Source organism: Pseudomonas sp. HD6515, from assembly GCF_024971855.1.
Lineage (GTDB): Bacteria > Pseudomonadota > Gammaproteobacteria > Pseudomonadales > Pseudomonadaceae > Aquipseudomonas > Aquipseudomonas alloputida.
In genome coordinates, this window is the sequence record NZ_CP079827.1 from 1,851,567 (window position 1) to 1,909,237 (window position 57,671).

The 57,671-nt window shown below is 63.1% G+C and carries 43 protein-coding genes and 2 pseudogenes (1 of these 45 only partly in view); 22 read left to right on the plus strand and 23 right to left on the minus strand.

The features are described 5' to 3' along the window. The 9 genes from ccoG to ccoN (KW568_RS08720) all read right to left on the minus strand — a co-directional run. A protein-coding gene (gene ccoG, locus KW568_RS08680; RefSeq protein ID WP_004577070.1) for a cytochrome c oxidase accessory protein CcoG crosses the window boundary here: on the minus strand, positions 1-303 show its 5' end (the start). It extends 1,113 nt beyond the left edge of the window; 303 of the gene's 1,416 nt are visible here — the first part of the coding sequence; its start codon is at positions 301-303; its stop codon lies beyond the left edge, outside the window. Positions 304-599: 296 nt separating this feature from the next. Next, positions 600-1,577, minus strand: a complete 978-nt coding sequence (ccoP, locus tag KW568_RS08685) for a cytochrome-c oxidase, cbb3-type subunit III (protein WP_003254289.1) — start codon at positions 1,575-1,577, stop codon at positions 600-602. After that, a complete protein-coding gene (locus tag KW568_RS08690) occupies positions 1,574-1,765 on the minus strand; it encodes a CcoQ/FixQ family Cbb3-type cytochrome c oxidase assembly chaperone (RefSeq protein ID WP_003254287.1) in 192 nt (63 codons plus the stop codon). The genes ccoP (KW568_RS08685) and KW568_RS08690 overlap by 4 nt, the downstream gene beginning before the upstream one ends. Before the next feature lie 5 nt (positions 1,766-1,770). Next, positions 1,771-2,379, minus strand: coding sequence for a cytochrome-c oxidase, cbb3-type subunit II (gene ccoO / locus KW568_RS08695; protein ID WP_003254286.1), 609 nt, complete (start codon positions 2,377-2,379; stop codon positions 1,771-1,773). Next, positions 2,379-3,821 (minus strand): cytochrome-c oxidase, cbb3-type subunit I, encoded by a 1,443-nt coding sequence (gene ccoN, locus KW568_RS08700; RefSeq protein ID WP_003254284.1) that lies wholly within the window; start codon positions 3,819-3,821, stop codon positions 2,379-2,381. Before ccoN (KW568_RS08700) ends, ccoO (KW568_RS08695) begins: the two co-directional genes overlap by 1 nt. A gap of 751 nt (positions 3,822-4,572) precedes the next feature. Then, positions 4,573-5,514, minus strand: a complete 942-nt coding sequence (gene ccoP, locus KW568_RS08705; RefSeq protein ID WP_003254283.1) for a cytochrome-c oxidase, cbb3-type subunit III — start codon at positions 5,512-5,514, stop codon at positions 4,573-4,575. Further along, a complete protein-coding gene (locus KW568_RS08710) occupies positions 5,511-5,705 on the minus strand; it encodes a cbb3-type cytochrome c oxidase subunit 3 (protein ID WP_003254282.1) in 195 nt (64 codons plus the stop codon). Before KW568_RS08710 ends, ccoP (KW568_RS08705) begins: the two co-directional genes overlap by 4 nt. A gap of 5 nt (positions 5,706-5,710) precedes the next feature. Then, entirely contained in the window at positions 5,711-6,319 is a 609-nt protein-coding gene (gene ccoO, locus KW568_RS08715; protein WP_003254281.1) for a cytochrome-c oxidase, cbb3-type subunit II, read from the minus strand. A gap of 13 nt (positions 6,320-6,332) precedes the next feature. Further along, entirely contained in the window at positions 6,333-7,757 is a 1,425-nt protein-coding gene (ccoN, locus tag KW568_RS08720; protein ID WP_003254280.1) for a cytochrome-c oxidase, cbb3-type subunit I, read from the minus strand. 50 nt (positions 7,758-7,807) lie between these two features. Between ccoN (KW568_RS08720) and KW568_RS08725 the strand changes: the two genes are divergently transcribed. Further along, a complete protein-coding gene (locus KW568_RS08725; RefSeq protein ID WP_003254279.1) occupies positions 7,808-8,500 on the plus strand; it encodes an alpha/beta family hydrolase in 693 nt (230 codons plus the stop codon). A gap of 114 nt (positions 8,501-8,614) precedes the next feature. Here the strand turns inward: KW568_RS08725 and KW568_RS08730 are convergent, their stop codons facing one another. Together KW568_RS08730 and KW568_RS08735 are read right to left on the minus strand one after the other, a co-directional pair. Then, the gene (locus KW568_RS08730) at positions 8,615-8,899 is read right to left on the minus strand and encodes a pyrimidine/purine nucleoside phosphorylase (RefSeq protein ID WP_003254278.1); all 285 of its coding nucleotides are present in this window, start codon (positions 8,897-8,899) and stop codon (positions 8,615-8,617) included. A gap of 74 nt (positions 8,900-8,973) precedes the next feature. After that, entirely contained in the window at positions 8,974-9,525 is a 552-nt protein-coding gene (locus tag KW568_RS08735; RefSeq protein ID WP_103517989.1) for an exonuclease domain-containing protein, read from the minus strand. Between the two features lie 171 nt (positions 9,526-9,696). Between KW568_RS08735 and KW568_RS08740 the strand changes: the two genes are divergently transcribed. Then, entirely contained in the window at positions 9,697-10,497 is an 801-nt protein-coding gene (locus tag KW568_RS08740; RefSeq protein ID WP_004576412.1) for an ABC transporter substrate-binding protein, read from the plus strand. A 40-nt stretch (positions 10,498-10,537) separates the two neighbouring features. Here KW568_RS08740 and KW568_RS08745 read toward each other — a convergent pair whose 3' ends face one another. After that, positions 10,538-11,068, minus strand: coding sequence for an RNA polymerase factor sigma-70 (locus tag KW568_RS08745; protein WP_003254275.1), 531 nt, complete (start codon positions 11,066-11,068; stop codon positions 10,538-10,540). Positions 11,069-11,377: 309 nt separating this feature from the next. Between KW568_RS08745 and KW568_RS08750 the strand changes: the two are divergent. Beyond that, a pseudogene (locus KW568_RS08750) lies at positions 11,378-24,287 on the plus strand (non-ribosomal peptide synthetase). Between the two features lie 182 nt (positions 24,288-24,469). Here KW568_RS08750 and KW568_RS31085 read toward each other — a convergent pair. The 4 genes from KW568_RS31085 to dsbD all read right to left on the minus strand — a co-directional run bounded on the left by KW568_RS31085 (position 24,470) and on the right by dsbD (position 29,130). Next, entirely contained in the window at positions 24,470-25,291 is an 822-nt protein-coding gene (locus KW568_RS31085; RefSeq protein WP_004576410.1) for an RHS repeat-associated core domain-containing protein, read from the minus strand. A gap of 527 nt (positions 25,292-25,818) precedes the next feature. Beyond that, positions 25,819-26,577 (minus strand): thiol:disulfide interchange protein DsbG, encoded by a 759-nt coding sequence (gene dsbG, locus KW568_RS08760; RefSeq protein ID WP_003254270.1) that lies wholly within the window; start codon positions 26,575-26,577, stop codon positions 25,819-25,821. 1 nt (position 26,578) lies between these two features. After that, positions 26,579-27,415, minus strand: coding sequence for a TlpA disulfide reductase family protein (locus KW568_RS08765; protein ID WP_004576409.1), 837 nt, complete (start codon positions 27,413-27,415; stop codon positions 26,579-26,581). Then, the gene (gene dsbD, locus KW568_RS08770; RefSeq protein ID WP_004576408.1) at positions 27,415-29,130 is read right to left on the minus strand and encodes a protein-disulfide reductase DsbD; all 1,716 of its coding nucleotides are present in this window, start codon (positions 29,128-29,130) and stop codon (positions 27,415-27,417) included. The genes KW568_RS08765 and dsbD overlap by 1 nt, the downstream gene beginning before the upstream one ends. A 531-nt stretch (positions 29,131-29,661) precedes the next feature. On the opposite strand from dsbD, the gene KW568_RS08775 reads away from it, so the two are divergent. Genes KW568_RS08775 through KW568_RS08795 form a run of 5 tightly spaced genes read left to right on the plus strand, consistent with a single transcriptional unit; the run spans position 29,662 to position 35,774 of the window. Next, the gene (locus KW568_RS08775) at positions 29,662-32,493 is read left to right on the plus strand and encodes a xanthine dehydrogenase family protein molybdopterin-binding subunit (protein WP_004576179.1); all 2,832 of its coding nucleotides are present in this window, start codon (positions 29,662-29,664) and stop codon (positions 32,491-32,493) included. After that, positions 32,486-33,022, plus strand: a complete 537-nt coding sequence (locus KW568_RS08780) for a (2Fe-2S)-binding protein (protein ID WP_004576178.1) — start codon at positions 32,486-32,488, stop codon at positions 33,020-33,022. The genes KW568_RS08775 and KW568_RS08780 overlap by 8 nt, the downstream gene beginning before the upstream one ends. Before the next feature lie 2 nt (positions 33,023-33,024). Then, positions 33,025-34,236, plus strand: a complete 1,212-nt coding sequence (locus tag KW568_RS08785; protein ID WP_003254263.1) for a cytochrome c — start codon at positions 33,025-33,027, stop codon at positions 34,234-34,236. Positions 34,237-34,239: 3 nt separating this feature from the next. Then, positions 34,240-35,211 (plus strand): XdhC family protein, encoded by a 972-nt coding sequence (locus tag KW568_RS08790; RefSeq protein ID WP_003254261.1) that lies wholly within the window; start codon positions 34,240-34,242, stop codon positions 35,209-35,211. After that, positions 35,208-35,774 (plus strand): nucleotidyltransferase family protein, encoded by a 567-nt coding sequence (locus KW568_RS08795; protein WP_004576177.1) that lies wholly within the window; start codon positions 35,208-35,210, stop codon positions 35,772-35,774. Before KW568_RS08790 ends, KW568_RS08795 begins: the two co-directional genes overlap by 4 nt. A gap of 16 nt (positions 35,775-35,790) precedes the next feature. Here the strand turns inward: KW568_RS08795 and KW568_RS08800 are convergent, their stop codons facing one another. The 3 genes and pseudogenes from KW568_RS08800 to KW568_RS08810 all read right to left on the minus strand — a co-directional run bounded on the left by KW568_RS08800 (position 35,791) and on the right by KW568_RS08810 (position 38,423). Beyond that, positions 35,791-36,417 (minus strand): GAD-like domain-containing protein, encoded by a 627-nt coding sequence (locus KW568_RS08800; RefSeq protein WP_003254259.1) that lies wholly within the window; start codon positions 36,415-36,417, stop codon positions 35,791-35,793. Between the two features lie 22 nt (positions 36,418-36,439). Then, positions 36,440-37,057 (minus strand): GAD-like domain-containing protein, encoded by a 618-nt coding sequence (locus KW568_RS08805; RefSeq protein WP_003254258.1) that lies wholly within the window; start codon positions 37,055-37,057, stop codon positions 36,440-36,442. Positions 37,058-37,075: 18 nt separating this feature from the next. Next, positions 37,076-38,423 (minus strand): annotated as a pseudogene (locus tag KW568_RS08810) (DUF6861 domain-containing protein). Between the two features lie 258 nt (positions 38,424-38,681). Here KW568_RS08810 and KW568_RS08815 point away from each other — a divergent pair. The 3 genes from KW568_RS08815 (at position 38,682) to KW568_RS08825 (ending at position 42,402) form a co-directional block, all read left to right on the plus strand. Then, the gene (locus KW568_RS08815) at positions 38,682-39,365 is read left to right on the plus strand and encodes a response regulator transcription factor (RefSeq protein WP_004576176.1); all 684 of its coding nucleotides are present in this window, start codon (positions 38,682-38,684) and stop codon (positions 39,363-39,365) included. Further along, positions 39,362-40,684 (plus strand): ATP-binding protein, encoded by a 1,323-nt coding sequence (locus tag KW568_RS08820; protein ID WP_003254253.1) that lies wholly within the window; start codon positions 39,362-39,364, stop codon positions 40,682-40,684. The genes KW568_RS08815 and KW568_RS08820 overlap by 4 nt, the downstream gene beginning before the upstream one ends. 326 nt (positions 40,685-41,010) lie before the next feature. Then, positions 41,011-42,402: an aspartate aminotransferase family protein gene (locus KW568_RS08825; protein WP_004573663.1), complete on the plus strand. Its 1,392-nt coding sequence runs from the start codon at positions 41,011-41,013 to the stop codon at positions 42,400-42,402. Positions 42,403-42,476: 74 nt separating this feature from the next. On the opposite strand, the gene KW568_RS08830 is transcribed toward KW568_RS08825, so the two are convergent. From KW568_RS08830 to KW568_RS08840, 3 genes are all read right to left on the minus strand, one after another. Then, entirely contained in the window at positions 42,477-43,598 is a 1,122-nt protein-coding gene (locus KW568_RS08830; RefSeq protein WP_003254249.1) for a cupin-like domain-containing protein, read from the minus strand. Positions 43,599-43,662: 64 nt separating this feature from the next. Beyond that, a complete protein-coding gene (locus KW568_RS08835) occupies positions 43,663-44,952 on the minus strand; it encodes an aminotransferase class V-fold PLP-dependent enzyme (RefSeq protein WP_259538085.1) in 1,290 nt (429 codons plus the stop codon). Between the two features lie 16 nt (positions 44,953-44,968). After that, positions 44,969-46,315, minus strand: coding sequence for a dipeptidase (locus tag KW568_RS08840; protein WP_004573661.1), 1,347 nt, complete (start codon positions 46,313-46,315; stop codon positions 44,969-44,971). Between the two features lie 182 nt (positions 46,316-46,497). Between KW568_RS08840 and KW568_RS08845 the strand changes: the two genes are divergently transcribed. The 6 genes from KW568_RS08845 (at position 46,498) to KW568_RS08870 (ending at position 51,562) form a co-directional block, all read left to right on the plus strand. After that, on the plus strand, positions 46,498-48,123 hold the full coding sequence (locus KW568_RS08845; RefSeq protein ID WP_259538087.1) for a twin-arginine translocation signal domain-containing protein: 1,626 nt from the start codon (positions 46,498-46,500) through the stop codon (positions 48,121-48,123). A gap of 121 nt (positions 48,124-48,244) precedes the next feature. After that, positions 48,245-48,721 (plus strand): sigma-70 family RNA polymerase sigma factor, encoded by a 477-nt coding sequence (locus KW568_RS08850; protein ID WP_003254241.1) that lies wholly within the window; start codon positions 48,245-48,247, stop codon positions 48,719-48,721. 168 nt (positions 48,722-48,889) lie between these two features. Further along, positions 48,890-49,369, plus strand: a complete 480-nt coding sequence (locus KW568_RS08855) for a hypothetical protein (protein WP_003254240.1) — start codon at positions 48,890-48,892, stop codon at positions 49,367-49,369. Positions 49,370-49,441: 72 nt separating this feature from the next. Beyond that, complete coding sequence (locus tag KW568_RS08860) at positions 49,442-50,767, plus strand: MFS transporter (RefSeq protein ID WP_004573659.1); 1,326 nt, start codon at positions 49,442-49,444, stop codon at positions 50,765-50,767. A 94-nt stretch (positions 50,768-50,861) separates the two neighbouring features. Next, the gene (locus KW568_RS08865) at positions 50,862-51,158 is read left to right on the plus strand and encodes a type II toxin-antitoxin system MqsR family toxin (RefSeq protein WP_003254238.1); all 297 of its coding nucleotides are present in this window, start codon (positions 50,862-50,864) and stop codon (positions 51,156-51,158) included. A 2-nt stretch (positions 51,159-51,160) separates the two neighbouring features. Next, positions 51,161-51,562: a type II TA system antitoxin MqsA family protein gene (locus KW568_RS08870; protein ID WP_003254235.1), complete on the plus strand. Its 402-nt coding sequence runs from the start codon at positions 51,161-51,163 to the stop codon at positions 51,560-51,562. A 71-nt stretch (positions 51,563-51,633) separates the two neighbouring features. Here KW568_RS08870 and KW568_RS08875 read toward each other — a convergent pair whose 3' ends face one another. Next, the gene (locus tag KW568_RS08875) at positions 51,634-53,316 is read right to left on the minus strand and encodes an electron transfer flavoprotein-ubiquinone oxidoreductase (RefSeq protein WP_010954959.1); all 1,683 of its coding nucleotides are present in this window, start codon (positions 53,314-53,316) and stop codon (positions 51,634-51,636) included. Between the two features lie 535 nt (positions 53,317-53,851). Here KW568_RS08875 and KW568_RS08880 point away from each other — a divergent pair. The 5 genes from KW568_RS08880 (at position 53,852) to KW568_RS08900 (ending at position 57,613) form a co-directional block, all read left to right on the plus strand. Beyond that, on the plus strand, positions 53,852-54,601 hold the full coding sequence (locus KW568_RS08880) for an electron transfer flavoprotein subunit beta/FixA family protein (protein WP_003254232.1): 750 nt from the start codon (positions 53,852-53,854) through the stop codon (positions 54,599-54,601). Between the two features lies 1 nt (position 54,602). After that, positions 54,603-55,544, plus strand: a complete 942-nt coding sequence (locus KW568_RS08885; protein ID WP_004573654.1) for an electron transfer flavoprotein subunit alpha/FixB family protein — start codon at positions 54,603-54,605, stop codon at positions 55,542-55,544. Positions 55,545-55,619: 75 nt separating this feature from the next. Further along, positions 55,620-56,441 carry an ABC transporter substrate-binding protein gene (locus KW568_RS08890; RefSeq protein WP_004573652.1) on the plus strand — a complete coding sequence of 274 codons (822 nt, stop codon included), beginning with the start codon at positions 55,620-55,622 and terminating at the stop codon, positions 56,439-56,441. Positions 56,442-56,450: 9 nt separating this feature from the next. Then, positions 56,451-56,804 carry a DUF4398 domain-containing protein gene (locus tag KW568_RS08895; protein ID WP_003254227.1) on the plus strand — a complete coding sequence of 118 codons (354 nt, stop codon included), beginning with the start codon at positions 56,451-56,453 and terminating at the stop codon, positions 56,802-56,804. Then, positions 56,801-57,613, plus strand: coding sequence for an OmpA family protein (locus tag KW568_RS08900; protein WP_003254225.1), 813 nt, complete (start codon positions 56,801-56,803; stop codon positions 57,611-57,613). Before KW568_RS08895 ends, KW568_RS08900 begins: the two co-directional genes overlap by 4 nt. Positions 57,614-57,671: the final 58 nt, after the last annotated feature.

Here is a 57,671-nt window from a genome sequence, read left to right on the forward strand (position 1 = left end):
GAAGGCGGCGACGATGAGAATGCCCGAGAGCAGGATGAAGTCTTGCGGCCAGATGGTGGCGCCGAAGATGTAGAACTTGCGTTCGGGCAGGTTCCACCACACGGCCTGGTGCCCTCCCCAGTTCAGCCACACGGTGCCGAAGTACAGCAGGAACAGTGCGGCACCCCCGACCATGCGCAGACGACGGAACAGGCCGGTGAAGGCGCGGGTGTAGATCTTTTCCCGGGAAGCGTAGAGGTCGACGGAATCCTTCCCTTTGCTGGCAGGCGGGGTGACATCATGTACCGGAATTTGCTTGCTCATCATCAAGTCCCACGGCAGTGGAGAAACGCCGCGGCCTGTGCGTGCGGGCCGCAGTCTCGCGCAATCTGCTAGCGCTCTGCGGTCCATGATACGCCGCTGAGGGCGGTATGGGATCGCACTGCGACCTTTAGTCGCGTTGGGTTCGTGGTATGAAACGTGTTATGGCGGGTGTCAATTGATCCAGGTCATCAGCCTGCGAGAAATGCTGTGCCAGTACCGGCCTGTTCGCGGGTAAACCCGCTCCTACAAGGATCCTGTGTAGGAGCGGGTTTACCCGCGAACAGGCCAGGCCTGCCTTACTCAGCCTTGGCCGGCTCAGCCTGGTGCGACAGGCTGTACACATAAGCTGCCAGCAAGTGCACCTTGTCGTTGCCCTGCAGCTGTTCCTGGGCCGGCATCTGCCCCTGGCGGCCATAACGGATAGTCTGCTGCAACTGGGCAAAGCTCGAGCCGTAGATGAACGCCTGCGGGTGGGTCAGGTTCGGTGCGCCCATGGCGGGCGTGCCTTTGCCTTCCGGCCCGTGGCAGGCCACGCAGTTGGCTGCGAAGATCTTCTGCCCGTTCTCCACATCGGCCTTCGCACCCTCAGGCAGTGTGCGGCCATCGAGTTTGCTGACCACGAATGCAGCCACGTCGGCCACGCCCTGGTCACCGATCACTTCGGCCCAGGCCGGCATCACGCCATGGCGACCGCCCATGATGGTGGTCTTGATGGTGTCCGGTTCGCCGCCCCAGCGCCAGTCGTTGTCGGTCAGGTTGGGGAAGCCGAAGGCGCCCTTGGCGTCGGAGCCGTGGCACACCGAACAGTTGGAGGCGAACAGCCGCGCACCCATTTTCAATGCCTGTGGGTCCTTGGCTACGTCTTCGATCGGCATCGCCGCGAACTTGGCGAAGATCGGCCCGAAGCGGGCGTCGGCCTTGGCCATTTCCTTTTCCCATTCGTGCACGCCGGTCCAGCCCGGCTGGCCGTTGGAAAACTCGGTCTGCTTGTCGTTATCCAGGTACGAATAGCCCGGCAGGACGCCTTTCCAGTTGCCCAGGCCCGGGTACAGCACCAGGTAGCCGAGGGCAAAGATGATGGTGCCGACGAACAGCCAGAACCACCATTTCGGCAGCGGGTTGTCGTATTCCTCGATGCCATCGAAGGCATGCCCGACGGTTTCGTCGGTAACCTCTTCGCGCTGGCCCTTGCGGGTCGACAGCAGCAGCCAGGTCAACGAGAAGATGGTGCCCAGGGTCAGGACGGTAACGTACAGACTCCAGAAGGTTGTCATTGTTGTTTGCTCCCAGAAGCTTTTGCTTGCTCGACGTGCCGAGTGGCCTCGGGGTCATCCGCGAAGGGCAGTTGGGTCGCTTCGTCGAAGTCCTTTTTACGCCGTGGGTTGAACACCCACAGCGCCAGGCCCACGAAGGCCACCATCACCACGACGGTGCCCAGGCCGCGAATCATCCCGATATCCATCAGCGTCACCGTTTGCTCTTGATGATGGTGCCAAGACCCTGCAGGTACGCGACGATGGCGTCCATTTCGGTCTTGCCCTTGACCGCGTCACGTGCGCCAGCAATGTCGGCGTCGGTGTACGGGGTGCCGAGTGTGCGCAGCACTTCCATCTTCTTCGCGGTGTCTTTGCCGTCGAGCTTGTTCTCGACCAGCCACGGGTAGGACGGCATCTTCGATTCCGGTACCACGTTGCGCGGGTTGTACAGGTGCGCACGGTGCCAGTCATCGGAGTAGCGGCCGCCGACGCGGGCCAAGTCCGGCCCGGTACGCTTGGAGCCCCACAGGAACGGGTGATCCCACACGCTTTCACCGGCTACCGAGTAATGGCCGTACCGCTCGGTTTCGGCACGGAACGGGCGGATCATCTGCGAGTGACAGCCTACGCAGCCTTCGCGGATGTAGATATCGCGGCCTTCCAGCTCCAGCGCGGTGCGCGGCTTCATGCCCTCGACCGGCTTGTTGGTGACGTCCTGGAAAAACAGCGGGACGATCTGGGTCAGGCCACCGACGCTCACGGCGATGACCATGAAGAAGGCCAGCAGGCCTATGTTCTTCTCGACGGCTTCATGCTTCATCAGTGCGCTCCCACAACGACGATCTTGGCGGCCTCTTCAGCCTGTGCCGGGTTGGCGGCACGTACGGTACGGAACACGTTGTAGGCCATCAGCAGCATGCCGCTGGCGAAGAACGCACCGCCCAGGGCGCGGACGATGTAGCCGGGGTGGCTGGCCTGCAGGGCTTCGACGAAGGAGTAGGTGAGGGTGCCGTCATCGTTGATGGCGCGCCACATCAGGCCCTGGGTGATGCCGTTGACCCACATCGAGGCGATGTACAGTACGGTGCCGATGGTGGCCAGCCAGAAGTGCGCGTTGATCAGGCCGATGCTGTGCATCTGCTCGCGGCCGTAGAGTTTCGGGATCATGTGGTACACGGCGCCGATCGAAATCATTGCCACCCAGCCGAGGGCGCCGGCGTGGACGTGGCCGATGGTCCAGTCGGTGTAGTGCGACAGTGAGTTCACGGTCTTGATGGCCATCATCGGGCCTTCGAAGGTGGACATGCCGTAGAACGCCAGCGACACCACCAGGAAGCGCAGGATCGGGTCGGTGCGCAGTTTGTGCCAGGCGCCCGACAGGGTCATCATGCCGTTGATCATGCCGCCCCAGCTTGGCGCCAGCAGGATGATCGACATCACCATGCCCAACGACTGCGCCCAGTCAGGCAGGGCGGTGTAGTGCAGGTGGTGCGGGCCAGCCCAGATGTACAGGGTGATCAGCGCCCAGAAATGCACGATCGACAAGCGATACGAGTAGATCGGCCGCTCGGCCTGCTTGGGCACGAAGTAGTACATCATCCCCAGGAAACCGGTGGTGAGGAAGAAGCCCACGGCGTTGTGGCCGTACCACCACTGGATCATCGCGTCGGTGGCGCCGGAGTAGGCCGAGTACGACTTGAACAGGCTCACCGGCAGCGAGATGTGGTTGACGATGTGCAGCATCGCGGTGACCACGATGAATGCACCGTAGAACCAGTTGCCGACATAGATGTGCTTGGTCTTGCGCTTGACGATGGTGCCGAAGAACACCAGGCCGTAGGTAACCCAGACGATCGCCAGCAGGATCGCCAGCGGCCACTCGAGCTCGGCGTATTCCTTGGTGGTGGTGTAGCCCATCGGCAGGGTGATCAGCGCGCCGACGATCACGGCTTGCCAACCCCAGAAGGTGAAGGCGGCCATGCTGTCGGAGATCAGCCGGGTCTGGCAGGTGCGCTGCACCACGTAGTAGCTGGTGCCGAACAGCGCACAGCCCCCGAAGGCAAAGATCACCAGGTTGGTGTGCAGCGGGCGCAGGCGGCCGAAGCTGGTCCAGGGAAGGTCCAGGTTCAGCTGCGGCCACACCAGCTGCGAGGCGATGAAGACGCCGAGGCCCATGCCAAGGATCCCCCAGACCACCGTCATGATGGCGAACTGGCGGACGACCTTATAGTTATAAGCAGTCGGACTGATTGCTGTGCTCATTCTAAGGTTCCACGGTTTTGATGTTCTTGTTGGTCGAAAAATCGGCGCCAGTATTGATAACCAGCAAGGTTACCGCAACGCAACTTTGGTACGCCGACCCGTGTCCAGGTCCGATCACTGATGTCCCGCAGGGATCGGGTCTGGGCGATTGTACACAAATAAATATTTGTAATGTGTACCGTTTTTCACCTTTTTCTGATCGATCGGTCAAGCTTTTTCGGGGCGGCGTCAGGCTACGCGCCGTGTCTGCATCGGTCCTTTCGGAGCGAAGCCCACTGAGGCAACAAGCTTAGTTCTGTTCGGTGGGGGTGCAAGGGAAGGGGACTGAGGCTGGTAGTGGGCGGGGGAGTGTAAGGCTTGAGGGTTATGGGGGGCGGGGGGGTAAGGATTGGGTGTTGTGGTGGGGCGGGGGGGTAAGGATTGGGTGTTGTGGTGGGGCGGGGGTGTAAGGTTTGAGTGTTGTGGTGGGGCAGAAATCGAGCGCCGCCCGCGCGGCGCTTCGCGGGTAAACCCGCTCCTACGTTTGTTTCGGGCCAATTATTCCTGTGAGATTTGCGCGCGACCGCCTTGGCGCATGTCTCGATATCGCGTCGTACAAACAAGGCGGTCGCGCGCGCCTGGCACAGGAGGGACTGGCCCGAAACAAACGTAGGAGCGGGTTTACCCGCGAAGCGCCGCGCGGGCGGCGCTCGATCTCACAGGCGGCAAATGCCTTTCGGCGGACTCACTTGGCAAATCCCTTTCGGCGAACTCACTTGGCCGTCACGGTCTCAGCCGAACCACCCTGCGACAGGCTATACACGTAAGCCGCCAGCAGGTGCACCTTGTCATTCCCTTGGATCTCGGCCTGCGCCGGCATTTGTCCCTGACGACCATAACGAATGGTCTGCTGCAGCTGGGCAAAGCTCGAGCCATAGATGAACGCCTGCGGGTGGGTCAGGTTCGGTGCGCCCATGGCAGGCGTACCTTTACCTTCCGGCCCGTGGCAGGCCACGCAGTTGGCTGCGAAGATCTTCTGCCCGTTCTCCACATTGGCCTTCGCCCCCTCAGGCAGTGTGCGGCCGTCGAGTTTGCTGACCACGAACGCAGCCACGTCGGCCACGCCCTGGTCACCGATCACTTCGGCCCAGGCCGGCATCACGCCATGGCGACCGCTCATGATGGTGGTCTTGATGGTTTCCGGATCGCCGCCCCAGCGCCAGTCATTGTCGGTGAGGTTGGGGAAGCCGAAGGCGCCCTTGGCGTCGGAACCGTGGCACACCGAGCAGTTGGAGGCGAACAGGCGGCTGCCCATTTTCAGCGCCTGCGGGTCCTTCGCCACTTCTTCTACGGGCATGGCGGCGTATTTGGCGAAGATCGGACCGAACCTGGCATCGGCCTTGTCCATTTCCTTCTGCCATTCGTTGGCGCCAGTCCAGCCATTTTCATAGCCCGGCAGGATGCCTTTCCAGTTGCCCAGGCCCGGGTAGAGGATCAGGTAGCCGACCGAGAACGCCAAGGTGCCCACGAACAGCCAGAACCACCACTTGGGCAGCGGGTTGTCGTACTCCTCGATGCCGTCGAAGCTGTGGCCCATGGTTTCGTCGGTGGTGTTGTTGCTCTGGCCCTTGCGCGTGGCGAGCAGTAGCCAGGTCAGGCCAATCAGGCTACCGATGGTCAGTACGCTGATGTACGTACTCCAGAAGGTGGTCATTGCCCGTTACTCCTTTTTGCAGCAGGCTCCTGCCCGGCAGGGGGCAGGCGGTCGTCGACGAAGGGCAGCAGGCGCGCTTCGGCGAAATCACGGTCGCGGCGGCGGTTGAAGACCCACAGGGTGAGGCCGATAAAGGCAATCATCACCACCAGGGTGCCCACACCGCGGATCATGCCGATGTCCATTTCCATCGCACTCACCTCTTGTTCTTGATCGCGGTGCCGAGCACCTGCAGGTAGGCGACCAGAGCGTCCATCTCGGTTTTGCCTTTGACCGCTTCACGGGCGCCGGCAATGTCGTCGTCGGTGTACGGCACGCCCAGGGTGCGCAGGGTGCGCATCTTGACGTCGGTGTGGCTGTTGTCGACCTGCTGGGCAACCAGCCACGGGTAGGACGGCATCTTCGACTCCGGTACCACGTTGCGCGGGTTGTACAGGTGCGCACGGTGCCAGTCGTCCGAGTAGCGGCCACCGACCCGGGCCAAGTCCGGCCCGGTGCGCTTGGAGCCCCACAGGAACGGGTGGTCCCACACGCTTTCACCGGCCACCGAGTAGTGGCCGTACCGCTCGGTTTCGGCACGGAACGGGCGGATCATCTGCGAGTGGCAGCCCACGCAACCTTCGCGGATGTAGACATCGCGGCCTTCCAGTTGCAGCGCGGTATAGGGCTTCATGCCTTCGACCGGTTTGTTGGTGACGTCCTGGAAGAACAGCGGGACGATCTGGGTCAGGCCGCCGATGCTGACGGCAAATACCATCAGCAGGGCCATCAGGCCGACGTTTTTCTCGATGACTTCATGTTTCATCAGGCGTTTCTCCTCAAGCCAACTGGGCGTTCGCAGGGGCGACGTCAAGCGCTGGCGAACGCACGGTGCGCCAGGTGTTCCAGGCCATCAGGAACATGCCGCTGAGGAAGATCGCGCCGCCGACGAAGCGCACGACGAAGCCTGGGTGGCTGGCCACCAAGGTTTCCACGAACGAGTAGGTGAGCGTGCCGTCGCTGTTGACCGCGCGCCACATCAGGCCCTGGGCGATGCCGTTGACCCACATCGAGGCGATGTACAGTACGGTACCAATGGTGGCCAGCCAGAAGTGCGCATTGATCAGGCCGAGGCTGTACATGCGTTCTTTGCCGAACACTTTGGGGATGGTGTGGTACAGCGCGCCGATCGAGATCATCGCTACCCAGCCGAGGGCGCCGGCGTGGACGTGGCCGATGGTCCAGTCGGTGTAGTGGGACAGGGCGTTGACCGTCTTGATGGCCATCATTGGCCCTTCGAAGGTGGACATGCCGTAGAACGCCAGCGACACCACCAGGAAGCGCAGGATCGGGTCGCTGCGCAGTTTGTGCCAGGCGCCCGACAGGGTCATCATGCCGTTGATCATGCCGCCCCAGCTTGGCGCCAGCAGGATCAGCGACATCACCATGCCCAGCGACTGCGCCCAATCGGGCAGGGCGGTGTAGTGCAGGTGGTGCGGGCCGGCCCAGATGTACAGGGTGATCAGCGCCCAGAAGTGCACGATCGACAAGCGATACGAATACACCGGCCGTTCGGCCTGCTTGGGCACGTAGTAGTACATCATCCCCAGGAAGCCTGCGGTCAGGAAGAAGCCCACCGCGTTATGGCCGTACCACCACTGCACCATGGCATCGGTGGCGCCTGCGTAGACCGAATAGGATTTGGTCAGGCTGACCGGCAGCTCCAGGTTGTTGACGATGTGCAGCAGCGCCACGGTCAGGATGAAGGCGCCGAAGAACCAGTTGCCGACGTAGATGTGTTTGGTGTTGCGCTTCATCAGCGTGCCAAAGAACACGATGGCGTAGCCCACCCAGACGATGGTGATCAGAATGTCGATCGGCCATTCCAGTTCGGCGTATTCCTTGGAGCTGGTGTAGCCCAGCGGCAGGCTGATGGCCGCCAGCAGGATAACCAGTTGCCAGCCCCAGAACGTAAACGCGGCCAGGCCCGGTGCGAACAGGGTGGTCTGGCAGGTGCGTTGCACCGAATAATAGGAGGTGGCGAACAGTGCGCAGCCGCCGAACGCGAAGATCACCGCATTGGTATGCAGGGGGCGCAGGCGGCCGAAACTGGTCCAGGGGAGGTCGAAGTTGAGGGACGGCCAGGCGAGCTGGGCGGCGATGAAGACGCCGAGCCCCATCCCGACGATTCCCCACACCACCGTCATGATGGCGAATTGGCGGACCACCTTGTAGTTATAGGCGGTACTGCTGGTTGTGTTCATGTATGGGTTCCCATCCACGGTTATTTGGCAGGCTTTACAGCGAGGCAAGCATGATTAATGGGCAAAGTGCCGGTATTGACGGGGATCAATGGGCGAAGGTCGCAAATGTCCCAGGCTTGCGCTGCGATCCTCCGCGGTTTGAAGGTAAAGAGGGCTACAAGGGGTGCCTGATTCTGGCCCATGGCGCGGGCGCGCCGATGGACAGCGGGTTCATGGACGAAATGGCGCAAAGGCTTGCGGCGCTTGGGGTAGCGGTAGTGCGCTTCGAGTTCCCGTACATGGCCGAGCGCAGGGTTACCGGTGGCAAGCGGCCGCCGAACCCGCAGAAGGTGTTGCTTGAATGCTGGCGCGAGGTGTACCGGCAAGTGCGACCTTTGGTCGCGGGCAAGCTGGCCGTGGGTGGCAAGTCCATGGGCGGGCGCATGGCGAGCCTGCTGGCCGACGAATTGGGCGCGGATGCGCTGGTGTGCCTGGGCTATCCGTTCTACGCGGTGGGTAAACCCGAGAAGCCACGGGTAGAGCACCTGGCCGAGTTGAAAACACCGACGTTGATCGTGCAGGGCGAGCGGGATGCGCTGGGTAACCGCGAGGCGGTGGCGGGGTATGCGTTGTCGCCGGCGATCGAGGTGAGCTGGCTAGTGGCGGGGGACCATGACCTGAAGCCGTTGAAGGCTTCGGGGTTCAGCCATGAGCAGCATTTGCAGGCGGCGGCTGAACGTGTTGCTGATTTCCTGAAGGATTAGTGCTGGATTCTTCGCGGGTAAACCCGCACCTACAAGGACCGCACACCATCGAAGGTCGGCTCAGCACCCTGTAGGAGCGGGTTTACCCGCGAAGAGGCCGGAACAGGCCGGCGCTTAGTCGCGGTATTCGCACAGGTAAGCGGTATCCACCTTCACCTGCAGCTGGAACTTGCTATCAGCCGGCACGTTGAACTTGTCACCGGCGTTGAAGGTTTCCCAGTTGTCGCTACCTGGCAGTTTCACGGTCAGCGCGCCCGATACCACATGCATGATCTCACGCTTGGCAGTGCCGAATTCGTACTCGCCCGGAGCCATGACGCCGACAGTGGCCGGGCCTTCTTCGCCCGAGAATGCGATCGACTTGACGGTGCCGTTGAAGTACTCGTTGACCTGGAACATGGGCGACTCCTGAAAAGAGGTGCTGAAAAAGGGCTGGCCAGTATGCCCAAGGCCACAGGCGTCGTCATCTGCTTTCAGGGGCCGTTGGCGGGCAGGGTCAGCGGTAATAGCCGCGCCGTGTTGCGCGCATCTTCCAGGGCCCTGTGCTGTTGCCCGCAAAAGTGCATGCCGGCCAGTTGCAGGGCGCCGTTCAGGCCGGTGGGGCGCTGCAGGTGGCGGGCCTTGGCAAAGCGTTGCTTGAGATTGATGTGCGGCAATGTGCGCAGCAGGCTGTCGAGGCCGTGCTGCTGCCACTCCTGGTGCAATTGCTGGCGGTCGTAGTCGCCCCAGCTGACCCAGGCCTGAAGCTGCCCGCGGTGGTGCCCCAGCCAGCGCTCGAAGCTTGCCCACACCTCGCGAAACGGCGCGGCGTTGTCCACGTCGGCCTGGCTGATGTGGGTCAGCTCACGGCAGAACGGGGTCAGCTGCGGCCGCCGCCGTGGCTTTACAAAACGCTGGAAATGGTCGACCTCGCGGCCTTCGCGGGTCACCAGGCTTGCGCCGATTTCAATGATTTCCATCTCTGTGACCGGCCACCCACCATCGTCGGTGGTGGCTTCCAGGTCGATCACCAACCAATGGCCCATACCAGGCTCCCATGCAGATCCTGCTAGAGCGTAGCCAATGTACGGGCATACGGCATCCTATGGCATTTTGCCGCCTGCTTTGGCACAAAGAGCAGACGCCAGTAGTTGTGCCGCCCCTGGAAAACGCCTAGCTTAAGCGCATACAGGCATAAACCGTGATGAGTGTCCGTCTTGACTCCAGCGCCCGGCCTCAAGGCCTTGTCCACCCTGATGCTGCTGGCCGTGTTCTGGTTGGCGGCACCGGTATGGGCTGGCGAAGCGGTTGAAGTGAAGATTGGCGCAGCCCATTTCCCGCCTTACACAGTGCGCCCCGAGCAAGGTGCCGATACCGGTTTGCTGCCGCAGTTGGTCGATGCACTCAACCGGGCGCAGCAGCACTATCACTTCGTTCTGGTACCTACGTCTATCCAGCGGCGCTTCGGTGACTTCCAGCAGGGCCGCACCGACATGGCCATTTTCGAGAACCCACAATGGGGCTGGGAGCAGATTGCCCATCAGACCGTGGACATGGGCCTGGAAGATGCCGAAGTGTTCGTCGCCCGCAAGGAAAACGGCAGTGATCCGCGTTACTTCGACGACCTGCGTGGCAAACGCCTGGCCTTGTTCAACGGCTACCACTACGCGTTCGCCAGCTTCAACGCTGACCCGGATTACCTGCGCAAGACATACAACGCGACCCTGACCTATTCCCACGACAGCAACCTGCTGATAGTGCAGGCCGGCCGCGCCGATATCGCCCTGGTCACGCGTTCCTACCTCAGCGATTTCCTGGCACGCAACCCGGCGAGCAGGGCGCAGCTGGTGCCTTCGCAACGCATTGACCAGGTCTATCACCACTACGCCTTGCTGCGCCCGGGGGCGCCTATCGGCGAGCAGACGTTCGCTGCGCTGCTGCGTGGCCTGCGTGACAGCGGTGAACTGGCGCGGATTTTCGAGCCCTACCGCATCACAGTCAGCACGCGCAGGCCTTGATTCCCGCCCGACGGCCTCGCCAATGTTCTCGAAGAATGACTCAGACCTGCCGGTTGGCGGTCTTGCGGCAATGCACCAGTGCATCGCGGATCATGAAGTTGACCAAAGTCGGCGACACCCCCAGTTCCTTGGCAATGTCCTTTTGCGGTACCCCATGCAGGCGGTACATCTCGAACGCATAGCGGGTACGTTGCGGCAGCTCGTTCAGCGCTTCGGCAATGTCGTCCAGCGCGGCAAGGTTGATATGGGTGGCTTCGGGCGAGGCGTTCTGGATAACCACATTCAGGCCTTCCTCCTCGCTGCCGGAGTACTTCAGCTCCATCGTCTGCTTGCGGTAGTGGTCGATCGCAAGGTTGCGCACGATCTGGAACAGGTAGCTTAGCTGCGCCTTGAACGACGAAGTGATCTGCGGGGCAGCGCCGAGCCGGAAGAAGGCGTCTTGCACCACATCCTCGGCGCGGGAGCGGCAGCCAGTGATGCGGGCAGCAATCTTGACCAGGATGCTGCGGTTGTCGACGAAGGCCTGCAGTAATGGTGAATCGCACTTACTTGTGGATAGTTGTTCCGCCATGGAAATCACCTTGTCACAGAGGGGAAAGGAGGCGCCCAGGGGTGGGTCGCTTCCTACGACGTGCGACAAGCTATTCAGAATGATAATGATTGTCAAATGCGAAACTAAATTATTATTGGGTGTTTCTGTTCTAAGGGAGGCATACCTCAAGGTATGCCCCCAACCTTGACGCAGCGCAAAACCCTCACCCCCGCTAATTTCTGCCCCCGTCCATCCGTTCCCCTGTGTACATCCCCGGTCGCCGCTCGCTGCCCGCCCATGTTCGCGGCGTAGCCGGCACGCCCTAACAGACACTGGCAGGAACACCCCATGACGGACGCCTTCGAACTCCCGCTCTCGCTGGTCCAGGCCCTGGCGCAACGCGCCGCGCAGACCCCGGACAGGATTGCCCTGCGCTTTCTCGCCGACACCCCCGGCGAGCAGGCCGTGCTCAGCTACCGGGACCTCGACCAGCGTGCACGCACCATCGCCGCTGCCTTGCAGGCGCGCGCCAGCTTCGGTGACCGTGCCGTGTTGCTGTTCCCTAGCGGGCCAGACTACGTGGCGGCGTTTTTTGGCTGCCTGTATGCGGGCGTGATCGCAGTGCCGGCTTACCCGCCGGAGTCCGCGCGGCAGCATCACCAGGAGCGTTTGCTGTCGATCATCGCCGATGCCGAGCCGCGCCTGCTGCTGACCGTGGCGGCACTGCACGACAACCTGAACGGCCTGGAGGCACTGGCGGCAGATAACGCGCCCGAGCTGCTTGCCGTGGATGGCCTGGACCCGTTGCTGGCCTCGAGCTGGCACGCGCCCGAGCTCCAACGCGATGACATCGCCTTCCTGCAGTACACCTCCGGTTCCACCGCGCTGCCCAAGGGCGTGCAGGTCAGCCATGGCAACCTGGTGGCCAACGAGCAACTGATCCGCCAAGGCTTTGGCATCGACCTCAACCCCGACGACGTGATCGTCAGCTGGCTACCGCTGTACCATGACATGGGCCTGATCGGCGGCCTGCTGCAGCCAATCTTCAGTGGCGTGCCTTGCGTGCTGATGTCGCCGGGGTACTTCCTGGCCCGGCCGTTGCGCTGGTTGCAGGCCATCAGCGAATACGGTGGCACCATCAGCGGTGGCCCCGACTTCGCTTATCGCCTGTGCAGCGAGCGGGTCAGCGAGGCTTCGCTGGCCGGGCTCGACCTGAGCCGCTGGCGCGTCGCCTATTCCGGCTCCGAGCCGATCCGCCAGGACAGCCTGGCCACCTTTGCCGACAAGTTCCAGGCCTGCGGCTTCGACCCGCAGAGCTTCTTTGCCAGTTATGGCCTGGCCGAAGCCACCCTGTTCGTTAGCGGCAGCCGTCGTGGCCAGGGTATCGCCGCGCTTGAGCTGGATGCCAAAGCCTTCGCCGCCAACCGCGCCGAACCCGGCACTGGCAGCGTGCTGATGAGTTGCGGCTTCCCGCAGCCGGGGCACGCGGTACGCATCGTCGAGCCGCAACAGCTGCAAGTGCTGGGCGACAACCAGGTGGGGGAAATCTGGGCAGGCGGCCCGAGCATCGCCCGGGGCTACTGGCGCAACCCAGAAGCCAGCGCTCGAACCTTTGTCGAAATGGACGGCCAGACCTGGCTGCGTACCGGCGACCTGGGTTTCATGCGTGAGGGCGAGGTGTTCGTTACCGGGCGCCTGAAAGACATGCTGATCGTGCGCGGACAGAACCTGTACCCGCAGGACTTGGAAAAAGCCCTCGAGCGTGAAGTCCAGGTGCTGCGCAAAGGCCGTGTGGCAGTGTTCGCCGTCGAGCACCAAGGCGAGGAGGGCATCGGTGTCGCGGTGGAGATCAGCCGCAACGTGCAAAAGGCACTCAAGCCCCAGGACCTGATCAAGACCCTGCGCCAGGTTATTGCCGACGCCTGCCGACAGGCCCCGGCCGTGGTCCTGCTGTTGAACCCCGGCGCGCTGCCGAAGACCTCCAGCGGCAAGTTGCAGCGCTCTGCCTGCCGCCTGCGCATGGACGATGGCAGCCTGGACTGCTATGCCCGTTTCCCTGAGGTGAGCGAAGCCGGTACCCGTGCAACCGCTGGCGATGAGCTGCAAGCACGCATCGCCGCTGTGTGGCGCGACATCCTCAAGGTAGAGGCGGTGGCCGCGCACGACCACTTCCTGCTGCTGGGCGGTAACTCCATCGCCGCCACCCAGGCCACAGCGCGCCTGGCCGATGAGTTGGGTATCGACCTGAGCCTGCGTACCCTGTTCGAGGCGCCGGTACTGGCCGACTACAGCAAGGCTGTGGCACAGATCATCGCCGATGGCGCCGCAGCCACCGCAGCCACCGCAGCCATCACCACGCTGGCGCGCGCCCAGGCATTGCCCCAGTCGCTGGCGCAAAACCGCTTGTGGCTGCTGTGGCAGCTGGAACCGCAATCAGCGGCCTACAACATTCCTGCCGGCTTGCACCTGCGTGGCGAGCTGGATATCAACGCTCTGCACGTGGCCTTCGAGGCACTGGTGGCGCGCCATGAATCGCTGCGTACCGTGTTCAGCGAAGAGAATGGCCAGGCGCTGCAGCGTATCCTGCCGCAGCAGCCATTCAGCCTGCACCGCCTGGACCTTGAAGGGCACTCGCCCGAGCAGGTTGCCGCGCAGCGTGAAACCGAGGCCCGCCAGCCGTTCGACCTCACCCAGGGGCCGCTGCTGCGGGTAACCCTGGTGCGCCTGGGCGACGAAGAGCATCAGCTGTGGGTGACCCTGCACCACATCGTTGCTGACGGCTGGTCGCTGAACATCCTGCTCGAAGAATTCGCCAAGCTGTATGCCGCTCGCTGCCAAGGCCTGGAGGCCAACCTGGCGCCGCTGCCCCTGGGTTACGCCGACTACGGCAGCTGGCAGCGGCAATGGCTGGCTGACGGTGAAGCCGAACGCCAGCTGCAGTACTGGAAGGCACACCTTGGTGGTGAGCTGCCGGCGCTCGACCTGTGCACTGACCAGCCGCGCGCCAGCCAGCGCGAACACAGCGCCGCGCGCTTCAGCCTCAAGGTGCCAGCCAGGCTTGGCGAAGCGCTCAAGGGCCTTGCCCACCAGCAGCAGGCCAGCCTGTTCATGGTCCTGCTGGCAGGTTGGCAGGCGCTGCTGCAGCGCTACAGCGGCCAGGCCGATATCCGCGTCGGCGTGCCCAACGCCAACCGCCCGCGCCTGGAAGCCCAAGGCATGGTCGGTTTCTTCATCAATACGCAGGTGCTGCGCGCGCAATTCGATGGCCGTCACTCGTTTACCCAGTTGCTGACCCAGGTACGTCAGGCCACCTTGCAAGCCCAGGCTAATCAGGACCTGCCCTTCGAACAGCTTGTCGAAGCCCTGCCCGATGCGCGCGAGCAGGGCCTGTTCCAGGTCATGTTCAACCACCAGCAACGCGACCTGTCAGCCCTGCGGCGCCTGCCAGGGCTGTTGGCCGAAGAGCTGGCGTGGCACAGCCGCGAAGCCAAGTTCGACTTGCAGTTGCACAGTGAGGAGGACCATCTGGGCCGCCTGAGCCTGGCCTTCGACTACGCCGCGGAGCTGTTCGAAGCCAGCACCGTCGAACGTCTGGCCCATCACCTGCTGGCGTTGCTGGAACAGGTGTGTGCCGCGCCGCAGCAGGCGCTGGGCGACGTGCAACTGCTGGATGAGCCCGGCCGTGCGCAACTGCTGGGTTGGGGCCAGGCACCGGCCGCCGCAGCGCAGCACCTGTTGGTCGAACAACTCAATGAGCAGGCACGCCTGACGCCGCAGCGCACCGCCCTGGTTTGGGACGGGGGCAGCCTGGATTACGCCGGGCTGCACCAGCAAGCCAACCGCCTGGCCCACTACTTGCGCGACAAAGGCGTCGGCCCCGATACCTGTGTGGCCATTGCCATCGAGCGCTCACCGCAATTGCTGGTCGGCCTGCTAGCCATTCTCAAGGCTGGCGGTGCCTACGTGCCGCTGGATGTCGATTACCTTGCCGAACGCCTGGCCTACATGCTGGCCGACTGCGACGCCCGTTTGCTATTGAGCCACAGCAGCCTGCTGGGCAAGCTGCCGCAGGGCGACGGTGTCAGCGCCATTGCCCTCGACCAGTTGCACCTGGACAGCTGGCCCAGCCATGCCCCCGGCCTGCACCTGCACGGCGACAACCTGGCCTACGTTATCTATACCTCCGGCTCCACCGGGCAGCCCAAGGGCGTAGGCAATACCCATGCGGCGCTGGCCGAGCGCCTGCAGTGGATGCAGACGACCTATGCGCTAAATGACAGCGACGTGCTGATGCAGAAGGCGCCGATCAGTTTCGACGTCTCGGTGTGGGAATGCTTCTGGCCGTTGGTCACCGGCTGCAAGCTGGTGCTCGCCGGCCCTGGTGAACACCGCGACCCACAGCGTATCGCTGCCCTGGTGCAGGCTTATGGGGTGACTACGCTGCACTTTGTACCGCCGCTGTTGCAGGTGTTCGTCCAGGAGCCGCAGGCAGGTGCCTGCAGTAGCTTGCGCCGGGTGTTCTCGGGTGGCGAAGCGTTGTCCGCCGCGCTGCGTGACCGCTTGCTGCAGGTGCTGCCGCAGGTGCAGCTGCACAACCGGTACGGCCCGACCGAAACCGCCATCAACGTCACCCACTGGCACTGCCAGGTGGCGGACGGCGAGCGCTCGCCCATCGGCCGCCCGCTGGGCAATGTGCTGTGCCGCGTGCTGGACGATGAGCTGGAACTGAGCGCCCCCGGTGTGCCGGGCGAGCTGTACCTCGGTGGCGCGGGCCTGGCCCGTGGTTACTTGGGCCGCCCCGGCCTCACTGCCGAGCGCTTCGTACCCCAGGCCGACGGCAACGGTCAGCGTCTGTACCGCAGTGGCGATCGCGCCCGCTGGCAGGTTCAGCTGGAGGCACTGGAATACCTTGGCCGCCTCGACCAGCAGGTAAAGGTGCGTGGTTTCCGCGTCGAGCCCGAGGAAGTGCAGGCCTGCCTGCTGGCACAGGCGGGTGTGGAACAGGCGCTGGTGCTGATACACAAGGACGCCGTTGGCGCGCAACTGGTCGGCTATTACAGTGGCAGCGCTCAGCCTGCCGAGGTGCTGGCCGTGCTGGCTGAGCAATTGCCAGCCTACATGGTGCCGGCGCAACTCATCCCTTTGGCACAGATGCCACTGGGCCCCAGCGGCAAGGTCGACCGCAAGGCACTGCCTGCTCCAGTGTGGCAGCAGCGTGAGCATGTCGAGCCACGAACCGAGCTGCAACAACAGGTCGCGGCCATCTGGCGCGACGTATTGAATCTGCCGCGCATTGGCCTGCAGGACGACTTCTTCGCCCTCGGTGGCCACTCGCTGCTGGCTACCCAGATCGTTTCGCGCACCCGCCAGGCCTGCGATGTCGAGCTGCCGCTCAAGGCCCTGTTCGAAGCCAGCGAGCTGGGCGCCTTCTGTGCCGAAATCGCCCGCCTGCGCGCGGCCGGCGAGCGCAATCTGCAGGGTGCAATCACCCGTGTCGACCGCCGTCAGGCGGTGCCGCTGTCGTACTCGCAGCAGCGAATGTGGTTCCTCTGGCAGATGGAGCCGGACAGCCCGGCGTACAACGTCGGCGGCATGGCACGCCTGCGCGGCACCCTGCACGTGGACGCCTTCGAGCGTGCGCTGCAGGCGCTGGTCGTGCGCCACGAAACCTTGCGCACCACGTTCCCCAGCATCGACGGCGTGCCGTACCAGTGCGTGGCCGAAGACAGCGGCCTGCATCTGGACTGGCAAGACTTCAGCGCTTTGTCAGACGATGCCCGCCAGCAACGTTTGCAACAACTGGCCGACGACCAGGCGCACCAGCCCTTCGACCTGGAGCGGGGTCCGCTGCTGCGCGCCTGCCTGGTCAAGGCCAACGAGCGCGAGCACTTCTTCGTGCTGACGCTGCACCACATCGTCACCGAAGGCTGGGCCATGGACATCTTCGCCCGCGAGCTGGGCGAGCTGTACGAAGCCTTTGTCGATGACCGCGAGTCGCCACTGGCGCCGCTGCCGGTGCAGTACCTGGACTACAGCGTGTGGCAACGGCAATGGCTGGAAAGCGGCGAGGGCGCTCGTCAACGGGCCTACTGGAAGCACCGCCTGGGCGACGAGCACCCGGTGCTGGCGTTGCCTGCCGACCGCCCGCGTCCGGCAGTCCAGAGCCACCGTGGCGCGCTGTACCGCTTCGAACTCGATCCGGCACTGGTGGCCCGCGTGCATGCTTTCAACAGCCAGCGCGGCCTGACCCTGTTCATGACCATGACCGCCACCCTGGCCGCCTTGCTGCACCGTTACAGTGGCCAGCGCGACCTGCGTATCGGCGCGCCGGTGGCCAACCGCATCCGCCCGGAGAGCGAAGGCCTGATCGGTGCTTTCCTCAACACCCAGGTGCTGCGCTGCGAGCTGGACGGCCAGATGACCGCCAGCGCGCTGCTGGAGCAGATTCGCCAGGCTGCCATCGAAGGCCAGTCGCACCAGGACCTGCCGTTCGACCAACTGGTAGAGGCCCTGCAGCCACCGCGCAGCAGTGCCTACAACCCGTTGTTCCAGGTGATGTGCAACGTGCAGCGCTGGGCCTTCCAGCAAAGCCGCACGCTGGCCGGCATGCAGGTGGACTACCTGGTCAACGATGCCAGCGCCACCAAGTTCGACCTGTACCTGGAGGTGACCGACCTGGACGGCCGGCTGGGCTGCTGCCTGACCTACAGCCGCGACCTGTTCGACGCGCCGCGTATCGCGCGCATGGCCGAGCACTGGCAACAACTGCTGGTCGGTTTGCTCGACAACCCGCAACACCGCCTGTGCGAACTGCCAATGCTGAGCAGTGCCGAGCAACAAGTGCTTACAGGCCAATTGCAGGGCGAACACGATTTCGACCTTGGCCAGACCCTCCACGGTCTGTTCGCCGCCCAGGCCGCGCGCACGCCACAGGCTGGCGCGTTGACCTTCGCCGGCCAGCACTTGACCTACGCCGAGCTCGACCAGCAGGCCAACCGCCTGGCGCGTGCCCTGCGCGAACGGGGTGTCGGCCCGCAGGTGCGGGTGGGCCTGGCGCTGGAGCGCTCGCTGGAAATGGTCGTCGGCCTGCTGGCCATCCTCAAGGCCGGCGGCGCCTATGTACCACTTGACCCCGAGTACCCGCTCGACCGCCTGCGCTACATGATCGAAGACAGCCGCATCGGCTTGCTGCTCAGCCAGCGTGCGCTGCTGCACACCCTGGGCGAGTTGCCTGAAGGCGTGGCCTGCTGGAGCCTGGAAGACGATGCCGCCAGCCTGGCGGCCTACAGCGATGCGCCGCTGGACAACCTCAGCCTGCCGCAGCACCAGGCTTACCTGATCTACACCTCAGGCTCCACCGGCAAACCCAAGGGCGTGGTGGTCAGCCATGGCGAGTTCGCCATGCACTGCCAGGCGGTGATCGCTGCATTCGGCATGCGCAGCGATGACTGCGAGCTGCATTTCTATTCGATCAATTTCGACGCTGCCAGCGAGCGCCTGTGGGTGCCGCTGTTGTGTGGCGCGCGCGTGGTATTGCGCGCCCAGGGGCAGTGGGGCGCCGAGGACATCTGCCAGTTGGTGCGCGAGCAGCAGGTGAGCATTCTGGGCTTTACCCCCAGCTACGGCAGCCAGCTGGCGCAGTACCTGGGCGGGCGGGGCGAACAATTGCCGGTACGCCTGGTGATTACCGGGGGCGAGGCGCTGACCGGCGAGCACCTGCAGCGTATTCGCCAGGCCTTTGCGCCGCAGCAGTGCTTCAATGCCTACGGCCCGACCGAAACCGTGGTCATGCCGCTGGCGTGCCTGGCCCCAGAGGCCTTGCCAGCAGACCTTGGCAGCGTACCGATCGGCCGCGTCATCGGTAGCCGTACGGCCTACATCCTCGACGAGGATCTGGCCTTGTTGCCGCAAGGCGGCATTGGCGAACTGTATGTCGGCGGCGCCGGCCTGGCCCAGGGTTACCACGACCGGCCAGGCCTCACTGCCGAGCGCTTTGTCGCCGACCCGTTCAGTGCCGAAGGCGGGCGCCTGTACCGTACCGGCGACCTGGTACGCCTGGGTACCGATGGCCTGGTGGAGTATGTCGGCCGTGCTGATCAGCAGGTGAAGATCCGCGGCTTCCGCATCGAACTGGGCGAAATCGAGAGCCGCCTGCAAGCGCACGAGGAAGTCGACGAGGCCGTCGTGCTGGCGCTGGACTTGCCGGGCGGCAAGCAGCTGGTGGGCTATCTGGTGTGCAGGCAGGCCACCGCCGGTAGCGACGCGCAACAACTGCTGCGCGAAGCGGTGAAAGCCGATGCCCGCCAGCACCTGCCCGATTACATGGTGCCTGCGCACCTGGTGCTGCTCGATAGCCTGCCGCTGATGGGCAACGGCAAGCTCGACCGCCGTGCGCTGCCGCTGCCGGACCTTGAGCAGGCGCGGCAGCAATACCAGGCTCCTGGCAATGAGGTGGAAGCACAGTTGGCGCAGATCTGGCGCGATGTGCTCAACGTTGCCCGGGTCGGCGTGCAGGACAACTTCTTCGAGCTGGGGGGCGACTCGATCCTGTCGATTCAGGTGGTCAGCCGCGCCCGGCAGGCCGGCTTGCAATTCACCCCACGCGACCTGTTCCAGCATCAGACCATCCAGACCCTGGCAACTGTGGTTCAGCTCAGCGAAGCCGCGAGCACCGTCGAGCAGGGGCTGCGCCAGGGCCAGGCCGGGTTGACGCCGATCCAGCACTGGTTCTTCGACAGTGACGTGCCACAGCCGCAACACTGGAACCAGGCCGTGCTGCTGGAGGTACGCCAACCCTTGGTTGAGGCCACCCTTGAACAGGCATTGGCTGCGCTGGTGCAGCACCATGACAGCCTGCGCCTGCGCTTCAGCGACGCCCAGGGCCGCTGGCAGGCTCAGTACGTGCAGCCTGGCGCCGAGCAACTGCTGTGGAGCGCCACTGTCGCCGATTTCAATGATTGTCAGGCACTCTACAATGACGTGCAGCGCAGCCTGGACCTGCAACAGGGGCCGCTGCTGCGCGCCTTGCTGGTGCGTGACGGGCAGGGCTCTCAGCGGTTGCTGCTGGCGATTCATCACCTGGTGGTTGATGGCGTGTCCTGGCGGGTGCTGCTGGAAGACCTGCAGGCGCTGTACCGTGGCCAGCTACGCCGGCAGCGATTCGCTGCGTGACGAACTGGCCTGGTGGCAAGGCCAGCTGGGCGGTGTGCGTCGCGAATTGCCGTGCGACCATCCGCAGGGCGGCAATTTGCATCGCCACGCTCAAACCCTGGCCATCGGCCTGGACGTGGAGCAAACCCGGCAGCTGTTGCAACTGGCCCCGGCGGCTTACCACACCCAGGTCAACGACCTGCTGTTGACTGCACTGGCGCGGGCCTTGTGCCGCTGGAGCGGCGATGAAGAAGTGCTGGTGCAGCTCGAAGGCCATGGCCGTGACGGGTTGTTCGAAGACATGGACCTGACCCGCAGCGTCGGCTGGTTCACCAATGCCTACCCACTGAGCCTGCGTCCGCTGCCAGGTGAAGACGACGCGGCGCGGGCCGGTTCGATCAAGCGCATCAAGGAACAACTGCGCCATGTACCGCACAAGGGCCTGGGCTACGGTGTACTGCGCTACCTGGCGGATGCCGCCGGGCGCGAGCAGATGGCGGCCTTGCCGCAGGCGCGCATCACCTTCAACTACCTGGGCCAGTTCGACCAGCAGTTCGACAGTGCGGCCTTGTTCCAGCCCCTGGAGGCCCCGGCCGGGTTGGCACATGACCTCGATGCGCCGTTGCCCAACTGGTTGAGCGTCGATGGCCAGGTGTATGGCGGTGCTCTGCAATTGCGCTGGACCTTCAGCGCCGAGCGCTACGACCAGCAGACCATCGCGGGTCTGGCTGAGGCCTATCGTCAGGAGCTGCTGGCGCTGGTCGCGCATTGCCTGGCCGATGGCAATGGCAGCTTCACCCCATCGGACTTCCCGCTGGCGCACCTGACTCAGGAGCAGATCGACGCATTGCCGGTCCCAGCCGCGCAGATCGAGGACGTTTACCCGCTGACGCCGATGCAGGAAGGCATGCTGCTGCACACCCTGCTGGAGCCGGGCACTGGCCTGTACTACATGCAGGACCGCTACCGTATCAACAGTGCCTTGGACCCTGAGCGTTTCGCCCGGGCTTGGCAGGCGGTGGTGGCGCGCCACGAAGCGTTGCGCGCCTCGTTCAGCTGGAACAGCGGCGAGGCGATGCTGCAGATCATCCACAAGCCGGGCAACCTGGCGGTGGACTACCAGGACTGGCGCGGCCTGGCCGACGATGCCCAGGAGCAGCGCCTGCAGGCCCTGCACAAGCAGGAGCGCGAGGCCGGCTTTGCTTTGCTCAGCGAGGCACCGTTCCACCTGCGCCTGGTGCGCGTGGCCGATGAACGCTACTGGTTCATGATGAGCAACCACCACATCCTTATCGATGCCTGGTGCCGCTCGCTGTTGATGAACGATTTCTTCGAGGTCTACCAGGCCCTTGGCGAAGGCCGTCAGGCCCAACTGCCGGTGCCGCCGCGTTACCGCGATTACATCGGTTGGCTGCAACGCCAGGGCCTGGACGACGCACGTGCCTGGTGGCAGGCCAACCTGGCCGGCTTCGAACGTGCCACAGCCATCCCGAGCGACCGCCCGCTGCGCCATGACCACGCCGGTAGCGGCATGGTCGTCGGCGATTGTTATACCCGCCTTGAGGTGAATGATGGCGTGCGTCTGCGCGAACTGGCCCAGGCCCATCAGCTCACCGTCAACACTTTCGCTCAGGCGGCCTGGGCCCTGGTGCTGTCGCGCTACAGCGGCGACCGCGACGTGGCCTTTGGCGTAACCGTGGCCGGGCGCCCGGTGAGCATGCCGCAGATGCAGCGCACCGTCGGCCTGTTCATCAACAGCGTGGCCCTGCGCGTGCAGTTGCCCGCGGCGGGTGAGCGCTGCAGTGTGCGCCAGTGGCTGCAAGGCCTGCTGCAAAGCAACATGGAGCTGCGCGAGTACGAATACCTGCCGCTGGTGGCGATCCAGGCGTGCAGCGAGCTGCCCAAGGGCCAGCCGCTGTTCGACAGCCTGTTCGTGTTCGAGAATGCGCCGGTTGAAACCGCCGTGCTCGATCACGCCCAGCACCTGAACGCCAGCTCCGACTCGGGCCGTACCCACACCAACTTCCCGCTGACGGCGGTGTGTTACCCGGGTGATGACCTGGGCCTGCACCTGTCGTTTGACCAGCGTTACTTCGATTACCCGACCGTCGAGCGCCTGCTGGCCGAATTCAAGCGCCTGCTGCTGGCGCTGGTACAAGGTTTTGAAGGGGAGGTGAGCGAGCTACCGCTGCTGAGCGCCCAGGAGCAAGGCTTCCTGCTGGAGGACTGCAACCGGACCGAGCGGGTTTATCCGCTGGAACAAAGCTACATCGCGCAGTTCGAAGCGCAGGTCGTGGCGCATCCACAGCGTACCGTGGCCCGCTGCCTGGAGGCATCCTATGATTACGCCGGGCTGAACCTGGCGGCCAACCGCCTGGGCCATGCGCTGGTGGCTGCCGGCGTCTGCGTGGACCAGCCAGTGGCACTGCTTGCCGAGCGTGGGTTGCCGCTGCTGGGCATGATTGTCGGCAGCTTCAAGGCCGGCGCTGGTTACCTGCCGTTGGACCCGGGCTTGCCGGCAGCCCGCCTGCGAAGCATCATCCAGCTCAGCCGCACGCCGGTGCTGGTGTGCAGCGCAGCCTGCGCCGAGCAGGGGCGGCAGTTGCTCGGTGAGCTGGAGGCTGCGCTGCGGCCGCAACTGCTGGTCTGGGAAGACGTCCAGGCCAACCCGATCGCAAGCCACAATCCCGGTATCCACAGTGGCCCGGACAACCTCGCCTATGTGATCTACACCTCAGGCTCGACCGGGCTGCCGAAAGGGGTGATGGTCGAGCAGCGCGGCATGCTCAACAACCAGCTCAGCAAGGTGCCGTACCTGGCGCTGAGCGAGCAGGACGTGATTGCCCAGACCGCCTCGCAAAGCTTCGACATCTCGGTCTGGCAGTTCCTGGCTGCGCCGCTGTTCGGCGCTCAGGTAGAGATCGTGCCTAACGCCATCGCCCACGACCCGCATGGCCTGCTGGCGCACGTGCAGGCCACCGGCATTACCGTGCTGGAGAGCGTGCCGTCCCTGATTCAGGGCATGCTGGCCAGCGACCACCAGGCCCTCGACGGCCTGCGCTGGATGCTGCCGACCGGCGAGGCCATGCCACCGGAGCTGGCGGCGCAGTGGCTGCAGCGCTACCCGCAGATCGGTCTGGTCAATGCCTATGGGCCGGCTGAGTGCTCGGATGACGTGGCGTTCTTCCGCGTCGATGCCGCCTCGACCCAAGGCAGCTACCTGCCAATTGGTACGCCCACCGATAACAACCGGCTGTACCTGTTCGGCGAGGACCAGAAGCTGGTGCCGCTGGGGGCAGTGGGTGAGTTGTGCGTGGCCGGCACGGGCGTGGGTCGTGGCTATGTCGGTGACCCAGTGCGCACGGCGCTCGCGTTCATCCCTCACCCTTATGGGGCGCCGGGCGAACGTCTGTACCGCACGGGCGACCTGGCGCGGCAACGCCCGGACGGCGTGCTGGAATATGTCGGGCGCATCGACCACCAGGTGAAGATTCGCGGCTATCGCATCGAACTGGGCGAGATCGAGGCCCGGCTGCATGAGCAGGCGGAAATTCGCGATGCCGCCGTGGGCGTGCAGGAGGGCGTGAACGGCAAGCATCTGGTTGGCTACCTGGTGGCGCACCAGGGCGTCAGTGCCGATGCCGCAATGCTGGAGCAGGTCAAGCAACGGCTGCGTGCCGAGTTGCCGGAGTACATGGTGCCGTTGCACTGGGGCTGGTTCGACAGCTTGCCGCACAATGCCAACGGCAAGCTTGACCGCAAGGCCCTGCCATCCATCGACATCGGCGCCCAGCACAGCCAGGCCTATCTGGCGCCACGCAACGAACTGGAGGACCTGTTGGCGGGTATCTGGGCCGATGTGCTCAAGGCAGAGCGGGTTGGTGTACACGACAACTTCTTCGAGTTGGGCGGCCATTCATTGCTGGCCACGCAAATCGCTTCGCGGGTGCAGAAGCAGCTACAGCTGAACGTGCCGCTGCGGGCGATGTTCGAGTGCAGCACGGTGGAGGCGTTGGCCGAGTATGTACAGGGGCTGCAGGGCAGTGCGCTGGATGATGACAAGGTCGACCGGCTCAGTGACCTGATGGCGGAACTGGAGGGGCTGTGATGGGCAGGGGCGCTTGGCGCCCCTTTCACATGGTCAAAGTACCTGAGGAAGTCGCATAATACGCTTGCTGGATATGGCTGAACCCAAGTCTATTTCAGCCCGGGTCAGACGGCCTATGCTGACTTGATGCGGGAAGCCTTGACAGACCAGTGTTACCCATTAAACAAATGCCCCAAAAACTTTTAAAATGGCGCCTCATAAGGTCGAGGCCGCACTATCGGTCCAACCCGCGCCTCCCGGACGATAAATAAGTCATATGCCGATTCCCGAATAACAATTTGCATTTTTTCATAAGGTTGCAGGGCGGCATGCGAAAAGTCGAAATGTTTCCCAGGTGTGAAGCGGGCCATATTTGGGGTATATACGTTATACGATTGTCTTCCGTCGCCGGAACCGAACATTGACCACGACGAATCCACTGCAACATAAAATCCACGCCCAAGCTCCTGATGCCCCCCTCTTGGTTTTATAAGTTTCGGGTCAAGCGATTTCAGTAAGCTCTTTTTATTAGTGGTTGAAGAACCGTGAATACCTATCCGGTCCCACCCTGGTGGAATTTCATCAACGGCTGGGCTGGCTACTAGCGAACGGGCCGAGCCAAACTCATGTCGCCTTCCCAAAGTGCTTTTATAATTACTAATATTTGCATCAAACTCCTCCAGGTTTATTTGAAAACTTGTCTTGCGTTTGTGTAGGCTTGGGAACATAGTTCGAAGCCTAATGATATTCCAGGGTTGCGCCGGGGTTCGCCCATCGGGATCAGATAAATTTATCGGGTCGCACAGGCAATAACAATACGGGTTAAGACCTCCAGATCCGAAAGGGCTCACAGCATCTGGAGAAGTGAAGCGCATCAAGGCTGGGTTAAAAAATCGATAGCCAGCGCCCAGTGCATAATTATAAGTTACTGGGTCAGATCGCTCCCCATTAAATCCAGTAGCAGCCATCTGCATTGGCGCAGGGGGGCAATAACCATATGGCGAATAGGCAATAGCGTGGGTCATGCTGTTCTTCTTGAATATGTGCGTGGCAGTCGACATGGCGATGTTCTCCAAGCTTGACACTCTGCTTGTAAGTATTGCATTGCAGAAGGGTAATGAAAACTAGCAAAAATAATAGGTTCAATAATTGCGCGATGCTCGAGTGTGGCGCGCTGGATAGCACAGACTTTGCCCGTGCTCGCGGGTAAACCCGCTCCTTCACCCGACCACGCAGGCCTTTCGAATTTAGAGCAAGACAGTTGTTCCTACATCTACAGCGTATGTCTTGCGGCAGGCTAGTAGCCTTGCGATCACATGCCTGGCGCAAAATCCCGCCGTCAGCACGAACCCCCGTAGGAGCGGGTTCACCCGCGAACACCAGCGTAGCCGGTGCCATGCCCCGCGTCGCCTGCTTCGCGGGTATGAACCCGTTGATACAGCCAACTTTTCAGCGCTGAACACCTCAAAAAGCTTGACCACTCACATATCAAGGAGCGAACTTCGCGCGCGATGCGCTCGATCTGTGTATCACAGCAACACTCAAGAGAAGCCTAGCGCTTGCCCAGAATCTTCCCCAGCATCTCCGGCCGTGGTGCCCCTTGCTGGCTTTGCAGGTTGCCTTGCTCATCCTGATAGAAAATGGCCGGGGTCGCCTGCAACCCCATCTCTTCCATCAACGCCATGTTCGCCGCCAGCTTCTGTTGCACAGCCTCTGGCACCTGTTCCAGCGCCTTCAGGGTGCTGGCCTTGCCGGCCTTCTCATGCTGTTGCAGTGCCTTGGACGGGTCTTTCGCTGCCAGCAGCGCCGCCGACTTGCCCGGGCTGTCCTCACGGATGATGCCGACCATGATGTGGCGCAACTGCACCTTGCCCGACTCCACCCAGGGCCGCGCCTGTTCCCAGAACATGTTGCAGTACGGGCAGTTCGGGTCGCTGAACAGGTACACCTTGCGCGGCGCGTCGGCCTTGCCGTCGGCGATCCACGCGGTCTTTTCCATTTTCGCCCAGATTTCCTTGCTCATCGGCGCGTAGACCAGCTTTTGCAGCGGCTCGGCGCTCAGGTCCTTGCCCTGTTCGTCGAACAGGCTGCCGACCAGCACGTGCTTGCCGTCGGGGGTCAGGTACAGGGCCAGGGCGTTGTTCTGGTACTCGGCGGCATAACCACGCAGGCCGTTGGGCGCATCGAAGCTGCCCTTGATCACGGCGCCCTTGGCTTGCAGTTGCTGAACCGCCTTGGGCAGTTCTTCGGCCTGCAGGGCAGGGGCGGCCAGCAGGGCCAGGGACAGGGGCAGCAGTGCAGTCAATCGCATGTCAGTTTCCTTGTGCGGCAGGGGCGGGCGCAAGGGCCCGGTCGAAAGGTTCCAGGGCGTGGCGCAGGCTGGCCCGGGACAGCTCGCCCAGGTGGCTGCCAACCAGCCGCCCGTTGGCGTCGTAGAACAGGGTGGTGGGCAAGGCCATGGAGCCGACGCGCTGGGCCAGCAGGCCGGTGCCGTCGAACAGCACGTGGGTCAGGCTCAGGCCGGTGGTGGCGAGGAAGGTGCTGACGTTTTCCGGGGTTTCGCCCTGGTTGACGAACAGGAAGGTCACGTGCGGGTAATCGCTTTGTGCCTGTTGCAGCACTGGCATCTCACGCCGACACGGCGGGCACCAGGTGGCCCAGATGTTGATGACCAGCGGCTTGCCGCGGTAGCTGTGCAATGCCACGGCCTGGCCGCCGGCGTTGCGCAGGCTCAGTTCGGGCAGTTCGGTGCCTTTGCTGTACAGGTGGCCGCCGAGGCTGGCCAGGCCCCAGAACAGTGCGCCGCTGAACAGCGCCCAGCCTAGCGGGCGGCGCAGGCCGGGGTGGCGCCAGCCCTGCCACAGGGCTCCGAGCACGATGCCGGCAAGGCCCGACCAGAACAGGAAGCCGCCATCGCGAATGTCGATGATTTGCAGCGGGTCGTCCCGGTACATCGGCCAGTAGGCCAGCACGAAGCCGGCGCGGGCACACAGCAGGCCGATCAGGAACAGGTTGAACAGCGCCGATTCCGGGCTCTCGCCGCCACGTCGGGCGACCCACCAGCCGACCACGCTGGCGATCACCAGGGCGGTGAGCATCAGCAGGTGGTTGAGGGCCATGGTCAGTGGCCCGAGTGTTACGGTCAGCATCAGCCTTGACTCCTGGTCTGGACCCAGTGTTGCTGGAACGCGGCTGCGTCCACCTCACCGGTGATGCGTCGCGCGCGGCGTTCTTCGCCTTCCGGGCCGATCCAGATAATGCTGGGCGGGCCGGGTACCTGATAGCGCTGCAGCAGGGCCTTGCTGGCAGGGCTGTCGGCGGTCACGTCCAGGCGCAGCAGGTGTACACCGGCCAGTCCGGCTTGCACGTCGCTGCGGGCGAACACCTGCTTTTCCATGACCTTGCACGACACACACCAGTCGGCATAGTAGTCGAGCATCACCCACTGGCCGCGGGCTTTGGCCGCATCCAGCTCACGTTGCAGGTCTTCGGGGCGGCTGACGGTGACGAAGCGGTCTTCGGCGTGTTGGCTTGGGGCTGTCGCGGCGACGCCACCGGCGAACGGGCTTAGTGGCTGCCAGAGGTCGTCGCCGCCTGCTGCCGCACCGACCAGCAACAGGCCGCCCCACAGCGCGCCGAGCAACGGTACTGCACGCAACGCCGGCAGCCGTTGCAGGGCCGGCCAGGCAGCCCAGGCCAGGGCGATCAGCCAGGCGCCGCTCAGTGCCAGCAGCAAGGTCGCAGGCAGCAGGCTGCGCACGGTGTACAGCGCCATGGCCAGGAACACGAAACCGAACACACCCTTGACCCGGTTCATCCACGCACCCGGGCGCGGCAGATAACGGTTGCCCAGGGTTACCAGCAACAGCAGCGGCACGCCCATGCCCAGGCCGAGGCTGAACAGCACCAGCGCGCCTTGCAGCACGTCGCCGCTCTGCGCGATGTACAGCAGCGCACCGGCCAACGGCGCAGTCATGCACGGGCCGAGTAACAGGCCGGACAACGCCCCGAGCAATGCCGCGCCATACAGGTTGCCGCCACGGGTACCTTGCCCGGCGCGGTCCAGGCGGTCGCGCAGGGCGGCAGGCAGTTGCAGTTCGAAGGCGCCGAACATCGGCAGTGCCAGCAGCACGAACAGCCCCGCCAGGCTGCCCAGCAGCCAGGGTTGCTGCAGCCAGGCCTGCAGGCTGGCACCCAGCAGGGCAGCAACCACCCCCAGCCCGGCGTACACCAGGGCCATGCTCAGCACATAGACCCCGGCCAGCAGCCAGCCACGGCGGGCGCTGGCGCCATTGCCCAGCACCAGCCCGGCCAGGATCGGCAGCATCGGCAGCGAGCAGGGGGTAAACGCCAGCAGCAGGCCAAGGCCGAAGAACGCCAGCAGGCTCCAGGCCAGGTGGCCTTGTTGCAGGCCGCTGGCCAGGGCCTGGTCGCTGGCTTGCTCGGCGGCCGGCGTTACGCTGCCACCCAAGTCGATCGAGGTGGTTTGCGGCGGGTAGCACAGGCCGGCGTCGGCGCAGCCCTGCCAGCCCAGGCGCAACTGACCCTGGGCGTTGGCAGGCAATAGCAGTTCAAGCTGGTCGCGGTACACCGCGCTGTCGCCGAAGAACTCGTCGTGATGGTTGAGTGCCGGTGGCAGTTGCGGGTGCTGCTCGGTGGGCAGGCCATCGAACTTCAGGCGCTTCTGGTACAGGTAGTAGCCCGGCTTGATCTGGAAGTACAGGCGCATCTGGCCGTCGGCCTGGCGGTCGTGGGTGAGCACGAAGGCTTGGTCAACCGGCAGGAAGTCTGGTTTCACATCGAACGGGTTGGCTTGCAACGGGCCGGCCAGTAGGAGTGTGAGGAAGAGCAGGAGAACGCGCATGTCTTCGCCTTGGCAGATCTGGGAATGGGGCCATGCTGGCTGGGGTTGATTAAATGAAGGTTAACGCGGGTGTTGGGGTTGGGGTGGTCAGGAGTAGTAAGAGTTTGGTTCTGGATTTGCAGGGTCTTCGTTGTTGGATTTTCGAGGGGGCGGCGTTGGAATTTTGAGGTGTTTGCCGGGAGAGTTTCAGCGCCTGTGAGATCGAGCGCCGCCCGCGCGGCGCTCGATCTCACAGGCGCTGAAACTCTCGCGGCGAACACCTACCAGGCGCTGAAACTCTCGCGGCGAACACCTACCAGGCGCTGAAACTCTCGCGGCGAACACCTACCAGGCGCTGAAAATCTCCCGTCAAACACCTACCCGCCAAAGCGCGAATTCCGCCTCTTGCCCTATACACACCGCGACACATTGTCGGCTTGACTTTGCCTATATCCACCCAATTGCTGTAAAGTTGACGCCAAGGTCAGCTTTTCTCAAGCCAGGCCAAGAATCAAAAGAAAGGGCAGGCCCCAACTGCCCAGAGGATCAAGCATGTCCAACCGTGATATTTCCCGGCGCGCCTTCCTGCAAGGCGGCCTGATCGCTGGTGTCGGCGTGACCATGGCGCCACTTGGCAGCCAGGCCTTCGCCGCGTTGATGGAGGAGCGCGTTACCACTTCGCCGCAGAAGTGGATGAACCACGACGGCAAGGCGCGTTTCCGTAACGATGCCTTGTCCAAGGTCTGCGGCGACAAAGTGTTCGCCCGCGACATCCGCGCCAAGGACATGCCCGGGTGGCCCGCGCAGCAGGGCCATGCGCTGCTGCTCAAGGCCACCACGGTTGATCGTATCTATGCCGGGCATGACCTCAGCCTGCTCGGCACCGACCTGCAGCCGGACCGCATCGTCACAGCCGCCGACCTCGAACAGGACGGCATTGCCTGGCCCGAGGCCCATTCGCCCGACCCGCTGCTGCCGCCCGGCAAGGTGCCGATGTTCATCGGCCACCCGGTGGCGATCCTGATCTGGCACGACTTCGAGCGCTTCCGCCAAGCCAAGCGCAAGCTGCAGTTCAATCAGCAGGCGATCCGTTACGGTGCCCAGGCGCCGCTGTACCAGCGCGACCCTTATGGCAGCTTCCGCTTCGTGCGGGTGGGCGGCGCCACGCCGTTCGACGACGATGAGTTCTCCAGCCTGAAGAACTCAATGCTGTTCCCCACCATTCTCAACCGCAAGCCGGTGTGGTCGAAGCAGCCCAACCAGCACGGCGACCTGACCGAGCAGGGGTTGTTCTACGCCAAGCGCATGGCCGAGCAGCTGGACAACCCGCCCGAGGACTGGCTGGTGTTCGACGAGCGCTACAAGACGCCGTCCATCGAACCTGCCGCGCTGGAGCCGGACAACGGTAACGGCTGGTATGACCCGGCCACGGGTACGCTGCACTTCGTGGTCGCCACTCAGTGCCCGTTCGAAGTGGCGCAGGAATGCGTGCACATGATCAAGCCGTCGCGCTTTGCCCTGAACACGCTGAACATGCATCCGGGCTATACCGTGGGCTATGGCTCAAAAGACAACAACATCTTCGTCTTCTATGCCGCGGTGGCTGCGCTTTACGGCGCCGGCGTGCCGATCCGCCTGGCCAACGACCGCTACGAGCAGTTCCAGAGCGGTATCAAGCGCCATGCCTTCGATATCCGCTACCAGCTGGCGGTGGACAAGAAGGACAACAGCTTCAAGATCTTCCGCGCCGACATGAGCTGCGACGGCGGCGGGCGCATCAACTACAGCCCGTCGGTGGCAGCCGTGGGCGCCACGGCAGCGCAGTCGATCTACTACATGCCACAGAACGACCTGTCGGTGACCGCCTACTATTCCCGTGGCGTCGAGGCCGGCTCCATGCGCGGTTACGGCACCCTGCAGAGCATGGCGGCCACCGAGATGATGGTGGATGAGATCGCCGGCCGCCTGGGCGTCGATGCCATCGACCTGCGCCGCGCCAACGCGCTGAAGTCGGGCATGAAGAACACCCAGGGTGCGGTCCCGGCCGGCGCCCTGCGCCTGTACGAGATCCTCGACAAGGCCGCTGTGCACGAGTGGTGGCGCAACCGCGATGCACGCAAGCAACAGAGGGACGCCAAGGACCCGGACCACTGGTACGGCGTCGGCTTCGCCATCTGCCAGAAGGACTTCGGTACAGGTTCCGAGGCGCCGATGGCCAGTGTCGAGTTCAGCGCCGATGGCCGCATCAGCCTGCGCCATATCGGCACCGAGCTGGGCACCGGCATGTCCACCTCCCAGGCTTTGGTGGTCAGCGATTTCCTCGGCCGTTCGGCCGACGAGGTGAAGACTGCAGTCACCGAATGGCCAGAGCTGCAATTGAGCACCAGCGGAAACCCGTACCTGATCAGCCAGCCGGAGCAGGACGCCGCGCTGCGCAACCCGCGCTGGGTCGGCAAGCTGGCGTCGCCATCGTCGGCGACCAACTCGGCGTTCTACTTCAGCCATGCCACCCGCGAAGCGGCGCGTGTGCTGTTCAATCATGGGTTGTGGCCGGCGGCCATGGCGATCTGGAGCCAGGGCCCGCACGGCGGCCAGGCCAACCCGTTGGTGGTGCGCCGTGAAAATGCGGTGTGGGTCAACGGTGAGCTGACCGGCAACGGCCTGGCGCCGATTCCGTTTGCCCAGCTGGCGCAGAAGGCCCACGACATGGGGCTGGTTACCGGCGTGAGCGTGCACGGCTTCAACCGCTGGAGCTGGGCCGAGGCCGACTTTGTCATCGATGGCGTGCGCGAGCGCTTCCCGCTCGATGCCATGGCGGTGAAGTACGGCGATGGTGCGGTGAATGCCAAGAAGGCGCAGATGGGCAGCCATGGCTATCACCTGCTCGACCGGCAGAATGCGGCCTACCCCGACACCCAGCTGAACAACGCCATGGTCACCTACTACAGCCCAGTGGCGACCATCGTCGAGGTCAAGGTCAACAAAGGCACCTTGGAGACGCAGGTGCTCAACCACCACAGTTGGGTCGAGTGTGGCCGGGTGCTGGTGCCGGAACTGGTCAAGGGCCAGCTCGAAGGCGGTATCGCCATGGGCATTGGCCATGCACTGACCGAAGAAATGCCGTTGTACGAGGGTGGGCCCGGGGAGGGCGACTGGAACTTCAACCGCTACCGCCTGCCGCATGCGCGCGATGTGGCGGTGTGGCAGCAGACCAGCGAAATCCTCCCGCCGCTGTCACCGACCGACCCCTCCAAGGGCATCGCCGAAGTGGTGATGATCCCGGTCGTCGGTGCCATCGGCAATGCCGTCGCGCATGCCATCGGCAAGCGCGTGCGCGATCTCCCCATCACCCCAGCCCGTATCAAGGAGGCCTTCAATGGCTAACCGTCCACTGCAACTGACGCTCAACGGTCAACCGGTCGGGCCGGTCGAGGTCCCCGCGGACCTGGCGATGATCGACTACCTGCACGAACACCAGAACCTCACCGGCTCGCGCCTGGGTTGCGGCCAGGGCATCTGCCACGCCTGCGTGGTGATCGTCGACAACCCCGACGGCACCAGCGAAGAAGTGCGCACCTGCATCACCGGTGCGCATTACTTCGAAGGCAAGAAGGTTCGCACCATCGAAGGCCATGCCAAAAAAGACGAGGCCGGCAACCTGACGCTCAACCCGATCCAGCAGAAGTTCGTCGACCTGTTCGCCTTCCAGTGCAGCTACTGCGCACCAGGCTTCGTCAACGCCGCAACCGTGCTGGTGGAAACGGCCCAGCGCCAGCCGCTGAAGAAGAGCGAAGTGGAAGACCGCATCGAGGCCAGCCTTGGTCACCACATCTGCCGCTGCACAGGCTACATGCGTTACTACGATGCCACCCGCAAGGTGCTCAACGATCTCGGCCTGGTCAAGGAGGGTTGAACATGGGCTTCGTACGTAGCGCCTCGGCATTGGCCCTCGGGCTGGCGGTCAGTTCGTTTGCCTTGGCGGCCGACGATGCGCAGGTCAAGCGCGGTGAATACCTGGCCCGCGCGGCCGACTGCATGGCCTGCCATACTGCCGAAGGCGGCGCGCCGTATGCGGGCGGGCTGCCGATCCATTCGCCGTTCGGCACCATTTATGGCAGCAATATCACCCCGGACAAACAGTACGGCATCGGTAACTACAGCGCCGACGAGTTCTTCGCCGCAGTCACCGAGGGTAAGCGCAAGGACGGCGCCAACCTTTATCCTGCGATGCCTTACACCTCGTACCACCTGATCAAGCGTGAAGACTCGGACGCGATCCTCGCCTACCTGATGACCATACCGCCGATCAACCGCCCGGCACCGCAGACCGCGTTGCGCTTCCCGTTCAATGTGCGCATGGGGCTCAGCGGCTGGAACATGCTGTATGGCAAGAGCGTGCAACTGCAGCCGACCGAGGGCAAAAGCCCGGCCTGGCAGCGCGGCCAGTACATGGTCGAGGTCATGGGCCATTGTGGCGAATGCCATACCCCGCGCAACCCGATCGGTGCGCTGCAGCAGGACCAGCGCCTGAGCGGCGGCCTGCTGGGTGGCTACCTGGCGCCAAGCCTGCTGGCCCAGGACCTGGCCGAGCGCGGCTGGACCCAGCCGGACCTGACCACCTTCCTCAAGCACGGCATCAGCGCCCAAGGCAGCATGTTCAACGAGATGTTCCCGGTGGTGCACCACAGCACCCAGCACCTGGAAGATGCAGACCTTGCGGCCATGGCCACCTACCTGCTGGGTGACCAGCCGCCGCCGGCCAAGGCTATCGAGGCCGTTGCCCTGGAGCAGATGAGCGACAGTGCCAAGCGGGGCCACCAGCAGTACCTGAACGTCTGCGCCGGCTGCCATGGTGTCGACGGCGAGGGCAAGCCGCACATCGCCGTGGCCATGCGCGGCAACACCGTGCTGCGCCAGGCCGACTCGCGCAATCTGGTCAAGGTGGTCCTCGAGGGCATCCGTGAACAGCAGTTCACCGGCTTCGAGCGCATGCAGCCGATGCCGGGCTTTGCCGACAAGCTTGATGACCAACAGGTGACAGATATGGTCAACTACCTGCGCCAGGCCTGGGGTGGATTGCCCGGCGACCTGAACGTACAGCAGCTCGCCGAGCTGAAGGCGGAGTAAAGCGTGCAGCATCTCGATCTCCAGGTGATCCGTCAGGCTTTGCAGTGGTCCTGCAACGGCCAGCGGGTATGGTTGTGCACGGTGCTCGCCACCTACGGCTCGGCGCCGCGTGCGCCGGGTTCGCTGCTGGCGGTCAACGCCAGCGGCCAGTGGCTGGGCTCGCTGTCCGGTGGCTGTGTCGAAGACGACTTTCTCGAACGCGTGGCCCTGGGGGAATTCCCGGAGCCGGTTGCCATCGTGCGTTATGGCGACGGCAGCGACCCGCGTTCGCGCGTTCGCCTGCCGTGTGGCGGTGTGCTGGAAGTGCTGGTGGAGAACCTGCCGGTTGAATGCGAGGTGCAGGCGCATCTGCGTGAGTTGGAACGTGCGCTGCTGGGCCAGCGCCGGGTACTGCGTGAGGTGAGCCTGCCAACGGGTACCCGCCAGCTGCTCGATGACCATAGTCAGGGGCCACGGGTCGAACGGGAAAATGCCCGGGTGCGCTTGCGTGTCGGCGCCGCCCAGCGGCTGCTGCTGGCCGGCTATTCCAGCGTGGCGCATTTTTGCGCCGAATTCGGCAGGGGGCTGGGTTTTGAGGTCATCCTTTGCGAGCCGCGTGACGAAGTACTCGACGGCGTAGTGCTGAATGGCATAGAGGTGCGCCGCGAGCTGCCGTCGGAATTCATCGCCAATGGCGGTTGCCATGCCGATACGGCAGTGGTGGCATTGACCCATGATCCAAAAATCGATGACCTGGCCATGCTTGAAGCCGTGCGGACCGAAGCGTTCTACATCGGCGTAATGGGCTCCAAGGCCACCTCCGACAAGCGTCGCGAACGCTTGCAGCGAATTGGTGGCCTGGGTTGCGACGAGCTGGCGCGCATCCATGCGCCGATTGGCCTGAACCTGGGCAGCAAGACCCCGGCCGAGATCGCCCTGGCGGTACTGGCCGATATCCTTCGTGCGCGCAATGGCATCGAGCGGGCGGCGCTGTGAGCGTGGTTGCGTTGGTATTGGCGGCAGGCAGCAGTGTGCGTTTCGGCGCTGACAAGCGCCGTTCGCTGCTGGCTGACGGTCGAAGCTTGCTGGTACACAGCGTAGAGAGCGCCTGCGCAGTGTTCGATGATGTGCGGGTGGTGTTGCGTGAAGGGGAGCGAGGCGTGGACCTGGGGTTGCCTGCGCGGTGCAGGGTGGTCTCCAGTCCGGATTTCACATTGGGCATGGGCCATAGCCTGGCGGCCGGTGCCGCTTCGCTGGCTGACAGCGAGGCGCAGGCAGTAGCGATTCTGTTGGGTGATATGCCCTGGGTGGCGTCCGCGACCCTGGATTTGCTTGCACGCGAGGCCAGTGGGTCAACGATAGTCCTGCCTTGTCATGCTGGACGACAGGGCCATCCGGTGTTGTTCGGGCGCGATTTCTGGCCGGCGCTTGCCCGGCTGAAGGGTGATGAAGGGGCGCGTTCGGTGGTCAAGGCCAACCCAGCGGTTTGCGTCAGGCTAGAGGTGCAGGATGCCGGTGTGTTGCAGGATGTCGATAGGCCGGATGCGGTGCGCCCTTGAATGCGTTCGTCAAAGGCTATTCATCTTCTTCGCCAGTGAGTTCATAGGGTTCGAGTTCGCTCAGTTGGGAAAGCAGCACCAGATGCTCCACTGCCTTCAGCTTTTCAAGACGCTCAAGGCTGTCTGGGCCTCCCAGCATCAAGGCGGGGACAAAGCCATACATTTCGTCTGAGCCCAGGGTGCCGAGCCGTTCCCTGGCAGGTTCGAACAGGTCGTCGAAGTAGACGCACTCGGTCATCAGCCACATGAGCAAACCGTGGATCTTGTTGTCCCGTTCTTCGTCGCCTGAGCTGTGAGCGCCATCGAGGTAACGGGAATGGTAGGCCGCGATGGTCAGCACCGAACCGGTTTTCTCACCCCATAGGTACAGGTCGCCAAAAGCGCTGCGGGCTATGAGGTGATAAGTGTCGCATGCTTCGAAGTGCGTACCTGCCAACCAAGAGGCCACTACACCCTGGTATTCCTGAGGATTTACAAGCCAGAACAAGCCGCCGCCGTAGCCGCACCAGCCGTGGTCTTGCCAGTATTCAAGGAGGCGATTGGGGAGTTTGCCTTGGTAATGATCGACAGCGGCAGGTGGTACGGGTTGCTGGCCGATGGGTTCGCCGAAGGTTTCCAGGAAAATGCTGAAGATGACATCCATTCGTTTAGGTCCTTTTGTGTGCTCAGAAGTCAGAGAAGCTGTAGGGTTCGAGTTCGGTGATTTGAGACAGCAAAATTAAATGCTCTATTGCTTTAAGTTTTTCCAGGTTTTTGAGGTCGGGGCGCCCTCCCAGCATCAATGCAGGAACAAATGCATATATCTCATCTTCTTTCAAGATGCCCAGCTTTTTCTTCGCGGGCTCAAAAAGGCTTTCAAAGTCGTTGTGTTCTTTTTTTCTTGATAGAAAGAAGCTTTGGACCTCTCTGGTTGCTTCCGTTTCAGTGAGTGTGCAGTTTTCACCTGTGTAACGGGACAGAAGACTTGTGATTTTTACTGAAAAGCCACTGTTCTCTCCCCAAAGATACAGGTCGCCGAAAGCGCTTCTGGCAATCAAGTGGTAAGTGTCCCGGTTTTCAAGGAGGGTGCCCTCGGTCCAGGATGAGACAACGCCCTCATACTCCTGTGGATTAACCAGCCAGAATATACCTTCGCCAAAACCACACCATCCATGCTCTTTCCAGTATGCAAGTAACAACTCTGGAAGTTTTCCGTTATAGCGATCAATGCTGGAGGGGGGCACCTCTCGACGCGAAAAAGGCGCGCCTATATTGTCAAGGAATATGGAGAATACCTCATCCATTTGCGATGCCTCTTATCGTTAGCACTTATGAAGTCTTACATTCATGTAAGTCGAGTGGGTGCCGAATTTCGGCGATTTTTCCGCAGCCTCTTTTATGCTGGCTAGTCTGTTTCGCCATTGAGCACCAATGCTGGAGTTGACTTGCCTGTCGCCAAAGTCTGAGATCATGTCTCTGCCACCCGCGCTTAAGTCGGGATTGTGTAGCGCGGCCAAGGTGGCCATCGTCTCTTTCGCCTTTATGGTCGACAGTCTAGTTGCTTCTGCTGGGCTCATTTCGGCGAGCAGCTCCTTGTTGATTCTTTTTTCCAACCGGTCTTGTAGATCCCTGCGTGCAGCGCGTGCGACCGCAGGGTCACGCTTTACAGGATTGGCAACATTCTCCAAAAACTCCTCAACCGTCAGCCGATTCAACCCATCCTGTTGCCCCTTCAACTGCCGTTCAAACTCGCCATGCTTCGATGCTGACAATTTATCCGCCTTGAAACATGCCACCGTATGCAACGGCATGCTACCGGGCTTCCCTGTGGGGGTGCTCCTTGTCATTTCCCGCCTGCCGATTCGGCTGAACTGGCTGCGGATCATCCATCGCCCCTTTGCGCCGCTCCGGCACCTGCAGATCCGGCCGTTTCTTCAACCCCTCTTCATGCTGGAGCATCCATTGCCCCAACCGCGCGCCTTTGCGGCTGGCCGCCATCTCCTGGGCCAGCACTCGGGCATCGCCGCGCCCGCGGGTGAGGTACGACACGATCGCCCCCAACAACAGCACCACGACTTCCACATGGCCTTGAGCAATCTGATGCGTGGCCCGGGATATCGCATAGGGGTCGTCCCGGCAGAACGGGCCGGTGCCTTCATTGCCGCAGGTACCTTCCCAGGCGAAGCGGATGCCATCGACGTAGTACTCGCCGATACGCGGTAAGCCCTCGACGAAGAACTCGGCAATGGAGGCCAGCCCCAGCGCTCCGAGGATCCAGCCGCTGACCTTGAGGCCCATGGCCGCGCCTGCGCCAGCGAACGGAATGGTTCCGGCGCCGCCGGCGAATGCGCCTACCCCCGCGCCAAGCAAACCACCGGTAATGGTGCTGCCGGCGACGATCATCGCCATCTGCTGCACGACCCTCAGCAGTTCGTCGATGATGCTGTTGATGTCGAGGTCGGCGAAGCGCTGGCGTAGCATGTTCGCCGCCTGCCATTCGGCGTGGTAGAAGGCTGTGCGGACAGCTTCGATCCGGCGCAGGTTGAGGCCCAGCGAGGCGACCTCTTCATTGAGGCCGGTGCGGAACTGGCCACCGCTTGGGTAGCCCACCACGGCGATGACACGTGACTCGATCTCGTGCCAGGAGGGCACGAGGTAATCCAGGTACATGAGGTGTCTCCCTGACAGCGCGTGCAGGGGGAAATCCCATCATGGATTCGGATCAGAGGTTTCTAGATCAGTTGTAGGAAAAGGCGACTTCGTTTCTGTTGTGTTCGAGAAGCTCGGGAATTGGCGTTGAGGCTGCGAGGGGCAGGGTGGCGACCCGCGCGGAGATCGATCTCCCCCAAGCCCTCCCCAAAAGGTCCATAATCCCCCCTTAATCCGCCCAAGGTGCAATACCAGCCACACCACTCCGGGAGCCCCACCATGCACGTTCTGCTCTGCGAGGACGACGACCTGATCGCCGCCGGCATCTGCGCCGGCCTCACCGCTCAGGGCCTGACCGTGGACCGGGTTGGCAACGCCGCCGCTGCGCGAGCGATGCTGCAGGCCGCGCAGTTCGACGTGATGATCCTCGACCTCGGCCTGCCCGACGAAGATGGCCTCAAGCTGCTGCGCCGCCTGCGCGAAAAAGGCGAGACCCTGCCGGTACTGGTGCTCACCGCCCGCGATGCCGTCACCGATCGTGTCGATGGCCTGCAGGCCGGTGCCGACGATTACCTGCTCAAGCCCTTCGATCTGCGCGAGCTGGCCGCACGCCTGCATACCTTGCTGCGGCGGGTGGCCGGGCGGGCGGTGAACGTGATCGAGCACGGCCCGCTGCGCTATGACCCGAGTAGCTGCGAGGCGACCTTGGCCGGCCAGCATGTCGACCTGTCCCGCCGTGAGCAGGCCCTGCTCCAGGCGCTGCTGCAGAACCCCGGGCGCGTGCTGTCCAGCGAGCAACTGAAGGACTGCGTATATGGTTTCAGCGACGAGGTCGAGAGCAACGCCCTGAATGTGCACATCCACCACCTGCGTCGCAAGCTGGGTAACGGCATTGTCGAGACCGTGCGTGGCCTGGGCTACCGGCTGGGCCCGGCGCAGGCACCGCAAGAGGCCGCATCATGAGCCTTCGGGTACGCCTGAGCCTGATCCTCGGCAGCGCCTTCGTGATCATCTGGGCGCTGGCCGCGGCGTGGATGCTGCGTGACCTGCGCCAGCAGATGATGTTTTCCCTCGACCAGCGCCTGGTGGCGTCGGCGCGTATGGTCGCCGGGTTGATCGACCAGTTGCCGCAGCCGCTGACTGCCAAGGGCGGGGAGGCGCATTTTTCCGCCGACCAGTTCAGCGTACCGGACGGCATGGCCTGCCAGGTCAGCTCGCTGCGTGGCGAGATCCTCGCCAGCAACCACAAGCACGATGGCGCCATGGACGACGAGCGTAGCGGGTTCCGTGACCAGACCATCGACGATGCGCTTTGGCGCACCTTTACCTACAACCACGGCGATGTGCGCATCACCACGGCCGACCGGCACATGGAGCGCGAGGCGCTGAACCAGTCGATTCTGCTGGCGGCATCGGCGCCGGTATTGATGGCCCTGCTTGGCAGCCTGGGGCTGTTGTGGATCGGCCTTGGCAAGGGCCTGGAGCCGCTCAACCGCATGCGTGATGCCTTGCGCCGCAGGCGTGCGGACAGTGTCGAGCCGCTGCAGGTGGCGGGCATGCCCAGCGAGTTACAGCCGTTGCTGGAGACCCAGAACCAGCTGTTCCTGCGCATTGCTCAGACCCTCGAGCGTGAGCGGCGCCTGACCGACGATGCCGCGCATGAACTGCGCAGCCCGTTGACCGCGATCAAGACCCACCTGCAGGTGGCGCGCATGACCGACGGTGCAGTGCGCGAGCAGGCGCTGGAACATGCCGAGCAGGGCACCGACCGCATGCACCGCACGCTTGAGCAGTTGCTGATGCTGGCGCGGGTGGAAGGCAGCCTGTCGTTTGAGGATGGCGTGCAGTGCAGCGCCGAGCAGGTGGCGCGGCAGGCGATGCAGGATGCGGGCGGCGGCGACAACCGGCGTATCGTGCTGCGTCTGCCTGAGGAGGCTACGCAAATCTACCTGGGCATGCCGGCACCGTTGGCGGTGGCAGCGCTGCGCAACCTGCTGGACAACGCCTTGCGTCATGGCGGTGATGAAGCTGTAGAGCTGGACGTGCAGATGGCAGACGGCCAAGTGGGCTTCATGGTGCGTGACCATGGGCCAGGGATTGCCGAAGCGGACCTGGAGCACCTGACCGAGCGCTTCTGGCGTAATGGGCAGAGTGGTGGTTGCGGATTGGGGCTGGCGATAGTGCAGGCAATCGTGCAGCGGTGTGCCGGTAGCCTGCGCTTTGACAGCCGTAGTGACGGCTTGCGGGTCTTGTTGCGGGTACCGGCGCGTCCGGTGCATTGATGTTTATTGCCTGTGCTGGCCTCTTCGCGGGTGAACCCGCTCCTACGGGGGGTGCGGTCTGTGGGGCGGGTTTGCCTGTGCTGGCCTCTTCGCGGGTGAACCCGCTCCTACGGGGGGGGCGGTCTGTGGGGGCGGGTTTGTCTGTGCTGGCCTCTTCGCGGGTGAACCCGCTCTTACGGGCGGTGCGGTCCTTGTAGGAGCGGGTTTACCCGCGAAAGGGCCGGCACAGACAAAAATAAAATCCAGTAACAACCGCTAAATCCTCCCCCCACTCAAGCGTTTCCAAAGCGATAACCGCCCATCCGCTTGCTTGCGAGGATTCACCCATGTCCACCGCTTCCAGCCTTGCCCAGGTTGCACCGGCCAGCTTGCCGCAACCCTTGTACGAATTCACCGATTCGCCTTTGCTGCAACGCCAGCAACAGCAGGAATCCAACGCCCGCAGCTACCCGCGGCGCATCCCGCTGGCGCTCAAGCGCGCCCGGGGCATCCATGTCGAAGACGTCGAAGGCCGCCAGTTCATCGACTGCCTGGCCGGCGCTGGCACCTTGGCCCTGGGTCATAATCACCCGGTCGTAGTCGAGGCAATCCAGCGCGTGCTGGCTGACGAACTGCCGCTGCATACACTCGACCTGACCACACCGGTCAAGGACCGTTTCGTCCAGGACCTGTTCGGCATCCTGCCCGAGGCGCTGCGTCGCGAGGCCAAGGTGCAGTTCTGCGGCCCAACCGGTACCGACGCCGTTGAAGCGGCGCTCAAACTGGTGCGTGGTGCAACCGGGCGCAGCACCGTGCTGGCCTTCCACGGCGCCTACCATGGCATGAGCCAGGGCGCGTTGAGTCTGATGGGTAGCCTTGGCCCCAAGCAGCCACTGGGTGCGTTGCTGAGCAGCGGCGTGCAGTTCATGCCGTACCCCTACGACTACCGCTGCCCGTTCGGCCTGGGTGGTGAGGCCGGGGTCAAGGCCAACCTGCATTACCTGGAAAACCTGCTGCTCGATCCGGAAAGCGGCGTGCCGCTGCCCGCCGCCGTGATCCTCGAAGTGGTACAGGGTGAGGGCGGGGTAATTCCGGCCGACATCGAATGGCTCAAGGGCGTGCGGCGCATTACCGAGCAGGCGGGCGTGGCGTTGATCGTCGATGAGATCCAGAGCGGCTTCGCCCGTACCGGGCGCATGTTCGCCTTCGAGCACGCCGGCATCGTGCCCGATGTGGTCACCTTGTCCAAAGCCATCGGTGGCAGCCTGCCGCTGGCGGTAGTCGTCTATCGCGACTGGCTGGACACCTGGAAGCCGGGCGCCCATGCCGGTACCTTCCGTGGCAACCAGATGGCCATGGCGGCGGGTTCGGCGGTGATCCACTACCTGGTCGAGCATCGCCTGGCCGAGCATGCCGAGGCCATGGGGCTGCGCCTTCGTCAGCACTTACAGCAATTACAACGCGACTATCCGCAATTGGGTGATGTGCGTGGGCGTGGCTTGATGCTTGGGGTCGAACTGGTGGAGGCGCAGGGCGAGTGGGATGCCTTGGGGTATCCACAGGCCAACCGAGAGCTGGCGGCCAAGGTGCAGCGCGAGTGCCTCAAGCGCGGGTTGATCCTGGAACTGGGCGGGCGGCATGGCGCGGTGGTGCGCTTCCTGCCGCCGTTGATCATCAGCGCTGAGCAGATCGATGACGTGGCGCAGCGCTTTGCAGAGGCGTTGATCGCGGCAGTCTGAACCTTTGTCAGGGCCGCGTTGCGGCCCATCGCCTGCGCCAATGGCCCATCAAGATCAGGTTGCCGTCACGCCGGTTACCAGCCGCGTCCGGAGTCTACCCAGAAGTTCACGGACAGCGACGTGGACACTGACTCTACCTGGTGGAACCAGCCCTCGGGCAGGAACAGCAAGTCGCCGGCCTGCAACACCACACGCAGGAAGGGCACCTTAAGGGCTTCGGGGAAGCGTTCGTAGTCGGGGGCATCGGGGTTGAAATCGCAGCCGTCCAGGCCGCCCTTCGGGCTGGTTGACCAGGTGCCCAGTGCGGCGCGATGGTGCGGTGCTGCCAGAATGAACGATTTCTGCCCCCAGACCTGGGCGAACAGGTTGTCGGTGTCATCCCGGTGCAGGGGTGTAAGGGTGCCTTTGGGACCGATCCAGATGCGCGGTGGAATGAAGCGCTGGCGATCGAAGTAGTCCGGGTAGCGGATCAGAGCCTGCAGCTTTTCCGGCACGATATTGTTGCCCATGTAGGCGGGCGGCTCGCCGGGCTTGGCCGGCTTGTCGAGCGAAGCGATGAAGTCGGCCATGGGGGTGGCGCGGAAGTCGCGGTCGGTAGAGAACGTCTTCTTCACGTAGTCACCATGCCGGGTGATGCCCTGCAGCTCGGCAAAGTGGGCCAGCGAAGCGTCACGGCCCATGGTGAACAGCGGCCAGTCGCCAAGGGCATCGCTCAGCACCACTGGCACGCCCGTTGAAAGGTGTTCATGGTGAAACCGCGACGGCGGCATTTCGGCCCGTGACAGGCGTTGTACCTCATGCAGCGCGGGTTGGGCTGCCGAGACCTCCTCGCTGTAGCGTCCTGGCGTGGGGTAGCGCTGGTTCATCGCGGCCTTGCTGGCGGTCGTGCCCTGCCGCGCGCTGCTGATAACCTGCGGCAGCAGGGTCGCCAGGCCCATGTTGCCGGTTATTTTCAGGCGTCCGCTGGCGAACAGCTCCTCTACGTCGACAGCGCCCGCCATGATGCCGAGGAAGTCATCCTGGGCCACTTCGATCGTGACGTCCGGAGCCTCATGCCGGCCCCCCCCCGTGCATGGGTTGTCGCATACCTCCGACCAGTAGGCGAGCCCCTGGCCGAAGTCGAACTGGAACACGCCTTCGATACCGACGGCATGGGCATTGACGAACAGTTTTTCGAGTATGCGCTGAAAGTCCACGGTAAGCCTCGTCGGTTGTCGTTGTGCAGGTTAGGCATGGGATCGCGATGCCTGGCGCGGCCTGTCAGGCGCGCAAGCGCTGGCGCAGCACGTCGACCAGTCGGTCGATTTCCGCTTCGGTATTCAACAGGCCCGGCGCAGTGCGCACCACTGGCCCGGCATCGCGCGAAACGGCGTCGACGACGATGCGTTGGCTCGTCAGGTACCTGGCCAGTTCGTCGGCGTCCTGGCCTTTGCCGCGGAAGAAGGTGAAACCCGCTGAATAAGTGCTGCTGCGCGGGGTCACGAGTTCGATGGCGGGCATGCTTTCCAGCTGTTGTTTCAGGTATTCGTTGAGGGCGTGGATACGCGCCTGCACGGCTGCCTTGCCGGTTTGCAGGTGCAATTCGAATGCCTTGCCCAGGGCCCATCGGTGCTCGAAGGCGTGGTAGCCGCCCGGGCTCATGATGGTGGCGAAGTCTTCGTTTTCGGAGAAGGTGGCGATGCTCGGGTGCAACTGCCCCAGCGCCGAGGATGCAGCGCAGATGATGCCTGTCCCGCGGGGGCCGAACATCCACTTGTGGGTCCCGGATATGAAGTAGTCGCAGTTCAGGTCGGCGAAGCGCATGTCCTCGACGCCAAAACCGTGAACCCCGTCGATGACATACAGGATATGGTCGCGTTCGTCCCTGTTCTGATTGACCTCGCGTACGAGCGCACCGATTTCGCCAACCGGCAGTTTCACCCCGCTGCCCGAATGTACCCAGGTCATGCCCAGCACGCGCGTTTGTGGGGAAATGGCGGCCCGCACGGTACCCAGCACCTGGTCGGTGCTCACCTGCCAGGGTTGCTCGAACAGGCGTAGCCTGCGTACCGGGTTGCCATCGCGGGCGCTGCGGTAGTTCATGGTCTGCCGTGCGGCGGAATGCTCGTGCACCGTGGTCAGGATTTCCTGGCCGGGCGCCAGCTTGATGCCGCCATAAATCAAACCCAGGCCCTCGGTAGTGCTGCCCGTCAGGGCAATCTGGCGTGGCGCCACCTCCAGGTAGCGTGCCGCCCATTGGCGTACCTCAGCCTCGTGCTTCCACTCCGACTGGGCATCCCAGTCGACCATCAGCGCCGGGTGACGGTCGAAACGTGCACGCAGGGCCTCGATGGCTTCGCGTACCGGCCTTGGATGAGAGGTGATCAGGAAGTTGGCGAAGTGCGCATAGTTTGGGTCGAGTTCGAACAGGCGGCGAAAATCGGCCCATCGTTGGTTGCCGGCGCTCGGTATCGGCGTGGCGGCCTCGGCAACGGGTAGCAGATGGCTGGCGAGGGGCAGGCCAGCGGCGAGGATGCCGGCCCTTTTGAGAAAATTGCGGCGGTCGTTCATAAAGGTGCCCAATGGCTTAGCGCAGTGAAGTGTCGGTACCGCGGGCGGCGCTCTGTACCTGTGCCCAGACGCGCAGGAAGTTGCCACCCCAAAGCTTGGCGATGTCGGCTTCGGAGTAGCCGCGGGTAATGAGTTCGGCCGTTACGTTGCGTGCTTGGCTGGCGTCGTGCCAGCCGTCGATGCCGCCGCCTTCGTTGAAGTCCGAGCTGATGCCTACGTGGTCTATGCCGAGCTTGCGCACGGTGTAATCGATGGCATCACCGTAGTCCTTCAGGGTCGCTGGCGGCTCCTGTTCGAGGATTGCATAGAGTTCGTTGGCATATTGCCCGACCTTCTGCTCGGGCCAGCCGGCTATGACCGGGTCGCCAGGCATCAGCGCGTAGTTCAGGTCAGCCAGTGGCGGCAGCGCGTAGCGGGCACGCAAGGCATTGAGCTTTTCCTGGGTCTGCGCGCTGAGCGGCTTGAGGTAGCTGGAGAACGCGACCAGTTGCACGACCCCGCCGCTTTCCTTGATCAACTGCATTTCCTTGTCGGACAGGTTGCGGTTGATATCGACCATGGCCCGTGGTGCCGAGTGCGACGCCACCACCGGAGTACGGCTGAGCTGAATGACCTGGTTCAGCGCCTTGCTGGACATCTGCGAGACATCGATGATCACACCCAGGTCATTGAGCCGTTGTACGGCGCGCTTGCCGATGGGGGACAGACCCTCGAGCGCATCGACAGTGTCATTGAAGAACGGTAAGGGGCGAGACGAGTCGGCCCAGCTGTTGTTGCCGACGTAGCTGAAGCCGAACATGCGCACCCCGCGTGCCGCCCAGCGGTCGAGCTGGTCGATATCGTCCCCCAGCGCATACGCATTGAGCATGCTCAGGAACACCGCGAACTTGCCTTCGCCGTGCAGGCGCCGCATGTCCTGTGGGGTGTAGGCGATGGCGACGCGTTCGGGGAAGTCGCGCACCATTGCGGTGATGGCGTTGTAGCGCACTTCCTGGGTGTGGCGGGCGGCCTCGACGAAACCTGGCGTGGGGCGATGCGGGCTGTTTGCGCCCGTCCAGGATTCGGGCCAGGCAAAGATGGTCAGCGCCGCGCCAGACAACCGCCCTTGGGCAGCCTTGGCCAGGTCGAAGCGGCCCGGTCCGTCCTTGTCGGCTTCGCTGCCTTCGTTGCCGAAGTCCAGCGGCAAGGTGACATGGCTGTCGAACGAGATGATGCGTTCCTGCAAGTCGTTGGCTTGACGAACGACTTCCCGGGAGTAGCCGCCAGGGGCCGCGAAATGGTACCAGGCAGCCAGACCGGCACCCGCGGCGACTGCCGCAGCCAGGCTGATGTACAGGGCTTTTTTCCAGCGTGGTGTCGTCATCTTGGTCTCGGTAGGTTCGCCGTCGAGGGAGGGCACAGAGGCCGTCGCTACCTGGGGTGAACGAGTCGACACGGAGGAAATTTAGCCGCCCCGGCCGCGGCGTTAAATTTCAGTGCAGGTACAACGTTCTAGCCTTGGACGGGCCGTGCTCCATGGCCGCAATGAAGGCGCAGGTAGTTGCAATGACGATTTCTCGACGCGGGTTCATCGCTGCTGTGGCATTGACGGGCGTAGCGGTACCCGGAGCGCTGTATATACAGCGCCAGCGGGATGCCGAGGCGTTTCCGGAAACGCCTGGCGAGGCTGTTGTCGAGTTGGCCGATACCCGCCTGCAGCAGCTGGGCGACATCCTGCGGGGCATCTGGCGCTGGACTGCACAGGGCAAGGATGCCCAACTGCTGGGTTTGCCCGACGGGGAGCTGGAATTGTTTCTGGATGTCGCCAGCAATGGCCGGGGGCTGCGAGGTTACCTGGACACCGCCGAACGCCTGCGCAGTGAGCAGGAACCCCGTTATCGGGTCATGGGTGACTTGCTGACGGACAAGCCCGGGATGTTGCGCTGGCGGCTGTTTTCAACCGAGCCCGGTGCAGGTCAGGCGCGCTATGAATGCCATGTGGTGCTCGATGAGGTCTGGGGCGCCTATGGCAATGCCGGGCCGGCAACGCTCAATGGTCGTATCTCGGCCCTGGACCGCGCCCTGTCTCTGCCTGTTCTGGACAATGGCTTCCTGGCCTTGAAGCGGCCTTTCCCGGAGGCTCGCGAACGTACGCCGCTGTCGCCACAGCTGCTGGCTTGGCTCATTTCGCCGGAGCATCGGCTGTTCCACCAGCTATGGCACGCATCGCGGGACAAGTGGCACAAGCTGGAAGAGGACAAGCAATCCGCCCTGCGTGGCTTGGGCTGGAAACCCGGGCCGCGTGGCCAGGAGCGTGATGCGCGTGGCCGGCACAAGGATCGCAACGGTTCCGGAGAGGACTTCCTGTTCATGCACCGGCACATGCTCGGCAGTGCCAGGGCCCTGCAGGACCTGCCTTCGTGGACGCGGTTCCCGCTGCCTCAGCCGGAGCTTGAGCGTGACCGCATCGGTTTTGCCCGTTACTTCGACAACCACGACGGCAATGCCTTGCCACCGACCTGGCTGGCCCATGACGACCAGGAGTACACCCAGTGGGTACGCGACATCAAAAGCCCGGATACCTTCCACGGCAACTTTCAGGTCTGGGAGTCGCGCTACAGTGATCCGGAATATCTGAGCAAGCTGACCTTGGGGCAGTTCGGCTCAGAACTGGAGCTGGGCCTGCATGACTGGTTGCACATGCGTTGGGCGGCGGTGCCGCGCGACCCGTCCAACGGTATGCCGGTGCCTGCTGCACGTACCCCGGGTGATTTCGCTGAGCGCTGGTTCGAAGCACGCAACGATTTTCTCGGCGACCCGTTCTCGTCACATGTAAACCCGGTGTTCTGGCATTTTCATGGCTGGATCGACGACCGAGTCGACGATTGGTTCCGAGCCCATGAGCGGGTCCACCCGGGTGAGATCCGCCGCTTGCAGGTGAACGGCGTGCCCTGGTTCGCACCCGGGCGTTGGGTGGCGGTGGCTGACCCGTGGCTGGGTCCCGATACCCATGGCTGTTCGACGGTGCCGGGCTTGCGGCCCGGTCGAAGCGTCGAAATGGACCCGGAAACCATGAAGCTGGCGTTGCGCATCATTTATGGCAACGAAGACCTCTTTGCCCGGCTGCAACCACGGGTGCCGCAGCGCCCCTGGTATGCCCGCAATCTCAAGGTTGTACGGGCGTCGGGTTGACGGTAAGCACAGCGCAGGTGTGCGTTGCTGAGAATCATTATATTTTGTAAGATCGCACGCTGATATCACTCAGTTCTGCATCTGCCCCAGCGTGGGTGTGCAGACGACTCCAGGTGTGTTTGTGGAACGTTACTATCGTGAGTTGGTGAGTTTCCTGTCCGCGCGCTTGGGTAACCGTCAGGCGGCAGAGGATGTTGCCCACGATGCCTACCTGCGGGTACTGGAGCGAACGGACAACGGGCAGATCGAGCATCCGCGCGCATTCCTGTACCGTATCGCCCTGAACCTGGTGATCGACCGTCATCGTCGCCATCTGGTGCGTCAGGCCGAACCGCTTGAGATACTCGACAGTGATGAGGGCGGGCATGTGCCGGCGCTGGCGCAGGAACTGCAGCTCAACCAACGCCTGGCCCTCATGCAGCGGGCGCTTGACGAACTGACCGGCCCCTGCCGCGAATGCTTCCTGCTGCGCAAGATCGAAGGCCTTTCACATCTGCAGATCGCCGAGCGGCTGGGCATCTCCCGCAGCCTGGTGGAAAAGCACATCGTCAATGCCATGAAGCACTGCCGGGTGCGCATGCGGCAATGGGAATCCTGATTGCCAGGTTAAAGGCAAATGCAAATTCCGTCAGTCAATCACTTGATTTATGCGGCTTTCCCGACTTCTATCAAAGAAGACCGTTGCCGGGCATGGCCTTGGCATTAGCCGTTATTGGCGCAGTATGGTCATGGAGCGTGCCCATTACCCAATGGCCTAGGTCCGACCATGGTAAACAAGACCCTGCGCATTCTCATCGCCGATACACACCCGTGCCAGCGCCTGCAGCTGGAGCGGTTGCTCAATGGTTTGGGCTATTACCGGATAGCCCCAGTGGCCAGCTTCGAGGAGCTGCAGCGCCTGGTGCAGTGCGCCTTGCAGCCCTTTCACCTGTTGCTGGGCAATATTGAGCTGGCCAGCCATTGTGGCGTCGATCTAGAGCGCTTCTGCCGTGTCAGCACACAGATCCAGCATGCACTGCTTTACCATTCCAGCCAGTTGAAAGTGCCAGCAGTGCCGCAGGCCGAGCGCCAGGCGGTCAGCCTGAGCCTGCCTCAGGCGCCCGATAACGAGGCGCTGGAGACGTTCATGGCAATCATCGACGCACCGATGGTGGTCGGCAGGCTACCGCTGCCGGGCACCCTGCCGGCCAGTACAGCGCGGTCACGGCCGCGAGCCAACTTTGCGCATACGGTGTTCAACCGCTAGCGGTACCACCGGCGGGGCAATCGGGCAGCTATTTGTTATGCTCTTGCCCTTTGCCGATCTGCGGACCCTGCCATGACTGCCATCGATACCGCTCGCCCGCCCCGGTTCAGCCGCGGCGACCATCGGACCCTGGGCCTGGCGGCGCTGGGTGGCGCGCTGGAAATCTACGACTTCATCATTTTCGTGTTCTTCGCGCTGACCCTCAGCCAGCTGTTCTTCCCGCCCGAGATGCCCGAATGGCTGCGCTTGCTGCAAAGCTTCGGAATCTTCGTCACCGGCTATCTGGCGCGGCCGCTGGGCGGCATCCTGATGGCGCACTTCGCCGACCACCTGGGGCGCAAGCGGGTATTCAGCCTGAGCATCCTGATGATGGCCCTGCCGTGTCTGCTGATCGGGGTGATGCCGACCTATGCCGACATCGGCTATGCCGCCCCGCTGATCCTGTTGGCCTTGCGCATCCTCCAGGGGGCTGCCGTAGGCGGTGAAGTGCCAAGCGCCTGGACGTTCGTTGCCGAGCACGCGCCCAACGGGCGGCGCGGTTATGCCCTGGGCTTTCTGCAGGCCGGGCTGACTTTCGGCTACCTGCTGGGGGCGCTGACCGCCACCTTGCTGGCGCAACTGTTCACCCCGCAGGAAATCCTCGATTACGCCTGGCGCTACCCGTTCCTGTTGGGTGGGGTGTTCGGTGTGGTGGGTGTGTGGCTGCGCCGCTGGCTCAGTGAAACACCGGTGTTCCTCGCCCTGCGCGCGCGCCAGGAGCAACCTGTGAGTTTTCCGCTGCGGCGAGTGCTGGGTGAACACCGCCGGGCATTGATCCCTGCCGCGTTGCTGACCTGTGTGCTGACCTCGGCGGTGGTGGTGCTGGTGGTGATCACGCCGACGGTGATGCAGCAGCGCTTCGGCATGACTGCCGGGCATACCTTCGCCCTCAGCAGTGTGGGCATCGTCTTCCTCAACATGGGCTGCGTGCTGGCCGGGCTGCTGGTCGACCGTGTGGGTGCCTGGCGCGCGCTGATGCTGTATAGCCTGTTGCTGCCGCTGGGTATTGGCGCGTTGTACGCCAGCCTGGTGGGGCAGTGGGGCATGACCTGGCTGGCCTATGCGCTGGCGGGGTTGAGCTGTGGCGTGGTGGGGGTGGTGCCCTCGGTGATGGTGGGGCTGTTCCCGGCGCAGATCCGCGTATCGGGCATTTCCTTCACCTACAACGTGGCCTACGCAGTGTGGGCCAGTACCACGCCGCTGGCACTGATTGCGCTGATGCCGTGGAGCCCGTGGGTGTGTGTCGGGTTTTGTCTGATCATGGGCGCGGTGGGGCTGCTGACGGCCCTGTATTTCGGGCGTCGTGAGCCTTTGGTGTTTGCGGCTGAGCCGATGCCGGTCATGTGTGGCGACAAATGAGCCGGTAACGGCTGCGGGGCATTGGGGCAGACTTCCAGGTGGGGGCTATTGGAATAACCTATTAGCCAAATTTAACCTGGAAGGTTAATTTCTCATGGAAAAGAGAATGCCTAATTGCCCGCTGGAGCGAGTAAAAGCCCTGGCTGCGGCAAGGCGAATCCGCCCTACGGGTGCTGCATTGAAAGGCGCCAAGGCGCTGGGAATGGATTTTCCGGGCATGCTTGAGGTGATCACCAGCTTGAAGCGCACTGATTTCTACAAGAGCATGACCAGCCATATTGACCACCGGGTTTGGCAGGATGTGTATCGCCCGCTTACAGCAATTGGGTACGTTTATTTGAAATTGTCCGTGGTAGACGACGTGCTCATCGTGTCTTTCAAGGAGTTGTAACCATGAGATGTCCAATATGCGGCGGCTCGGAGCTTGCACCTGACATTCAGGGCATGCCCTATAGCTACAAAGGCGAGATGACAGTGATCCCTGAGGTAAGTGGCGATTACTGCTCCGCATGTGGTGAATGTGTACTGAGTCATGATGAAGCCATGCGCGTCAGTCACTTGATGACGGCATTCGAGCGCCAGGTCAACGCAAATGTTGTGGATCCTTCCTTTATTGCCTCCATACGCAGAAAGTTCGACCTCGACCAGCGTGAAGCGGGGGAAATCTTCGGTGGTGGGGTCAATGCGTTCTCCCGTTATGAAAACGGCAAGACCACACCGCCAGTGGCGTTGGTGAAACTGCTCAAGCTGCTGGATCGCCATCCAGAACTCTTTGAGGAAGTGCGTACTGCCTGATAATGGCAGCCAACAAAAAGCCCCCGGCCCATAAGGACCGGGGGCTTTTTGTTGCCGCAAGGGCAGGGGCCTTACATGTTCGGGTAGTTCGGCCCGCCAGCGCCTTCAGGGGTGACCCAGGTGATGTTCTGGGCCGGGTCCTTGATGTCGCAGGTCTTGCAGTGTACGCAGTTCTGCGCGTTGATCTGGAAACGCTTGTTGCCGTCTTCCTGGGTGACCACTTCGTACACGCCGGCCGGGCAGTAGCGCTGGGCTGGCTCGTCGTACAGCGGCAGGTTGCTGGCGATCGGCACGCTCGGATCGGTCAGCTTCAGGTGGCAGGGTTGTTCCTCTTCGTGGTTGGTGCTGGAGAGGAATACCGAGCTGAGCTTGTCGAAGCTGAGCTTGCCGTCCGGTTTCGGGTAGTCGATCTTTTTCGAGTCGGCGGCCAGCTTGAGGCAGGCATAGTCCGGCTTGGTGTCGTGCAGGGTGAACGGCAGCTTGCCACCGAACCAGTTCTGGTCGACATAGTTGAACGCCGCGCCCAGCAGCGGGCCGAACTTGTGCATGGCCGGGCCGAAGTTGCGGCTGGCGAACAGTTCTTCGTACAGCCAGCTGGCCTTGAAGGCGCTGACATAGCTGTTCAATTGATCGCCGCCTTCGCTACCGGCGATCAATGCGTCGGCCACTGCTTCGGCAGCAAGCATGCCGGACTTCATCGCGGTGTGGCTGCCCTTGATCTTGGCCACGTTCATGGTGCCCAGGTCGCAACCGATCAGCGCGCCACCATTGAAGACCATTTTCGGCAGCGAGTTGATGCCGCCCTTGGCCAAGGCGCGGGCGCCGTAGCTGATGCGCTTGCCGCCTTCGAGGTACTGGCTGATCACCGGGTGGTGCTTGAGGCGCTGGAATTCGTCGAACGGCGACAGGTAGGGGTTGGCGTAGGACAGGTCGACGATGAGGCCGACCACCACCTGGTTGTTTTCCAGGTGATAGAGGAACGAGCCACCGGTGTTTTCCTTGGCCACCACGTCCAGCGGCCAGCCGGCGGTGTGCACCACCAGGCCCTGTTCGTGCTTGGCCGGGTCGATTTCCCAGATTTCCTTCAGACCGATGCCGTAGTGCTGGACGTCGGACTCGCTGTCGAGGTTGAAGCGCTTGATCAGCTGCTTGCCAATATGGCCACGGCAGCCTTCGGCGAACAGGGTGTACTTGGCGCGCAGTTCCATGCCCGGGGTGTACAGGCCGTCCTTGGGGTTGCCTTCACGGTCGACACCGAGGTCGCCGGTAACGATGCCGCGGACCACGCCGTTGTCGTCGAACAGCGCTTCCTGGGCGGCGAAGCCCGGGTAGATTTCCACGCCGAGGTTCTCGGCCTGCTGGGCCAGCCAGCGGCACAGGTTGCCCAGCGAGATGATGTAGTTGCCATGGTTGTGCATGGTCTTGGGCACGAACAGGTCAGGCACCTTGGTCGCGCTGCCGGCATCCTTGAGCACGTAGATGTCGTCGCGCTTCACTTCGGTGTTCAGCGGTGCACCGAGCTCTTTCCAGTCGGGGAACAGCTCGTTCAGGGCGCGGGGCTCGAACACTGCGCCAGAGAGGATGTGGGCGCCAACTTCAGAGCCTTTCTCCACCACGCAGACGCTGATTTCGCTACCGGCTTCGGCGGCCTTCTGCTTCAGGCGGCAGGCGGCGGACAGGCCCGCCGGGCCGGCGCCGACGATGACCACGTCGAATTCCATGTATTCGCGTTCCACTGGTTCTCTCCTACTCATCAAGGCTCGTGCTGTTGCTTTGTCTTATGGGTGCGGGGCATTCGCAGCGGTTCTACGCAACGGCGGAACTGTAGCTGGGCAAATGACGGACTACACCGTTTTGTCTTGGCCGCGCATTATATCTACACCACTTGGCGGGTCCAATACAAACGTTTGTTTGAATTTGCCGCAGGCCAGTAAAATCACAGGAACGCGGCTGGAGGGTGACCGATTTGCCGTATTGACCGGAATGGGTGTTACGGTCAAGATACGAGCGGTTTTACGTTCGCCGTAGGCTTGCAGCCGGGCGCAGGTACACCTCTAAAGACCAGGTGTGGAGCAGGGTTTTGCGGGCTTAGGCCAGTTTGTAGTGGAGTTTACACGCCACGACAGGAAATGACCCGTGAGGATTTGTCGCAAGAGTCCGAACAAGACTGTTTGGTCACTGTGAAGTTGCTGCCTCCCGATACGTTTTTAGAGGTGCCCTTGTACCCACGCGCATCGCTGGGCTCTGCCCCAGGCGACTATCTATTCACCGGAGAGTAACGAGGAATCCATGAAGGTTCTTGTAGCTGTCAAACGAGTGGTCGACTACAACGTCAAGGTTCGCGTCAAAGCGGACAACTCCGGCGTCGACCTTGCTAACGTCAAGATGTCCATGAACCCCTTCTGCGAAATCGCCGTCGAAGAAGCCGTGCGCCTGAAGGAAAAAGGCGTTGCGACCGAGATCGTCGTCGTTTCCGTCGGCCCGACCACCGCCCAGGAGCAACTGCGTACTGCCCTGGCCCTGGGTGCCGACCGTGCCATCCTGGTAGAAGCCGCTGACGAACTGAACTCCCTGGCCGTGGCCAAGGCGCTGAAGGCCGTTGTCGACAAGGAGCAGCCGCAGCTGGTCATCCTCGGCAAGCAGGCCATCGACAGTGACAACAACCAGACCGGCCAGATGCTGGCCGCGCTGACTGGCTTCGCCCAGGGTACCTTTGCGTCCAAGGTCGAAGTCGCTGGCGACAAGCTGAATGTCACCCGTGAAATCGATGGCGGCCTGCAGACCGTTGCACTGAACCTGCCCGCGATCGTCACCACCGACCTGCGCCTGAACGAGCCACGCTATGCGTCGCTGCCGAACATCATGAAGGCCAAGAAGAAGCCGCTGGAGACTGTTACTCCAGACGCACTGGGCGTTTCCCTCGCCTCCACCAACAAGACCGTGAAGGTTGAAGCCCCGGCTGCCCGCAGCGCTGGCATCAAGGTCAAATCGGTGGCCGAACTGGTCGAGAAGCTGAAGAACGAAGCGAAGGTAATCTGATATGACTATCCTGGTTGTCGCTGACCTTCTACAAGGTCCGGAGAACGGTGCCGTAGCCCCGGCCACCCTGAACACTGTCGCCGCAGCCGCCAAGATCGGTGGTGATGTGCACGTGCTGGTCGCAGGCCAGAACGTCGGTGGCGTTGCTGAAGCCGCTGCCAAAATCTCTGGTGTTGCCAAGGTGCTGGTGGCTGATAACGCCGCCTACGCCCACGTCCTGCCGGAAAACGTCGCGCCGCTGATCGTCGAGCTGGCCAAGGGTTACAGCCATGTGCTGGCCCCGGCTACCACCAACGGCAAGAACATCCTGCCACGTGTTGCCGCGCTGCTGGACGTGGACCAGATCTCCGAGATCATCTCGGTCGAGTCCGCCGACACCTTCAAGCGCCCGATCTATGCGGGTAACGCCATTGCTACCGTGCAATCGAGCGCGGCCATCAAGGTGATCACCGTGCGTACCACCGGCTTCGACGCCGTGGCCGCCGAAGGTGGTTCGGCTGCCGTCGAGGCTGTTGGCGCTGCGCACAACGCCGGCATTTCGGCTTTCGTTGGCGAAGAGCTGGCCAAGTCCGATCGCCCAGAGCTGACCGCAGCCAAGATCGTCGTTTCCGGCGGCCGTGGCATGGGCAACGGTGACAACTTCAAGCACCTGTACAGCCTGGCCGACAAGCTCGGCGCCGCCGTCGGTGCTTCGCGCGCCGCGGTCGACGCAGGCTTTGTGCCGAACGACATGCAGGTCGGCCAGACCGGCAAGATCGTTGCGCCACAGCTGTACATCGCCGTCGGTATCTCCGGCGCGATCCAGCACCTGGCCGGCATGAAAGACTCCAAAGTGATCGTGGCGATCAACAAGGACGAAGAAGCGCCGATCTTCCAGGTGGCCGACTACGGCCTGGTCGCTGACCTGTTCGAAGCGGTTCCGGAGCTGGAAAAGCTGGTCTGATCCGCCTGCTTCACTTATAAAGAACCCGGCCCTCGTTTTGAGGGTCGGGTTTTTTTATGGCTTGAGGGGTGAGGGATGACGTTGCGCGGAACGGGCAGGGTGCTGGCATGTGTGGCGCTGTTGGTGTCACCACTGGCCATGGCCGCAGGCAAGTGCGAGCGCCTGGTGGCGACCGGCAGCCCTGATGCGCCGCCCTATTCGTGGCAGGACCCGAAAGACCCGAAGCACCTGGTCGGCGCCAACGTTGACCTGTTGCGCCAGGTGGCGGAAGAGCTGGGTGTGAAGGTCGAGGTGCTGAGTGCCGGTCGCCGTGATCAGGCGCTGGAAGAGGTGCGCAGCGGGCGCATGGACCTGCTGCTCGACACCCCCATGCAGGTGGAGCAACTGACCGCGCTGGACTACATCCATCCGCCGTTGCAGCTCAATGAGTACCTGGTGTGGACCCGTCATGATGCAGCGGTGACCTTTGATGGCCCGGCCGACCTGGCCAGGTACCAGGGCAGTTTGTCCGAGCGTGCGCGCCTGACCCCGGCCTTTACTGCGTTCGCCAAGGTCCAGCTCAAGCTGGTGCCGGCGCAGAACCTGACCCAGGCGTTCCAGAAACTGGTACTCGGCCAGGTGGATTATGTGCTGGCTGGCCGTTACTCCGGTATGGCCATGGCCCAGAGCCTGGGTATGAGCAATGACCTGATAGCCCGCGGCTTGCCGGTGGACAGGCCGGGCCTGTACCTGGCGCTGTCGCACAACTCGGCGTGCAATGACAGCTGGTTGCGTGGGCAATTGGCAAAAAAACTGACAGAATTGCCGATCTCTGGTGCATCCGAAGCTGTGCTGCAACGTAATGTCGAGCGCTGGAAAGCGCAGTTGCACGTGCCTGCGGACGCCCCCAAACACTAGGAAGATTGCGTGAGAACCCAACCACTAATCCTCGCCCTGGCCGTGCTCGGCCTGGCTGGCTGCGCCAATGATCCGGCCCCTGACGAGCAGATGCGCATTTCCGAACAGGCTCTGGACCAGGCCAAGGCCGTCGGCGCCACTGAGCAGGTAGAAACGCTGAAACTGGCTGAAGACAAGCTGGCCCGCGCCAAGGCCAACATGCTTACCCAAGACTATCGCGATGCGCGCATGCGCGCCGAGCAGGCCGAGCTGGATGCGCGCCTGGCCGAGGCCCAGGTGCTGAACCAGAAGAGCGAAGAGCAGCTGCAGGTGCTGCAGTCGCGGGTCAAGCGCTTGCGCAAGCAACTGGAGGTGCAGCCATGATCCGTCGTACGCCTTTGGCTGCATTGGCATTGTTGGCGCTGACGGCAGGTTTGCAAGGTTGTGCCAGCCAGCGCAGCAGTGCCGCGCTGGATGAGGCCACCGTCGCCTTCCAGGGGGTCAAAGATGATTCCGATGTGCTGCGCAGCGCGCCGCGTGACGTGATTCGGGCGGGTGAATCGCTGGCTCGCGCCGAGCGCCTGTCCAGTTACATCGGCACCGGTTCTGATGTGCGGCATTATGCTTACCTCAGCCAGCGCTACAGCGAGATTGCCCGCGAGCATGCCAAGCTGGCGCTGAACCAGGAGCGCCAGGCCAAGCTCGACCTGGAGCGCCAGCGCCTGCAGTTGGCCTTGCGTGAGGCCAAGCTGGCCAGCGTGCAGCAGCAGGGCAAGTGGGTCGAGTCGCAGATTGCCGCGTTGGCTTCGGAGCAGACCGACCGTGGCTTGGTGATGACCTTGGGCGATGTGCTGTTCGATACCGGCAGCGCCGACCTGAAGAACTCGGCCAGCCGGACTGTGCTCAAGCTGGTGCAGTTCCTGCAGCTCAACCCGCGCCGGGTAGTGCGTATCGAGGGCTATACCGACAGTACTGGCGCGGGCGAGGAAAATCTCAAGCTGTCGCGCGACAGGGCGCAGTCCGTGGCCGACATGCTTGTGGACCTGGGCATCGATGAAAAGCGCCTGCAGGTCGAGGGCTATGGCGACCAGTACCCGATCGAGGCCAATGCTTCGGAGCGGGGCAGGGCGCAAAACCGACGAGTGGAGATCGTATTCTCCGATGACAAGGGTCGGCTCGCGCCAGCGCGCTGAGTCTTGTCGAAACGGGCCGCTTTGCGGCCCGTTTTATGTCGGTTTAATCGTTTCGATA

Bases quoted from the DNA above. Each gene is read 5' to 3' on its own strand.
- ccoP (WP_003254289.1), bottom strand. From the start codon at position 1,577: ATGACAACCTTCTGGAGTCTGTACGTTACCGTCCTGACCCTGGGCACC.
- KW568_RS08690 (WP_003254287.1), bottom strand. From the start codon at position 1,765: ATGGATATCGGGATGATTCGCGGCCTGGGCACCGTCGTGGTGATGGTG.
- ccoO (WP_003254286.1), bottom strand. From the start codon at position 2,379: ATGAAGCATGAAGCCGTCGAGAAGAACATAGGCCTGCTGGCCTTCTTC.
- ccoN (WP_003254284.1), bottom strand. From the start codon at position 3,821: ATGAGCACAGCAATCAGTCCGACTGCTTATAACTATAAGGTCGTCCGC.
- ccoP (WP_003254283.1), bottom strand. From the start codon at position 5,514: ATGACCACCTTCTGGAGTACGTACATCAGCGTACTGACCATCGGTAGC.
- KW568_RS08710 (WP_003254282.1), bottom strand. From the start codon at position 5,705: ATGGAAATGGACATCGGCATGATCCGCGGTGTGGGCACCCTGGTGGTG.
- ccoO (WP_003254281.1), bottom strand. From the start codon at position 6,319: ATGAAACATGAAGTCATCGAGAAAAACGTCGGCCTGATGGCCCTGCTG.
- ccoN (WP_003254280.1), bottom strand. From the start codon at position 7,757: ATGAACACAACCAGCAGTACCGCCTATAACTACAAGGTGGTCCGCCAA.
- KW568_RS08725 (WP_003254279.1), top strand. From the start codon at position 7,808: ATGATTAATGGGCAAAGTGCCGGTATTGACGGGGATCAATGGGCGAAG.
- KW568_RS08730 (WP_003254278.1), bottom strand. From the start codon at position 8,899: ATGTTCCAGGTCAACGAGTACTTCAACGGCACCGTCAAGTCGATCGCA.
- KW568_RS08735 (WP_103517989.1), bottom strand. From the start codon at position 9,525: ATGGGCCATTGGTTGGTGATCGACCTGGAAGCCACCACCGACGATGGT.
- KW568_RS08745 (WP_003254275.1), bottom strand. From the start codon at position 11,068: ATGGCGGAACAACTATCCACAAGTAAGTGCGATTCACCATTACTGCAG.
- KW568_RS31085 (WP_004576410.1), bottom strand. From the start codon at position 25,291: ATGACCCACGCTATTGCCTATTCGCCATATGGTTATTGCCCCCCTGCG.
- dsbG (WP_003254270.1), bottom strand. From the start codon at position 26,577: ATGCGATTGACTGCACTGCTGCCCCTGTCCCTGGCCCTGCTGGCCGCC.
- KW568_RS08765 (WP_004576409.1), bottom strand. From the start codon at position 27,415: ATGCTGACCGTAACACTCGGGCCACTGACCATGGCCCTCAACCACCTG.
- dsbD (WP_004576408.1), bottom strand. From the start codon at position 29,130: ATGCGCGTTCTCCTGCTCTTCCTCACACTCCTACTGGCCGGCCCGTTG.
- KW568_RS08775 (WP_004576179.1), top strand. From the start codon at position 29,662: ATGTCCAACCGTGATATTTCCCGGCGCGCCTTCCTGCAAGGCGGCCTG.
- KW568_RS08780 (WP_004576178.1), top strand. From the start codon at position 32,486: ATGGCTAACCGTCCACTGCAACTGACGCTCAACGGTCAACCGGTCGGG.
- KW568_RS08785 (WP_003254263.1), top strand. From the start codon at position 33,025: ATGGGCTTCGTACGTAGCGCCTCGGCATTGGCCCTCGGGCTGGCGGTC.
- KW568_RS08800 (WP_003254259.1), bottom strand. From the start codon at position 36,417: ATGGATGTCATCTTCAGCATTTTCCTGGAAACCTTCGGCGAACCCATC.
- KW568_RS08805 (WP_003254258.1), bottom strand. From the start codon at position 37,057: ATGGATGAGGTATTCTCCATATTCCTTGACAATATAGGCGCGCCTTTT.
- KW568_RS08815 (WP_004576176.1), top strand. From the start codon at position 38,682: ATGCACGTTCTGCTCTGCGAGGACGACGACCTGATCGCCGCCGGCATC.
- KW568_RS08820 (WP_003254253.1), top strand. From the start codon at position 39,362: ATGAGCCTTCGGGTACGCCTGAGCCTGATCCTCGGCAGCGCCTTCGTG.
- KW568_RS08825 (WP_004573663.1), top strand. From the start codon at position 41,011: ATGTCCACCGCTTCCAGCCTTGCCCAGGTTGCACCGGCCAGCTTGCCG.
- KW568_RS08835 (WP_259538085.1), bottom strand. From the start codon at position 44,952: ATGAACGACCGCCGCAATTTTCTCAAAAGGGCCGGCATCCTCGCCGCT.
- KW568_RS08840 (WP_004573661.1), bottom strand. From the start codon at position 46,315: ATGACGACACCACGCTGGAAAAAAGCCCTGTACATCAGCCTGGCTGCG.
- KW568_RS08845 (WP_259538087.1), top strand. From the start codon at position 46,498: ATGACGATTTCTCGACGCGGGTTCATCGCTGCTGTGGCATTGACGGGC.
- KW568_RS08855 (WP_003254240.1), top strand. From the start codon at position 48,890: ATGGTAAACAAGACCCTGCGCATTCTCATCGCCGATACACACCCGTGC.
- KW568_RS08860 (WP_004573659.1), top strand. From the start codon at position 49,442: ATGACTGCCATCGATACCGCTCGCCCGCCCCGGTTCAGCCGCGGCGAC.
- KW568_RS08865 (WP_003254238.1), top strand. From the start codon at position 50,862: ATGGAAAAGAGAATGCCTAATTGCCCGCTGGAGCGAGTAAAAGCCCTG.
- KW568_RS08870 (WP_003254235.1), top strand. From the start codon at position 51,161: ATGAGATGTCCAATATGCGGCGGCTCGGAGCTTGCACCTGACATTCAG.
- KW568_RS08875 (WP_010954959.1), bottom strand. From the start codon at position 53,316: ATGAGTAGGAGAGAACCAGTGGAACGCGAATACATGGAATTCGACGTG.
- KW568_RS08880 (WP_003254232.1), top strand. From the start codon at position 53,852: ATGAAGGTTCTTGTAGCTGTCAAACGAGTGGTCGACTACAACGTCAAG.
- KW568_RS08885 (WP_004573654.1), top strand. From the start codon at position 54,603: ATGACTATCCTGGTTGTCGCTGACCTTCTACAAGGTCCGGAGAACGGT.
- KW568_RS08890 (WP_004573652.1), top strand. From the start codon at position 55,620: ATGACGTTGCGCGGAACGGGCAGGGTGCTGGCATGTGTGGCGCTGTTG.
- KW568_RS08900 (WP_003254225.1), top strand. From the start codon at position 56,801: ATGATCCGTCGTACGCCTTTGGCTGCATTGGCATTGTTGGCGCTGACG.